General features: G+C 61.8%; 44 protein-coding genes (1 of these 44 cut by a window edge). 24 read left to right on the top strand and 20 right to left on the bottom strand.

All coding sequences use genetic code 11. The features are described 5' to 3' along the window. Window positions 1–134 carry the 5' portion of a bifunctional DNA-binding transcriptional regulator/O6-methylguanine-DNA methyltransferase Ada gene (gene ada / locus WBK23_RS08855; RefSeq protein ID WP_424483652.1) on the bottom strand. It extends 907 nt beyond the left edge of the window, so only the first 134 of its 1041 coding nucleotides appear in the window; it begins with the start codon at window positions 132–134; its stop codon lies beyond the left edge, outside the window. Window positions 135–255: 121 nt separating this feature from the next. Between ada and WBK23_RS08860 the strand changes: the two genes are divergently transcribed. Both WBK23_RS08860 and WBK23_RS08865 read left to right on the top strand, forming a co-directional pair. Beyond that, window positions 256–3759, top strand: a complete 3504-nt coding sequence (locus tag WBK23_RS08860) for a response regulator (RefSeq protein ID WP_424483603.1) — start codon at window positions 256–258, stop codon at window positions 3757–3759. Window positions 3760–3793: 34 nt separating this feature from the next. Then, entirely contained in the window at window positions 3794–4978 is a 1185-nt protein-coding gene (locus tag WBK23_RS08865; protein WP_424483604.1) for a response regulator, read from the top strand. A 1-nt stretch (window position 4979) separates the two neighbouring features. Here WBK23_RS08865 and WBK23_RS08870 read toward each other — a convergent pair whose 3' ends face one another. The 3 genes from WBK23_RS08870 to WBK23_RS08880 form a co-directional block, all read right to left on the bottom strand. After that, window positions 4980–7634, bottom strand: a complete 2655-nt coding sequence (locus WBK23_RS08870) for an EAL domain-containing protein (protein ID WP_424483605.1) — start codon at window positions 7632–7634, stop codon at window positions 4980–4982. An 80-nt stretch (window positions 7635–7714) separates the two neighbouring features. Continuing rightward, window positions 7715–7996, bottom strand: coding sequence for a DUF2218 domain-containing protein (locus WBK23_RS08875; protein WP_424483606.1), 282 nt, complete (start codon window positions 7994–7996; stop codon window positions 7715–7717). 25 nt (window positions 7997–8021) lie between these two features. Beyond that, window positions 8022–8663: an NAD(P)-dependent oxidoreductase gene (locus WBK23_RS08880; protein WP_424483607.1), complete on the bottom strand. Its 642-nt coding sequence runs from the start codon at window positions 8661–8663 to the stop codon at window positions 8022–8024. 101 nt (window positions 8664–8764) lie between these two features. Here WBK23_RS08880 and WBK23_RS08885 point away from each other — a divergent pair, with 101 nt between their 5' ends. Continuing rightward, entirely contained in the window at window positions 8765–9655 is an 891-nt protein-coding gene (locus WBK23_RS08885; protein ID WP_424483608.1) for a LysR family transcriptional regulator, read from the top strand. Between the two features lie 99 nt (window positions 9656–9754). Further along, the gene (locus tag WBK23_RS08890) at window positions 9755–10642 is read left to right on the top strand and encodes a PA4780 family RIO1-like protein kinase (protein WP_424483609.1); all 888 of its coding nucleotides are present in this window, start codon (window positions 9755–9757) and stop codon (window positions 10640–10642) included. A 134-nt stretch (window positions 10643–10776) separates the two neighbouring features. Here the strand turns inward: WBK23_RS08890 and ypfJ are convergent, their stop codons facing one another. Together ypfJ and WBK23_RS08900 are read right to left on the bottom strand one after the other, a co-directional pair. Continuing rightward, window positions 10777–11655 carry a KPN_02809 family neutral zinc metallopeptidase gene (ypfJ, locus tag WBK23_RS08895; protein ID WP_424483610.1) on the bottom strand — a complete coding sequence of 293 codons (879 nt, stop codon included), beginning with the start codon at window positions 11653–11655 and terminating at the stop codon, window positions 10777–10779. A 78-nt stretch (window positions 11656–11733) separates the two neighbouring features. Continuing rightward, a complete protein-coding gene (locus WBK23_RS08900; protein WP_424483611.1) occupies window positions 11734–12168 on the bottom strand; it encodes a DUF411 domain-containing protein in 435 nt (144 codons plus the stop codon). Between the two features lie 131 nt (window positions 12169–12299). Between WBK23_RS08900 and WBK23_RS08905 the strand changes: the two genes are divergently transcribed. Further along, window positions 12300–12686 carry a DUF4345 domain-containing protein gene (locus WBK23_RS08905; protein WP_424483612.1) on the top strand — a complete coding sequence of 129 codons (387 nt, stop codon included), beginning with the start codon at window positions 12300–12302 and terminating at the stop codon, window positions 12684–12686. A 1-nt stretch (window position 12687) separates the two neighbouring features. Here the strand turns inward: WBK23_RS08905 and WBK23_RS08910 are convergent, their stop codons facing one another. The 3 genes from WBK23_RS08910 to WBK23_RS08920 form a co-directional block, all read right to left on the bottom strand. Continuing rightward, entirely contained in the window at window positions 12688–13182 is a 495-nt protein-coding gene (locus tag WBK23_RS08910) for a DUF4136 domain-containing protein (RefSeq protein ID WP_424483613.1), read from the bottom strand. 132 nt (window positions 13183–13314) lie between these two features. Then, on the bottom strand, window positions 13315–14403 hold the full coding sequence (gene trmA / locus WBK23_RS08915) for a tRNA (uridine(54)-C5)-methyltransferase TrmA (RefSeq protein WP_424483614.1): 1089 nt from the start codon (window positions 14401–14403) through the stop codon (window positions 13315–13317). Window positions 14404–14608: 205 nt separating this feature from the next. Continuing rightward, window positions 14609–15901: an NCS2 family permease gene (locus tag WBK23_RS08920; protein WP_424483615.1), complete on the bottom strand. Its 1293-nt coding sequence runs from the start codon at window positions 15899–15901 to the stop codon at window positions 14609–14611. Window positions 15902–16086: 185 nt separating this feature from the next. On the opposite strand from WBK23_RS08920, the gene WBK23_RS08925 reads away from it, so the two are divergent. The 9 genes from WBK23_RS08925 (at window position 16087) to WBK23_RS08965 (ending at window position 25924) form a co-directional block, all read left to right on the top strand. After that, window positions 16087–16641 carry a DJ-1 family glyoxalase III gene (locus tag WBK23_RS08925; RefSeq protein WP_424483616.1) on the top strand — a complete coding sequence of 185 codons (555 nt, stop codon included), beginning with the start codon at window positions 16087–16089 and terminating at the stop codon, window positions 16639–16641. Between the two features lie 299 nt (window positions 16642–16940). Next, complete coding sequence (locus tag WBK23_RS08930) at window positions 16941–19769, top strand: xanthine dehydrogenase family protein molybdopterin-binding subunit (protein WP_424483617.1); 2829 nt, start codon at window positions 16941–16943, stop codon at window positions 19767–19769. Continuing rightward, window positions 19762–20301 carry a (2Fe-2S)-binding protein gene (locus WBK23_RS08935; protein ID WP_424483618.1) on the top strand — a complete coding sequence of 180 codons (540 nt, stop codon included), beginning with the start codon at window positions 19762–19764 and terminating at the stop codon, window positions 20299–20301. The genes WBK23_RS08930 and WBK23_RS08935 overlap by 8 nt, the downstream gene beginning before the upstream one ends. 2 nt (window positions 20302–20303) lie before the next feature. Then, on the top strand, window positions 20304–21512 hold the full coding sequence (locus WBK23_RS08940; RefSeq protein ID WP_424483619.1) for a cytochrome c: 1209 nt from the start codon (window positions 20304–20306) through the stop codon (window positions 21510–21512). Window positions 21513–21528: 16 nt separating this feature from the next. Beyond that, window positions 21529–22500, top strand: coding sequence for an XdhC family protein (locus WBK23_RS08945; RefSeq protein ID WP_424483620.1), 972 nt, complete (start codon window positions 21529–21531; stop codon window positions 22498–22500). A 1-nt stretch (window position 22501) separates the two neighbouring features. Continuing rightward, a complete protein-coding gene (locus WBK23_RS08950; RefSeq protein ID WP_424483621.1) occupies window positions 22502–23074 on the top strand; it encodes a nucleotidyltransferase family protein in 573 nt (190 codons plus the stop codon). Between the two features lie 234 nt (window positions 23075–23308). Then, window positions 23309–24760, top strand: a complete 1452-nt coding sequence (locus tag WBK23_RS08955) for a cytochrome ubiquinol oxidase subunit I (protein WP_424483622.1) — start codon at window positions 23309–23311, stop codon at window positions 24758–24760. Between the two features lie 2 nt (window positions 24761–24762). Further along, a complete protein-coding gene (cydB, locus tag WBK23_RS08960) occupies window positions 24763–25770 on the top strand; it encodes a cytochrome d ubiquinol oxidase subunit II (protein WP_424483623.1) in 1008 nt (335 codons plus the stop codon). A 10-nt stretch (window positions 25771–25780) separates the two neighbouring features. Next, window positions 25781–25924 carry a DUF2474 domain-containing protein gene (locus WBK23_RS08965; RefSeq protein WP_339730371.1) on the top strand — a complete coding sequence of 48 codons (144 nt, stop codon included), beginning with the start codon at window positions 25781–25783 and terminating at the stop codon, window positions 25922–25924. Between the two features lie 22 nt (window positions 25925–25946). On the opposite strand, the gene WBK23_RS08970 is transcribed toward WBK23_RS08965, so the two are convergent. Continuing rightward, window positions 25947–27071, bottom strand: a complete 1125-nt coding sequence (locus WBK23_RS08970; RefSeq protein WP_424483624.1) for a methyltransferase — start codon at window positions 27069–27071, stop codon at window positions 25947–25949. A 378-nt stretch (window positions 27072–27449) separates the two neighbouring features. On the opposite strand from WBK23_RS08970, the gene WBK23_RS08975 reads away from it, so the two are divergent. Further along, window positions 27450–28442 carry a DctP family TRAP transporter solute-binding subunit gene (locus WBK23_RS08975; RefSeq protein ID WP_424483625.1) on the top strand — a complete coding sequence of 331 codons (993 nt, stop codon included), beginning with the start codon at window positions 27450–27452 and terminating at the stop codon, window positions 28440–28442. Between the two features lie 322 nt (window positions 28443–28764). Next, window positions 28765–29538 (top strand): ferredoxin--NADP reductase, encoded by a 774-nt coding sequence (locus WBK23_RS08980; RefSeq protein ID WP_424483626.1) that lies wholly within the window; start codon window positions 28765–28767, stop codon window positions 29536–29538. An 86-nt stretch (window positions 29539–29624) separates the two neighbouring features. Here the strand turns inward: WBK23_RS08980 and mscL are convergent, their stop codons facing one another. Beyond that, complete coding sequence (mscL, locus tag WBK23_RS08985; protein WP_424483627.1) at window positions 29625–30038, bottom strand: large-conductance mechanosensitive channel protein MscL; 414 nt, start codon at window positions 30036–30038, stop codon at window positions 29625–29627. A 139-nt stretch (window positions 30039–30177) separates the two neighbouring features. On the opposite strand from mscL, the gene WBK23_RS08990 reads away from it, so the two are divergent. The 3 genes from WBK23_RS08990 (at window position 30178) to radA (ending at window position 32216) form a co-directional block, all read left to right on the top strand. After that, complete coding sequence (locus tag WBK23_RS08990; protein ID WP_424483628.1) at window positions 30178–30420, top strand: YdcH family protein; 243 nt, start codon at window positions 30178–30180, stop codon at window positions 30418–30420. Window positions 30421–30504: 84 nt separating this feature from the next. Beyond that, the gene (locus WBK23_RS08995) at window positions 30505–30783 is read left to right on the top strand and encodes a YdcH family protein (protein WP_424483629.1); all 279 of its coding nucleotides are present in this window, start codon (window positions 30505–30507) and stop codon (window positions 30781–30783) included. A gap of 68 nt (window positions 30784–30851) precedes the next feature. Next, a complete protein-coding gene (gene radA, locus WBK23_RS09000) occupies window positions 30852–32216 on the top strand; it encodes a DNA repair protein RadA (protein ID WP_424483630.1) in 1365 nt (454 codons plus the stop codon). A 45-nt stretch (window positions 32217–32261) separates the two neighbouring features. On the opposite strand, the gene WBK23_RS09005 is transcribed toward radA, so the two are convergent. Further along, window positions 32262–32636, bottom strand: a complete 375-nt coding sequence (locus WBK23_RS09005; RefSeq protein ID WP_424483631.1) for a PilZ domain-containing protein — start codon at window positions 32634–32636, stop codon at window positions 32262–32264. Between the two features lie 262 nt (window positions 32637–32898). Here WBK23_RS09005 and WBK23_RS09010 point away from each other — a divergent pair, with 262 nt between their 5' ends. The 3 genes from WBK23_RS09010 (at window position 32899) to yjiA (ending at window position 36299) form a co-directional block, all read left to right on the top strand. Further along, window positions 32899–34965, top strand: a complete 2067-nt coding sequence (locus tag WBK23_RS09010) for a carbon starvation CstA family protein (protein WP_424483632.1) — start codon at window positions 32899–32901, stop codon at window positions 34963–34965. 50 nt (window positions 34966–35015) lie between these two features. Continuing rightward, the gene (locus WBK23_RS09015) at window positions 35016–35219 is read left to right on the top strand and encodes a YbdD/YjiX family protein (protein WP_424483633.1); all 204 of its coding nucleotides are present in this window, start codon (window positions 35016–35018) and stop codon (window positions 35217–35219) included. Window positions 35220–35327: 108 nt separating this feature from the next. Next, window positions 35328–36299 carry a GTPase gene (gene yjiA, locus WBK23_RS09020; protein ID WP_424483634.1) on the top strand — a complete coding sequence of 324 codons (972 nt, stop codon included), beginning with the start codon at window positions 35328–35330 and terminating at the stop codon, window positions 36297–36299. A gap of 69 nt (window positions 36300–36368) precedes the next feature. Here yjiA and glyA read toward each other — a convergent pair whose 3' ends face one another. From glyA to WBK23_RS09060, 8 genes are all read right to left on the bottom strand, one after another. Continuing rightward, a complete protein-coding gene (gene glyA / locus WBK23_RS09025) occupies window positions 36369–37622 on the bottom strand; it encodes a serine hydroxymethyltransferase (protein WP_424483635.1) in 1254 nt (417 codons plus the stop codon). Window positions 37623–37777: 155 nt separating this feature from the next. Further along, window positions 37778–41989, bottom strand: a complete 4212-nt coding sequence (locus tag WBK23_RS09030) for a sensor domain-containing protein (RefSeq protein ID WP_424483653.1) — start codon at window positions 41987–41989, stop codon at window positions 37778–37780. 718 nt (window positions 41990–42707) lie between these two features. Continuing rightward, window positions 42708–43523 carry a hypothetical protein gene (locus WBK23_RS09035; protein WP_424483636.1) on the bottom strand — a complete coding sequence of 272 codons (816 nt, stop codon included), beginning with the start codon at window positions 43521–43523 and terminating at the stop codon, window positions 42708–42710. A gap of 216 nt (window positions 43524–43739) precedes the next feature. Beyond that, on the bottom strand, window positions 43740–44789 hold the full coding sequence (locus tag WBK23_RS09040) for a ComEC/Rec2 family competence protein (RefSeq protein WP_424483637.1): 1050 nt from the start codon (window positions 44787–44789) through the stop codon (window positions 43740–43742). Beyond that, window positions 44789–46081: a hypothetical protein gene (locus tag WBK23_RS09045; RefSeq protein ID WP_424483638.1), complete on the bottom strand. Its 1293-nt coding sequence runs from the start codon at window positions 46079–46081 to the stop codon at window positions 44789–44791. The genes WBK23_RS09040 and WBK23_RS09045 overlap by 1 nt, the downstream gene beginning before the upstream one ends. Next, window positions 46078–47160, bottom strand: coding sequence for a caspase family protein (locus WBK23_RS09050; RefSeq protein WP_424483639.1), 1083 nt, complete (start codon window positions 47158–47160; stop codon window positions 46078–46080). Before WBK23_RS09050 ends, WBK23_RS09045 begins: the two co-directional genes overlap by 4 nt. A 41-nt stretch (window positions 47161–47201) precedes the next feature. Continuing rightward, window positions 47202–49616 carry a S8 family peptidase gene (locus tag WBK23_RS09055; protein WP_424483640.1) on the bottom strand — a complete coding sequence of 805 codons (2415 nt, stop codon included), beginning with the start codon at window positions 49614–49616 and terminating at the stop codon, window positions 47202–47204. A gap of 17 nt (window positions 49617–49633) precedes the next feature. Further along, window positions 49634–50824 (bottom strand): AAA family ATPase, encoded by a 1191-nt coding sequence (locus WBK23_RS09060; protein WP_424483641.1) that lies wholly within the window; start codon window positions 50822–50824, stop codon window positions 49634–49636. 233 nt (window positions 50825–51057) lie between these two features. Here WBK23_RS09060 and WBK23_RS09065 point away from each other — a divergent pair, with 233 nt between their 5' ends. Both WBK23_RS09065 and WBK23_RS09070 read left to right on the top strand, forming a co-directional pair. After that, window positions 51058–51765, top strand: a complete 708-nt coding sequence (locus WBK23_RS09065) for a hypothetical protein (protein ID WP_424483642.1) — start codon at window positions 51058–51060, stop codon at window positions 51763–51765. Between the two features lie 69 nt (window positions 51766–51834). After that, window positions 51835–52191: a hypothetical protein gene (locus WBK23_RS09070; protein ID WP_424483643.1), complete on the top strand. Its 357-nt coding sequence runs from the start codon at window positions 51835–51837 to the stop codon at window positions 52189–52191. Window positions 52192–52390: the final 199 nt, after the last annotated feature.

The raw sequence follows: 52390 nt of genomic DNA on the forward strand, positions 1-52390 counted from the left end.
TCGCGCCGCGGTCGCCGCGCCGGGCAACTGGGTCGGCAATAGATGCCGGTGCTGCGCACGGCGAAGACGAATTGGCCGTCCTGCATGGCATCGCGGGCGCAGACGGCTTGCCAGCAGCGGTCGGCATCGAGCATGGCGCGATCCTCAATAGACATGGGCTGATTGTCGGCTGCGCACGCGCGCCTGCCAATGCGCATCTGACTTTCAAAGCAGCGGCTACGCTGAAGGCGATCCGTACCCCGTAGGATGTTGCCGATGCCGCGCCTCTGTTGCCTGCTGTTGTTGTGTTTGCTGCCCGTGCTCGCCGTGGCGGCGCTGTCGCTGAACCCGCAGGAGCGCGCCTGGGTCGCCGAACATGGGGTGATTCGGGTGGGCGTCGAGCGCAGCGGCTGGGCACCGTTCGATGTGCTGGACAAGGACGGCCGGCACCGTGGCCTCAGTGGCGATTACCTGGAACTGCTTGGCCAGCGCCTTGGCCTGCGCTTTGAACTGGTGCTGGTGGACGACTGGAATGCGGCGATCAAGGCCCTGCGCAGCGGCCAGGTCGACCTGCTGCCCTCGGTGGCCAAGACCGCCGAGCGCGAGGCCTTTATGGGCTTCAGCAAGCCCTATATTACCAGCAGCAGCCTGATCTTTACCCGCAGCGAACTGGCGGTGCAGCGCATCGGCGACCTGGCGGGCAAACGGGTGGCCATCGAACGCGGCTATGCGCTGCAGCAGGCCTTGCTCGACAAGGTCGAAGGCGTGCAACTGCTGGAGGTGATCGACACCTCGGCCGCGCTGCGGGCGGTGTCGTCTGGGCGCGCCGATGCCTATGTCGGTGACATGATCGTGGCCAGCTACCTGATTCGTGAGCTGAACCTGACCAACCTGGAGCTGCGCGGCGAAACCGGCCTGTCCAGCAGCGAGTTCCGTTTTGCCGTGCGTCCCGACTGGCCGCAGTTGATCGGCCTGCTGGACCAGGCGCTGGACAGCGTCAGCATGGAGGAGCAGGAGGCGATCAAGGAGCGCTGGCTGCCACCGCTGACCGCGTTTAACTGGCGGCGTCTGCTGGCCGTGGGCTGGCCCTACCTGCTCGGCCTGCTGGGGTTGGTAGTTTTCGTGCTGGTGTGGAACCGCCGCCTGGCCGTGCAGATTGCCGAACGTCAGCGCGCCGAGGCCGAGGCCAGCCGCCAGCGCAGCACCTTGCTGGCGCTGATCAACGCGATTCCCGACCCGATCTGGTTCAAGGATGCCGAGGGCCGCTACCTGGGTATCAACCAGGCCTGCGCCGAGCTGTTCGGCTGCAGCAGCGAGGCGGTCAAGGGTCAGCGCGACGAGCAGTTGCTCCCGCCGGAATGGGCGGCGGCGCGCGCCGAGCATGACCGCATTGCCAGGAGCCTGGCGCGGCCGTTCGAGAGTGAGGGTTATTCGATTTATCCGGATGGTCGGCGGGTGATCTTCGACACCTTGCGCAGCACCTTCTATGACGAGCAGGGCCAGTTGCTCGGCCTGGTCGGGGTCAGCCGCGACATCACCGTGCGCAAGCAGGCCGAGGCCGAACTGGCCAAGGCCAAGGACCTGGCCGAGGAGGCGGCGCGGCTGAAGTCGGACTTCCTGGCCAATATGAGCCATGAGATCCGCACGCCGATGAACGCCATCATCGGCATGTCGCACCTGGCCCTGAAGACCGAGCTGAATCCGCGCCAGCGCGATTACCTGGGCAAGATCCAGCAGTCCGGCCAGCACCTGCTGGGGATCATCAACGACATCCTCGACTTCTCCAAGATCGAGGCCGGCAAGCTGACCATCGAGCGCATCGACTTCGACCTGCAGCAGGTGCTGGAAAACCTCGCCAACCTGATCGGCGACAAGGTCGCGGCCAAGGGCCTGGAGCTGGTGTTCAACCTCGACCCGCAGCTGCCGCAGCAACTGGTCGGCGACCCGCTGCGGCTGGGGCAGATCCTGATCAACTTCGCCAACAACGCGGTGAAGTTCACCGAACAGGGCGAGGTCGAGGTGGTCCTGCGGGTCGAGCAGCGTGAAGCGGCCCAGGTGCTGGTCTACCTTGGCGTGCGCGACACCGGTATCGGTCTGACCACGGAGCAGATGGGTCGGCTGTTCGAATCCTTCCAGCAGGCCGACACCTCGACCACCCGCAAGTACGGCGGCACCGGCCTGGGCCTGGCCATCTGCAAGAGCCTGGCCGAAGCCATGGGCGGCAGCGTCGGGGTCGACAGCGAGCCGGGGCTCGGCAGCCTGTTCTGGTGTCGGCTGCCACTGGGCATCGCCCAACAACAGGGCCAGCGCCTGCTGCCACAGGCGGACCTGCGCGGGCGCAAGGTGCTGGTAGTGGACGACAACGACAGCGCGCGCCAGGTGCTGCATGACATGCTCGACAGCATGAGTTTTCGCGCGGTGGCGGTGGACTCGGGCGTGGCGGCGGTGCAGCAGGTGCAGCAGGCCAGTGCGCAGGGCCAGCCCTTCGAGTTGCTGCTGATCGACTGGCAGATGCCGGGCATGGACGGCATCGAGACCGCCCGGCGGATACGCGAACTGCACCTGCAACCGCCCCCGCGCGTGCTGATGGTCACCGCCCATGGCCGCGAGGAAGTGCTGCTCGGTGCGCAGAAGGTCGGCATCGATGACGTGCTGCTCAAACCGCTGAATCCCTCGTTATTGTTCGATGCGGTGATCCGCAGCCTGGGTGGCGAAGGGCCGCTGGAGGGCTTCGGCCGTCTGCCGATCGGCGAGCAGGTGCCCAATTTCAGCCAGCTGCGCGTGCTGCTGGTGGAAGACAATGAACTGAACCGCGAAGTGGCCTGCGGCCTGCTGCAGGAAAGTGGCTTGCAGATCGACCAGGCCGAGCATGGCGGCATCGCCCTCGACCTGTTGCGCGCCAGCGTCGCCGGGCATTACGCCCTGGTGCTGATGGACATGCAGATGCCGGTGCTGGACGGTATCGCCACCACCGAGGCGATCCGCCGCGAGCCGCGCTTTGCCGAGCTGCCGATCGTTGCCATGACCGCCAATGCCATGCCCATCGACCGTGAACGCTGCCTGGCGGCGGGGATGAACGATCACCTGGGCAAGCCCATCGACCCCAATCAGCTGTGGCGCACCCTTGAGCGCTGGCTGCCGGCACAGGCCGAGCCACTGCCGGCAACGCGCAGCGAGGATGCGCTGCCGGACTGGTCACTGCCCGGCGTGGATTTCGCCAATGGCCTGCGCCGGGTGCTGGGCAAGCGCGAGCTGTACCAGCGCCTGTTGGGCAAGTTTGCCGCCAGCCAGGGCGACTTTCCCGCGCAGTTGCGCGCCGCGCTGGCCAGCGATCAGACGGAAAGCGCCGAGCGCCTGGCCCACAGCTTCAAAGGCCTGGCCGGCAACCTCGGGGCGATGGATCTGGCCGCCCAGGCGGCAACGTTGGAAAGCGCGATCAAGGATGCCCGTCACGATGAGCTGGATGGTTTGCTGGTGGAGCTGGAGCAGAGCCTGGCTGCCCTGGTAACGGCGATCAGCACGCAGTTTCCTGCGCAACCGCTGGGTGCCGCGCGGGTGGTGGATGCCGAGCAACTGCAGCAGCTGTGTCGACAACTGCAACGGTTGTTCGCCGATGATGACCCGCGCGCGGGAAAACTCTTCGATGAGCAGGCCGAACTGCTGCGCAGCGCCTTTAATAGTGACTATGCGGCGCTGGCTGCCGCGGTGCGGGGTTTCGACTTCGAACAGGCGTTGGCGCTGCTGCATGTGGCGGCTGACCAGCGCCAACTGATGCTTTGATGGGTTAACCGACGTTTTGATTGGGGAGCTGCAAATGGACGAAATGCTCGATCGGCCGGATCAGCCGCTGGTGCTGGTGGTGGACGACACACCGGAAAACCTCGAGCTGATGAGCGAACTGCTGCTCGGCAGCTACCGGGTCAAGGTGGCCAGCAGTGGCGTCAAGGCGCTGCGCATCGCCGCCGGCAGCCAGCAGCCGGACCTGATTCTGCTCGACATCATGATGCCGGAGATGGATGGCTATGAGGTCTGTCGCCTGCTCAAGCTCAACCCGGCGACCGCAGCGATTCCGGTGGTGTTTCTCACTGCCAAGAACGAAGTGGCCGACGAGCAGCAGGGTTTCGACCTGGGGGCGGTGGACTACATCACCAAGCCGATCAGCCCGCCGCTGGTGCTCGCCCGCGTGCACGCGCACTTGCAGCTCAAGGCAGGGGCGGATTTTCTGCGTGACAAGAGCGAATACCTGGAGCTGGAGGTGCGCCGACGTACCCGCGACATGCAGCGCCTGCAGGAAGTGACCATCGAGGCCATGGCCAACCTGGCGGCCATGCGTGACAACCCTTGCGGCAAACACCTGTCGCGGGTCGAACCCTATATGACCACCCTGGCCACGGCGTTGTGGCATCAGCAGCCGGCCCTGGCCGAGGAGTTGAATAAGGAGCGCGTGGTGCAGCTGGGCAAGTCGGCGTTGCTGCATGGCATCGGCAAGCTGGTGCTACCGGATCGCATCCTGCTCAATCCGATGCCGCTGCAGGGCGATGACCTCAAGCTGCTGCACGGCCACGCCGTGGCTGGGCGCGATGCGCTGCTGGCCGCCGAGGCCAAGCTTGGCAACAGCACCGATTTTCTTCGTACGGCGCGCGATATCGTCTACTGCCAGCATGAGTACTGGGACGGCAGCGGCTATCCGCAGGGCTTGCTGGGTGAGCAGATTCCCCTGGCGGCGCGCTTGATGGCGCTGGTTGGCTGTTATGAGGAGTTGACCAGCCATCACCTCTATCGGCCCTCGGTGGGCCATGCCGAGGCGCTTCAGCAGATCAGCGCGGCCAGCGGCACGCGCTTCGATCCCTCGGTGGTGCTGGCCTTTATCGAGGCCGCCGATCAGTTCGCTGAAATCGCCCAGCGCCTGGCCGACGATGCCGCGTCGATCCATTGCGAGCTGCAGCGCCTGGACGACTCGCTAGGGGAAAGCATCGAGCTGACCTTGCCTGCGGGTTGAGTCAGGCTGTGGGCACACTCACATGAGTGGCGCGCCAGCGCTCCACCTCGGCGGCTGGCATCGGCCGGCCGAAGTGGTAGCCCTGGGCGATATCGCAGCCGAGGCGGGTGAGTGCGGCGGCTGTTGCCTCATCCTCGACGCCCTCGGCCACCACCTGCATGGCGAAGTTGTGCGCCAACGCCAGGGTCGATTGCACGATCATCGCGTCGGAGGCGTTATGGGTCATCGCCGAGATAAAGGTGCGGTCGATTTTCAGCAGCTGGGTCGGCAGACGCTTGAGGTAGGCCAGTGACGAGTAACCGGTGCCGAAGTCGTCGATCGACAGCGTGACGCCCAGTTCGCGGATGGCCAGCAGGCTGCGCAGGGCGCGTTCCGGGTCGGCCATCAGCGCGCCTTCGGTGACTTCCAGTTCGAGCCATTCAGCGGCAACCTGATGACTGTCGAGCAGCGTGCGCAGCTCTTCGGCAAAGCCCGGGTTGAGCAGGTTGTGCGGGCTGATATTGACCGCCAGGCAGGTGCCCAGGCCCTGCTCCTGCCAGCGGCGCAGCTGGCTGAGGGCTTCGTTGAGGACCCAGTGGGTGAGCGGGTGAATCAGCTCGGTGCCTTCGGCCAGGGGAATAAAATCACCTGGCGGAATCATGCCTTTTTCCGCGTGCGGCCAACGCAGCAGCGCCTCGAACCCGACTACCTGGCGGTCGATCAGGCGGATTTTCGGCTGGTAGTGCAAGGTCAGGCCGTTTTCGCGAATCGCCCGGCTGAGCTGGGTGTGCAGGGCCAGGCGTTCGGGGGTGTGGTTGTCGCTGTCGCTGTTATAAATGACGAACTCGCAGCGCTCACGCTTGGCCTGATACATGGCGATGTCGGCGCAACGCAGCAGGCCGTGGCTGCTGTCTGCATGTTCGGGGAACAGCGCCACGCCGATGCTGGCGCTCAATTCCAGGTGGATGCCGTCCACTTCCAGGGGCCGCGCGATGGTCCGGCCAATGCCGCTGCACAGGCTGGTCAGGGCCACCTGGTCGGCCAGGTGGTCGGAAACCACGGCCATCTCGTCGCCACCCAGGCGGGCGATCACGGCGTTGTGCTCACGCAGCCAGTCTTGCAGACGCTGGCCAAGCTCGGTCAGTACCTGGTCGCCGTGCTGATGGCCGAGAGTGTCGTTGACCTCCTTGAAGCGGTTCATGTCCAGCAACAGCACGGCAAAAGACGGTGTGTCGGGGGCGCTCAGACGCTGTTCGATGTGGCGGTTGAGCCAGTAGCGATTGGGCAGGCGGGTGAGGCTGTCGTGGCTGGCGAGAAACTCCTGGGTGGCCAGGTAGCGCTTGTGTTCGGTGATGTCGTGCAGCACCCCAAGCAGCAGGTCACGGTCGCGCCAGCGAAACAGCGAGATATGCACCTCGCAGTCGAATGGCTCGCGGTTGTCCAGGCGCTGGAATTGCCACTCCAGGTGCTGCTCCTGGCCTGCCAATACCTTGCTGAGTGTCAGGCCGGCGCTCGAGGTAGACGGCCGGCCGTCGGGTTGCCACTCGGGTGACAGTTCCGATGGTCGTAGTCCGAGCAGGGCTTCAACCTGGGTGAGGCCGAATAGCCGTGCGGCGACTGGATTGGCGGTGAGGATGCGGCCGTCGCGCTCGATCAGCAGCAGGCCGTCGGTCACGTCGGTGAACAGGCGGCGGTAGAACTCCTCGTCCTGGCTGAGCTGACGGATCAGCCGGCGTAGCTGGAATGCCGCGAGGCCGAGCAGCAGCAGGCTGGCGGCGAGCAAGATCAGGGTCAGGGCGCTGCGGCGGTGCCAGGGGCCGTAGAAGCTCTCCCGGGTTTCGCCGATGACCGCGGACAGGGGAAAGCGCGGTGACGGGGTGACCGCGTAGATCGAGGGGACCCCGGCCAGGCTGGTAGCTTCGACGAAGCTGGGTGTCTGGCGCTGGCTGAGGTTGAGCAGTTGCGAGTCTGCGGGTAGTGAGCGGCCGATGTACAGCTCAGGGTTTGGCGTTCGGTACAGCACCACGCCCTGATCGGACAGCAGCCCACCGTTCATTTCCTGCTCAAGGCCGAGGCGTTCGAGCAGGCGGCCGAATTTCTCCGTGGGCACCAGCGCGCCCAGTTGCAATGGCCCTTCCACGGCATGCGGCATCTCGATCACCAACGGCAAAAGGAAACCGGTATAGCCCGGCAGGCGCAGCGGGCTGTAGAGGGGCGCGCGATAGGGTTTGTCATGCAGCTGTTGCAGTGTGGCGAGCTGCGTCAGGTTGGTCACTGCCTGGCCGTTGCTGTCGACGACGAACAGTTCGCCACCCACGCGGGCGAACAGATGACTGGAAACCGGGTCGTAGCGCATGGCGTCGCCCAGCACGGCGTAGATGCGTGCCCGCTCGGCACGCTGTACCGGCGGATAGCTCAGTTCATTGGCGCTGACACGCACGCTCTCATAGCTCTGCTGCAGCAGCGCGCTGGTGTAGCCCTCCAGCGCCATCGACAGCGCCCTCATGCTGCGGCGGTGCTGCTCCGTGCTGGTCTGGTAGTCGCGCAGGATGCTCCAGCCACCGAAGCCTATGGTCAGCAGCAAGGCCAGGCCGATGCTGACAAAGAAGCTGCGACCGATATGGTGCTGCTGCAGGTCGTGCTGGCGGCGGATGAGTCTGTTTAGCGCAGTGGCCATGGGGCACTCGTGGCGGGGCCGAGAGCTCACAGCTTAGGCGATGGCAGATTGCTACCGCCAGTTTTCGCCCCGTACGTCCCTTAGCGCCAGTCGAGTTGCAGCGTCTCCTGCCAGGCGAAGCGCTCGAAGTGGCTGGCCATCACGTTCTGCAACTTTTCCAGGTCCTCCTGGCTGTTGCTTTCGACTCGCAGGGTCAGGCCGGCGTCTTCGGCGCGCAGCAGGCCGAGGCCGGAGGTGAACTCGATACGGCCCTGCTGTTCATCGAAGCTGACCGGGACCTTATGGGCGAAGTGTTTGCACAGCCGGCTGATATAGCGGGCAGGTGTCTCGGTAGCGACATGGGCGCTGCTGTTCAGTTGCATGGGGTTCTCCAGATTGAGAGGCGGCTTAGTAGCCGACGGTAAAGCGCTGGCGCAGGTGCTGCGGGCGCTCCAGTTCATCGATGATCGCCACGGCCAGGTCGGCCACTGTGATGCTTGCCGGCGCGTCACCGTTCATCAACAGCTGGTCGCCGCCAAGGCGGAACTGGCCGCTGCGCGCGCCGGGCTGCAACAGCGCGGGTGGCGAGATAAAACTCCAGTCCAGTGCGGTTTCCGTCTGCAGCAGGTTGAGGGTCTGCCGTGCGCCTTCGGCCCCTTCCTTGTACTCGGCAGGAAAGTCCGGGGTGTCGATCAACTGCAGGTTTGGGGCGACATACAGGCTGCCTGCGCCGCCGACCACCAGCAGGCGCTGCACGTTGGCTTGTTTGCTGGCGGCGATGATCGCCTGGCTGCCTTGGATAAAGTGTGCGCGAATATCCGCCGTGCCCCAGCCCGGGTTGAAGGCGTGGATCACCGCGTCATGGCCCTTGAGCTGTGCGGCCAGTGCGTCGGCGTTGTAGGCGTCGCCGGCCAGCGCGGTCAGCGCCGGGTGCTGCGGCAGGTGTTGCGGGTGACGGACGATGCCGCTGACCCGATGGCCACGGTTCAGGGCTTCTTGCAGAACAGCTGCGCCAACAAAGCCGCTGGCACCGATCAGAGCGAGTTTCATAAGTATCTCCAGGTGGGTTCTCGTTGAGAGAGATAATCGCAGCTGGATAAAGCTCAGAAAAATAGGCTAAAAAGGCTTTAACTATTAAGCAGGGCTTATGAATGGAGCAGCTAAAGCGTATGGCGGTGTTCGCCACCGTGGTCGATTGCGGCTCCATGGTGGCGGCGGCCGAGGTGCTGGGCATGACTGCATCGGCAGTCAGTCAGCAGATTCGCAAGCTCGAAGAAAGCACCCAGGTCAGCCTGCTGCATCGCACCACGCGCAAGCTGACCCTGACCGAGGCGGGGGCGACCTTCTATCAGAGCTGCGCCCAGGTCGTGGCCCTGGCTCGGCAGGCCGAACAGCGTCTGGCCGAGTTGCGTGATGCGCCGGTCGGTGAGCTGCGTATCGCCGCGCCGGTGGGATTCTCCGGGCGGCCGATCAGCGCGGCGCTGGCTCCGCTGTTGCAGGCGCACAGCGGCCTGAGCCTCAAGCTGTTCTTTCATGATGAGCAGATCGATCTGATCGAGCAGCGCATCGACCTGGCCATCCGCGTCGGCAATCTGGAGGACTCCAGTCTGGTGGCGCGGCATATCGGCGACTCGCGCATGCTGCTGTGCGCCGCGCCGGCCTATCTATTGCGCAAGCCGCCGGTCAATCGCCCCGAGGACCTGCTGGGGCTGGACTGGCTGGCCTTGAACAGCGATACCGCGCACAACCCGTTGAGCCTGAGCGGGCCGGCTGGTGAGGTGCAGAAAGTGCGCATGGAGAGCCGCGTGAGCTGCAATAACATCCTCGCGGTGCGGCATTTCACCCTGGCCGGCATGGGCGTTTCGTTGCAGCCGGAACAGGAGGTGCATGAGGAGTTGGCCACTGGCAGCCTGCGTGAACTGCTGCCCGAATGGCGCTTGCAGCCGTTCGGTATCTACCTGGTGACGCCGCGCCGTGATGCGCAGCCGGCTAAAGTGCGTTATGCGATTGAGGCGCTGCGTCAGCACCTGCTGGCGTTCTGACGACCAGGTGCTGCTCGCGAGGGTGGGCGCTGCGCAAAGATTGCCGTATAACGGGCGGCAGAGTCGAATTGGGCAACACAGGACCCCTGATTAAAGCTGATGAAGACACCAAAACGTATTGAGCCCCTGGTCGAGGATGGTCTGGTCGACGAGGTGATACGCCCGCTGATGAGTGGTAAAGAAGCCGCCGTCTATGTGGTGCGCTGCGGCACCGAGTTGCGTTGCGCCAAGGTCTACAAGGAAGCCAACAAGCGTGGCTTCCGTCAGGCCGCCGAGTATCAGGAAGGTCGCAAGGTTCGTAACACTCGCGATGCCCGGGCCATGGCCAAGGGCTCCAAGTACGGCCGCAAAGGCCAGGAAGATGCCTGGCAGAATGCCGAGGTGGCGGCGCTGTTCCGTCTGGCCAGTGCCGGGGTGCGGGTGCCCAAACCCTATGACTTCCTCGAAGGCGTGCTGTTAATGGAGCTGGTCACCGATGGCGAGGGCGATGTCGCGCCGCGCCTGAATGATGTCGACCTGCACCCGGATGACGCCCGCGAATTTCATGCCTTTATGATTGCGGAAATCGTCAAGATGCTCTGCGCCGGCTTGGTGCATGGCGACCTGTCGGAATTCAACGTGCTGCTCGGCCCCGATGGTCCGGTGATCATCGACCTGCCGCAGGCGGTGGATGCAGCCGGCAACAACCATGCGTTCAAGATGCTTGAGCGTGATGTCGGCAATATGTCTGCCTACTTCGGTCAGTTCGCCCCCGAGTTGAAGTTCACCAAGTACGCCAAGGAGATGTGGGCGCTGTTCGAGGCCGGCAAGCTGACCCCGGATAGCCCGCTGACCGGCGAGTTCGACGACCCGGAAGAGGCCGCTGATATCGACGCGGTGATGCGCGAGATCAAGGCCGCCCTGGCCGACGAAGCGCGCCGCCAGGCGCTGCTGAATGCCGAAGACGAACCCAGGGGCGAAGAACCGCCGCCGCCCTGGGCGCAGTGAAGTGAAATGGGCGGGCCTGCGCCGGCCCGCCCGTATCAGTCAGTCTGTAGGGTGGATGACGCTTTTTTCATCCACCATCTGGATGCAGGGTGGTGGATGGGTGGAGCGACATCCACCCTACGGGAGCCGTAAGACTACAGTCGCGTGGCCTTGAAAGTGTCACAGCTGCCCACATTGCCTTGCGCAAACCCCTGCTTGAACCAACGCACGCGCTGCTCCGAACTGCCGTGGGTAAAGGAGTCCGGCACCACCTGACCGCGGGCCTGTTTCTGCAGGCGGTCATCGCCGATAGCATTGGCGGCGTTCAGCGCCTCTTCGATATCCCCTGGCTCCAGCCAGTCGTGCCGCTGTTGGCCGTGGTAGGCCCAGACGCCCGCCAGGCAATCGGCCTGCAACTCCTGACGCACCAATAGCCCCGTGGCACCTTCTACCCGCTCGCCGCGTTGACGGGCAGCGTTGACCTTCGCCGAGACGCCGAGCAGGGTCTGCACATGGTGGCCGACCTCGTGGGCAATCACATAGGCCTGGGCAAAGTCGCCGGCTGCGCCGAAGCGTTGTTCCAGCTCGCGGAAGAACGCCAGGTCGATATACACCCGCTGATCACCCGGGCAGTAGAACGGCCCGACCGCCGAGTTGGCAAAGCCGCAGGCGGAATTCACTCCGCCGCGAAACAGCACCAGGGTCGGGTCGCGGTACTGCTGTTTGGCATTTTGGAAGAGCTCGCGCCAGGTGTCTTCGGTGTCGCCGAGGACGGCGCGGACAAACTCCGACTGCTCATCGTTGGCCGGTGGTGCCGAGCTTTTCTGCTGGACCGGCGCGCCGCCTTGCATGGCTTGCCCGGCCAGTTGCCCGAGGATCTGCATGGGGTCTTGCCCACTCAGCAGGCCGATGATCACCACCACCGCGACGCCACCGAGGGTCAGGCCCTTGCCGCCGCCCATGCGCATGCCGCCACTACCGGCGCTGCGTGCATCCACTACGTTGTCGCTGCGTCTTGCCCGATTCCAGCGCATCTGCTGCATTCCTTTGTGGGTTTAGCGCCCTTGAGTGTTGCCGGGTGGCGGCGCTTGTCCAGCCCGGTCGTCAGCTGTTCAGTTGCTGGGGTAGTCGCTGATCACGCGTTCCTTACCCTGTTTATCCAGGTCGATGACCTGGTAGGCATCGCGAATATCGCCACGCTCCATACCCGGTGAGCCGGTGGGCATGCCCGGTACTGCGGCACCCAGCAGGTCGGGCTGCTGGCGCAGTTTGAGAATGTCGGCCGCCGGCACATGACCCTCGACGAACTGGCCGTCGATCACCCCGGTATGGCACGAGGCCAAGCGCGGCGGTACGCCGAGGCGCTGTTTGAGCGCGCTCATGTTGTCTTCGACGTGGTCGTTGACCTTGAAGCCGTTGTCTTGCAGGTGGCTGATCCAGGCTTTGCAGCAGCCGCAATGCGGGTCGCGGTGTACATCGATGGTCAGTGCTTCGCTGGCATTGGCCAGGCTGCTAAACAGCCCGGCGAGCAGAATAAGGTGGCGCATGGGGCAGGCTCTCGAGGGGGAATAGGGCGAGCATAGCGCTGTGTGCGGGCGAGCCCAAGTGATGGCGGTTTTGCGGATCGTGCGAGGCGGCTTATGCTGCGCGCACAACTCTCGGGGTAAGGACGCTTTGCATGCTGGTTGCACGGGTAATTCTGCTGATTCAACTGCTGGCGCTGGCCGGTCTGGGCCTGGCCTATTTTGTTCGCCCGCATGAAATGGCCAACCTCAGCGGCATGCTGCTGATGGCCCCGGCGGCGGCCACCGATGTCCGGGCATTTTACGGCGGCTTGCAGATCGGCCTGGCGGCGTTTATCGGCCTGGCCTTGACTCGCCTGGACCTGACCCGCGCGGCGCTGACCCTGCTGGTGCTGCTCTACAGCTCGCTGGCCCTGGCGCGCATAGGCGGGTTGTGGCTGGACGGTGGCGCGCAGCAGACCTTCAACCTCTACGCGCTGCTGCTGGAAGTGGTCTCGGCGGGGCTGTGCTTCTGGGCGCTGCGGGGTTTGCAGCGCGGCTGAGTCAACGCGCGGCGGGGAAGCCGTCGAGTATCTCGGCCACTCCGCGGTCGAAGTTTTCCTGGCTCATGTCCGGGTTGTGCAGCTGCCGGTTGATCTGCGCCTGAAACAGCACCGCCTGGGTCTTGCTGTCGAGAATGCGTAGGGCCAGGCGCGCGCGTTCATCGTCGGTGGCCCGGGTCTGGGTGTAGACCTTGCCACCTACCGCCACCGGGGCCAGTTCAATCCCTTGTTCCTGCTCCAGGCCCAGGGCGTAGATAACCTGCATATCGGGCTGCGTTTCAGTGAAGCGGTAGCCCTTGGCGCTGAGCGCATTCTGCACGGCCTGGTTGAAGCGCAGCTCCAGATCCGCACGGTGACCGCTGGCGCGGATCGCGCGAACGTTGAAGGTCTGGTATTGGCGTTCTTGAGCGGCGGGTAGCACCTGCACCGTGGAGGCGGGCGTGCTGGTGCAGGCGCTCAGCAGTGGCAACAGCAGGGCTAGCAGATAACGACGCATCAATGACTCCTTGGCAGGTGGGTGTCCATGCACCCGGGCCACCGCAGTCTAGGCCGGGTGCCGAGACCTTGCGCCAATCCGCCGATGGGTCTGTTGCCAGTCCCGAGCGAAGCGCTGGGTGGCGTGGTAACGCTAGCGGCGTTCCAGCAGCACACCCGACTCCATATGGTGGGTGTAGGGGAACTGGTCGAACAGCGCGCAGCGGGTGATTTTGTGCGTGTCGTGGAGCTGGGCGATGTTGGCGGCCAGGGTCTCCGGGTTGCAGGAGATATACAGGATGCGCTCGAAACGCCGGGTCAGCTCGCAGGTGTCCGGGTCCATGCCGGCGCGCGGCGGGTCGACAAATACGCTGCCGAAGTCGTAGCTCTTCAGGTCGATGCCAGCCAGGCGGCGGAACGGCCGCACCTCATTGAGCGCCTCGGTCAGCTCCTCGGCGGACAGGCGCACCAACGTCACGTTATCCACGCCGTTGTCGGCCAGATTGGCCAGCGCGGCGTTGACCGAGGATTTGCTGATCTCGGTGGCCAGCACCTTGCGCACGCGGGTGGCCAGCGGCAGGGTGAAGTTGCCGTTGCCGCAATACAGCTCCAGCAGGTCATCCCCACGCTCGCCCAGCACGTCATAGGCCCAGCCGAGCATCTTCTGGTTCACCTCGCCGTTGGGCTGGGTGAACGCACCTTCGGGTTGGCGGTAGCTGAATTGGCGACCGGCGACCTGCAGTTGTTCCTCGACATAGTCCCGGCCTATCACACTGCGTTTGCCCTTGGAGCGGCCGATGATGCTGACCTGCAGCTCGGCTGCGAGCTTTTCGGCTTCGGCCTGCCAGGCCGCATCCAGCGGGCGGTGGTAGCACAGGGTGATCAGCCCGTCGCCGGCCAGGGTGGTGAGAAACTCGACCTGGAACAGCTTGAAGGAAAGAGCAGAACTCATCTGCCATGCGCTTTTCAGGCGCGGCATCAGCGCATTGATCTGCGCGCTGGCGATCGGGAAGTCTTCGAAGAAGATCGGATTGAGGTTGTCGCCGGCTTCGAACATCGCGTAGTGGCGATCCTCGCCTTCACGCCACAGGCGGAACTCGGCGCGTAGGCGGTAATGCTCGCGCGGCGACTCGAACACCTCGGGGGCGGGCGCGTCGAACGGGGCCAGCAACTCGCTCAGGCGCTGCTGCTTGTCAGCCAGCTGGGCGACATAGGTGGCGGGATCGAACGAAGAACGGCTCATGGACTACTCGGCAATCTAGGGGTTACTGCAGCTGCGGGCAGCGCCCGCAGCATTGAGGCTCAGCACTTAAAACCTGTTTCGGATCTCGCGAGCTAGAGCGAGACAAGGCAAAAATGGCCGAGGAAGCGGAGTTTACGAGTTGTAAATGAGCATTCCGAGGCCATTTTTAACGCAGTATCGCCGACGCGCAGCAGATCCGGGATTCTTAGGAGAACAGGCCGAGCTTGATCACACATAGCACGGCGAGGATCACCAGCATGGCATTCAGCTCGCGCCAGCGCCCGGCTAGAGTCTTGGCCGCGACCCAGGCGATAAAGCCGAAGGCGATGCCGGAGGCAATCGAGAAGGTCAGCGGCATGGCCAGGGCGGTGATCAGCACCGGCGCGGCGACGGTGATATCGCTCCAGTCGATCTCGGCCAGACCGGCAGCCATCAACACCGCGACGAACATCAACGCCGGTGCGGTGGCGAAGGCCGGCACGCTACCGGCCAGCGGGGCAAAGAACAGCGCCAGGAGGAACAGCACGGCGACCACGCAGGCGGTCAGGCCGGTGCGTCCGCCTTCGGCAACGCCGGCTGCCGACTCGATATAACTGGTGGTGGTCGAGGTGCCCAGCAGCGAGCCGGTCATCGCCGCGGTACTGTCGGCGATCAGGGCGCGGCCCATCTTCGGCATATAGCCGTCCTTGCGCATCAGGCCGGCCTTCTTGGCCACGGCGATAAGGGTGCCGGAGTTGTCGAACAGATCGACGAAGAGAAAGGCGAAGATCACGCTGATCAGGCCGATATCCAGCGCGCCCATGATGTCTAGTTGCAAGAAGGTCGGGGCCAGCGACGGCGGCATCGACACCACGCCGCCGAACTTGGAGATGCCCAGGGCGATGCTCAGTACGGTGATAAGCAGAATGCTGATCAGTACTGCGCCAGTGACCTTGCGTGCCTCCAGGCCGACGATCAGGAAGAAGCCGAGGATCGCCAGCAGCGCTGGTGGCTTGCTGAGGTCGCCCATGCCCACCAGAGTGGCCGGGTTATCCACCACGATGCCCGCGCTTTGCAGGGCGATCAGCGCGAGGAACAGGCCGATACCGGCGGCAATCGCCGAGCGCAGCTCCAGCGGGATGCTGTTGATGATCCATTCGCGAATTTTGAAGATCGACAGCAGAAAGAACAGGCACGCTGAGAGGAACACCGCACCCAGCGCCACCTGCCAGGTGTGGCCCATGCCGAGCACCACGGTATAGGTGAAGAAGGCATTGAGGCCCATGCCGGGGGCCAGGGCGATCGGGTAGTTGGCGATCAGGCCCATGACTGCCGAACCGATGGCCGCCGCCAGGCAGGTGGCGACGAAGATCGCGCCTTTATCCATGCCGGTTTCGCCGAGGATGCTCGGGTTGACGAAGAGGATGTACGCCATGGTCAGGAAGGTGGTGAGGCCAGCGAGGAACTCGGTGCGCACCGTGGTGTTATGTGCCTTGAGTTGGAACAGTCTTTCCAGCATGCGGAACTCCCAATAACGGCTATCGCGCCGTGGTTATGCCAACCGAAAGCAAAGCACATCCATGCACGGGTGCATGATTTTGCTGGCGATCTGAAAAAAGTCGCGCATCATATCAGCTCGTCCGGAGTGGGTGAATTTATGACCACTCGGACAGTTTCAGAACCCGTATTGCAAGGAGAAAGCAGATGACCGCACGGGCCCTTATCAGCGTTGCCGATGGCGTCGAAGACCTCGAGTGCGTGACCCTGATCGATGTGCTGCGCCGCGCCGAAATCGAGGTGGTGGTGGCCAGCATCGAAAGCCGCCGGATGATCACCTGCGCCCGTGGTACGCGCCTGACCGCCGACGCCATGCTGGTCGACGTGCTGGCCCAGGCGTTTGACCTGATTGTGCTGCCGGGTGGCATGCCGGGCGCGCAGCACCTGGCTGAGCATGAGCCGCTGGCCGAGCGGGTGCGCGAGCAGGCCAAGGCCGGCAAACTGTTCGCCGCCATCTGCGCCGCCCCAGCTGTGGCCCTGCAGCAGTATGGGGTGCTCAAGCAGCGGCGGATGACCTGCTACCCGGCCTTCAGTGATCGCCTGAGTGGCTGCAGCTTTGTCGACCAGGCCGTGGTGGTCGATGGCAACTGCATCACCAGTCAGGGCCCGGGTACTGCACTGGAATTTGCCCTGTGCCTGGTCGAGCAGCTATGCGGCAAGGCCGTGCGCAAGCAGGTCGCCGAGGCCATGCTGGTCGGTTAAGCCGCGCGCCCGGCAAAAAACGCCGCCCATTCGACCAGCCCCGGGTCGAGCGCGGCCGTTGCTTCATCTATCTATCTGCCTGCGGCTGTCTGGCCCGAAACAAGTGTCCGTGCGGAATAAATACTGACCTCAAGGACAGTTTTTCTTCTTATGCGGCAATGACTTGGTTAGAATCTGACTTTTGGGTCAAGTTAATTCGTCGTCTACGCTTATCTCGTCCCTCCCGGTACGCGAGGAGACGACGGTTTATTTCCTGTTCAAATAAACGGCCAGCCTGTTTCTGGCCCTGAGGATCGGACATGTCCACTCCTGAGTTGTCCCGTCGCGCCTTCCTGCAAGGCAGCGTCATCGCCGGTATCGGCATCAGTTTCGCCCCGCTGGGCAGCAAGGCCTTTGCCGCCCTGTTCGAGGCGCAGGTAACCGCCATGCCGCAGCCCTGGTACACCGCCAGTGGCAAGGCCGTGGCGCGTATCGATGGGGTTTCCAAGGCCGTGGGCGGCAAGGTGTTCGCCCGCGATATCCGCGCCAAGGACATGCCCGGCTGGCCGCAGCAGCAAGGCCATGCGCTGTTGCTCAAGGCTACGCGCACCGAGCAGCTGTATCAGGGCTTCGACCTCTCGGTGCTGCCGGCCGAGCTGCAGCCGCAGCGGGTGGTCACCGCCAGCGATCTGGTCAAAGACGGCATCACCTTTCCCTATGGCCACAACCTCGACCCGCTGCTGCCCGAGGGCCAGGTGCCGATGTTTATCGGCCATCCGGTGGCGCTGCTGATCTGGAAGGATTTCGAACACTATCGCCAGGCCAAGAACATCCTCAAGTTCAACGACAAGGTGATTCGCTACGGCGAAAAAGCCGCGGCGTTCCAGAGCGACCCTTACGGCAGCTTCCGCTTTGTGCGCGTCGGCGGCAGCACGCCGTTTGAGCCGGACACCTTCTCCAGCCTCAAGGACAGCATGCTGTTTCCGCTGATCCACAACCGCAAGCCGGCCTGGGGCGAAGGCAAGGTCAGCGGCGACCTGACCCAGCAGGGCCTGTACCACGCCGAGCAGATGCTCAATCAGCTGCAGACGCCGCCGGACGACTGGCTGGTGTTCGACGAGCGCTTCAAGACCCAATCCATCGAGCCGGCCGCGCTGGAAGCCGACAACGGCAATGGCTGGTATGACGCCGCCACCGGCACCCTGCATTTCGTAGTCGCTACCCAGTGCCCGTTCGAAGTGGCCGAGCAGTGCGCGCATATGCTCGCGCCCTCCAAGTTCGGGGTGAAGAAGCTCAGCATGCACCCCGGCTACACCGTCGGTTACGGCTCCAAGGACAACAATATCCACGTCTTCTACGCCGCCCTCGCGGCTATGTACGGCGACGGGGTGCCGGTGCGTCTGGCCAATGACCGCTACGAGCAGTTCCAGAGCGGGATCAAGCGTCATCCCTTCGACATGCACTACCAGTTGGCGGTGAACAAGGCCGACCACAGCTTCCAGATCTTCCGTGCACATATGGATGTCGATGGCGGCGGTCGTGTCAACTACAGCTCCTCGGTGGCGGCGGTGGGTGCCACGGCTGCGCAGTCGATCTACTACCTGCCGCGTAGCGACCTGGCGGCCACCGCCTACTATTCGCGCGGCGTGGAAGCCGGTTCGATGCGCGGTTACGGCACCCTGCAGACCATGGCCGCCACCGAAATGATGGTGGACGAAGTGGCCGGGCGGCTGAATATCGATGCCATCGAACTGCGCAAGAAGAACGTGTTCCAGTCCGGCATGAAGAACACCCAGGGCGCGATCCCGGCCGGTGCCCTGCGCCTCGACGAAATCCTCGACAAGGCTGCGCAGCACGAGATATGGAAGGATCGCGTCGAGCGTAAAAAACGCTTCGATGCCGAAGATCCGGACAACCTCTACGGCGTCGGCTTCGCCATCTGCCAGAAGGACTTCGGCACCGGCTCCGAAGCACCGATGGCCAGCCTGGAGTTCAGCGCCGACGGCCGCGTCAGCCTGCGCCAGATCGCCATCGACATGGGCACCGGCATGGCCACCGCGCAGGCCTTGCTGGTCGCCGATTACCTCGGCCAACCCGCCGATGAAATCAAGACCGGCGAAACCGAGTGGAGCGAGCTGGCCCTGACCACCAGCAGCAACCCCTACATCATCAGCCAGGCCGAGCAGGACGCCGCGCTGCGCAACCCGCGCTGGGTCGGCAAGCTGGCCTCGCCGTCGTCGGCGACCAACTCCTCCTACTACACCGGCCACTCCACCCGTGAGGCGGCGCGCCTGCTGTTTATCCACGGTCTGTGGCCGGCGGCCATGGCCATTTGGGGCCGAGGCGAGCATGGCGGTTTGGCCAACCCTTACGTGGTGCGTCGTGAGAATGCGCACTGGATCGAGGGCAAGCTGACCGCCGACGGCATGCCGCCGATTCCTTTCAAGTTGCTGGCGCACAAGGCCCACGAGCTGGGCCTGGTCACCGGCATCAGCGTGCACGGTTTCAACCGCTGGAGCTGGGCCGAGGGCGAGTTTGAGATCAACGGCCAGCGCGAGCGCGTGCCGCTGGACGCCCTGGCGGTGAAATACGGTGACGGTGCCACTGCGGCGCAGAAGGCGCAGATGAGCCGTAACGGCTTCCACTTGCTCGACCGCGTCAGCATCGACTACCCGGTGACCCAGCTGAACAACGCCATGGTCACCTACTACAGCCCGGTGGCCACTTTGGTCGAGGTCAAGGTCAACAAGGGCAGCGGTGAGGCGCGGGTGATCAACCATCACTCCTGGCTCGAATGCGGCCGGGTGATTGTCGAGGAACTGGTGCTCGGCCAACTCGAAGGCGGTATCGCTATGGGCATCGGCCATGCGCTGCTGGAAGAAATGCCGCTGTACGAGGGCGGCCCCGGCGACGGCACCTGGAACTTCAACCGTTACCAGCTGCCGCGTGCCAAGGACTGCGCCGTGTGGACGCAAACCGCGGAGATTCTGCCGCCCCTATCACCCAGCGACCCGGCCAAGGGTATCGCCGAGGTCGTCATGATTCCGGTGGTCGGTGCCATCGTCAACGCCGTGGCGCATGCCACCGGCAAGCGCTTGCGCGAACTCCCCCTGACCCCGGCCCGCATCAAGGAGGCCCTCCATGGCTAAGCGCGTTTTGAGCATGATCATCAACAGCCAGGCTGTCGGCCCAATGGAAGTGGCGGACGACCTGATGATGATCGACTTTCTGCATGAACACCTGAACCTCACCGGTTCGCGCCTGGGCTGCGGCCAGGGCGTGTGCCACGCCTGTGTGGCGATCCTCGACAAGCCTGACGGCACCAGCGAGGAGATCCGCACCTGCATCACCGGCGCGCATTTCTTCGACGGCAAGCGCGTGCGCACCATCGAAGGCCACGCCAAGCGTGACGCCCAGGGCGAGGTCAGCGAACTCAACCCGATCCAGCAGAAGTTCGTCGACAAGTTTGCCTTCCAGTGCAGCTACTGCACCCCCGGCTACGTCAACGCCGCCACCGTGCTGGTGGAAAAACTGCAACGCCAGCCGGTCAAACGCAGCGAGCTGGAGGGCGAGATCGAAGACGCCCTGGGCAAGCACATCTGCCGCTGCACCGGCTATGTGCGCTACTACAGCGCCGCCCGCGATGTGGTGGAGTCACTCGGCCTGGTCAAGGAGGGTTAAGCATGAAGAGTTTTCTGATCGCTGCCGCCCTGTTACTGCCCGTGGCTGCCCAGGCGGTCGATAAGCAACTGATCGAGCGCGGCAAATACCTGGCGCGCGCCGCCGACTGCGTGGCCTGCCACAGCATCGAGGGCGGTGCCGAATACGCTGGCGGCCTGCCGCTGGAGTCGCCGTTCGGCACCATCTACGGCACCAATATCACCCCGGACAAGCAGCATGGTATCGGTGAGTACACGGCCGATGACTTCTATCGTGCGGTGACCGAGGGCGAGAAACCGGACGGCACCCAGCTCTATCCGGCCATGCCCTATACCTCTTATCGCCTGCTCAAGCGCGAAGATTCCGACGCCATCTACGCCTACCTGATGAGCCTGGAACCGATCGCCAAGCCCAGCCCGCAGACCGACCTGGCCTTCCCGTTCAATCTGCGTTTCGGCATGAGCTTCTGGAACCTGCTGTACAAGGACAGCGTGGAGTTGCAGCCGAGCGAAGGCAAGGGTGAGCCCTGGCAGCGCGGCCAGTATCTGGTCGAGGTGCTGGGTCACTGCGGCGAATGCCACACCCCGCGCAATGCCCTCGGTGCCTTGCAGCAGGATCAGCGCATGCAGGGCGGCGTGCTGCTCGGTTACGAAGCACCGAGCCTGCTGGCCGAGGATCTGGCCGCGCGCGGCTGGAGCACCGATGACCTGGCGACCTTCCTCAAGCACGGCATCAGCGCCCAGGGTTCGATGTTCAATGAGATGTACCCGGTGCTGCACCACAGCACCCAGTACCTGCCGCTAGACGACCACAAGGCCATGGCCACCTACCTGCTCGGCGACCAGCCGCCTGAGCCGCGCAAGGTCGCCAGCGTCGGCGTGGACAAACTCGACGAGAGCGCTCAGCAGGGCCGTCAGCACTACCTCAATGTCTGCGCCGGTTGCCACGGTGCAGCGGGAGAGGGCATTCCGCACGTGGCCGTGGCCATGGACGGCAACACCACCCTGCGCCTGAGCGATTCGCGCAACCTGTTGCGGGTGATCGACGACGGCATCAAGGAGCAGCAGTTCACCGGCTTCGAGCGCATGCAGCCGATGCCAGGCTTTAGCGACACCCTGGATGACACGCAGATGCGTGACCTGCTGCACTACCTGCGGCAGACCTGGGGCGGCCTGGACGCTCAGCTGAGCCCGCAGCAGGTCAGCCAGTTGCGCAGCGAGAAGGGCCATTGATGCTGAGTAGACGCTGATGCAGCACCTCGATCTGCTGGTGCTGCGCAAGGCCTTGCAGTGGTCGGCGGCAGGGCAGCGCGTGTGGTTGTGCACGGTACTGGCCACTTACGGCTCGGCCCCGCGTGCGCCGGGCTCGCTGTTGGCCGCCACGGCCCAGGGCGAGTGGATCGGCTCGTTGTCCGGTGGTTGCGTCGAGGATGAATTTCTCGAGCGCCTGGCCGCTGGGGCCTTCCCCGAGCCGATTCATCTGCTGCGTTACGGCGATGGCAGCGACCCACACTCGCAGATCAGCCTGCCCTGTGGCGGCGTGCTGGAAGTGCTGGTGGAAAACCTGGCGGCCGACTGCGAGGTACAGGCGCACCTGCGTGAGCTGGAGAGCGCACTGGCCGGCCAGCGCCGGCTGATTCGCGAAGTGGCGCTGCCAACCGGTGAGCGTCGCCTGTTGGCGGACGCTGTGCAGGGGCCGCGGGTGGAGCGTCAGGCGAACCTGCTACGCCTGCGCATGGGGGCGGCCCAGCGCCTGTTGATCGCGGGGTACTCCTCGGTGTCCCAGGTGTGTGCCGAGTTCGCCCAGAGCCTGGGCTTTGAGGTGGTGCTCTGCGACCCGCGCGAGGAAGTGCTGCAAGGCGTCGAATTGCCGGGGGTGGAGATCCGCCGCGAGCTGCCGTCCGAGGTGATCCGCCTGGGCGGCTGTCATGCCGACACCGCGGTGGTGGCGCTGACCCATGACCCGCGCATCGACGACCTGGCGATGATCGAGGCGGTACGCACCGAGGCGTTCTATATCGGCGTGATGGGCTCCATGGTCACCAGCCGCAAACGCTTCGAGCGCCTGCGCCGGGTTGGCGGCCTGGATGATGCTGCGCTGGCGCGGATCATCGCGCCGATCGGCCTGAACCTGGGCAGCAAGACCCCGGCGGAAATCGCCCTGGCGGTACTCGCCGATATCCTGCGGGTGCGTAACGGCCTGGCGCGAGACGCGCTCTAGCATGGCCCAGGTGCTCGCCCTGATGCTCGCGGCCGGTCGTGGCACACGCTTTGGCAGTGACAAGCGCCTGGCGCTTTTGCCGGATGGGCGCAGCTTGCTGGCCGCCAGTGTCGAGCGGGCGCAGCAGGTGTTCGGTGAGGTGCATGTGCTGCTGCGCAACGAGGACGATGCGCTGGCGCTCGGGCTGTCAGCTGCGTGCCGGATTATCCGTTGCCATGATGCCGACCAGGGCATGGGCCATAGCCTGGCCGCCGGGATGCGCGCCCTGGCCGGGTCGGACGCCGACGCCATCGCCGTGCTGCTCGGCGATATGCCCTGGGTCAGCGCGGACAGCCTGCGCCAGCTCGCCACTCAGGCGGCTGCCGAACGGATTGTCTACCCGCTGCACGATGGCCAGCGCGGCCATCCGGTGCTGTTCGGCCGCGCTTTCTGGGCGCACCTGCAGAACCTGACAGGCGATGAAGGCGCGCGCGCGCTGCTGCAGGCGAATGCGTCGGCGTGCCACGGCGTTGTGCTGCAGGACCCTGGCGTGCTGCGCGATGTCGACCGCCCCGAGGCGCTGTTGCAATCGTGAGGTGCGCAGCCCTTGTGGCAGCTCGTCGCGCGACAATCAACCACAGCAGAATTTAGCCAGCGAGGCGCTACTCTTTAGGTCATGCCTTGATCTGCGTCAACGCCTTTGGCGCGCGGTTGTGAGGGCTTTTTGCCCTGCTCGAAGGCCACAGAATAATAACGTCCCCTGACTGCTTGCTCGTGACTGGCTTGCGCCCGTGCGCCATGCCCCGTACCACCTGACTGAGGAAACGCCATGTTTGGATTGGAGGCTCTCGATCTCGCCCGAATCCAGTTCGCATTCACCATCTCGTTCCACATCATCTTCCCGGCCATCACCATTGGCCTGGCCAGTTACCTGGCGGTGTTGGAGGGTTTGTGGCTGAAAACGGGCGAGGAGGTGTACCGCGACCTGTACCACTTCTGGTCGAAGATTTTCGCCGTCAACTTCGGCATGGGTGTGGTCTCCGGTCTGGTCATGGCCTACCAGTTCGGCACCAACTGGAGCGCATTTTCAGACTTTGCCGGGGCGGTCACCGGGCCGCTGCTGACCTATGAGGTGCTCACCGCGTTCTTCCTCGAGGCGGGCTTCCTCGGCGTCATGCTGTTCGGCTGGAACCGCGTCGGCCCAGGCCTGCACTTCTTCTCCACGGTGATGGTGGCGGTCGGTACGCTGATCTCGACCTTCTGGATTCTCGCCTCCAACAGCTGGATGCACACCCCGCAGGGCTTCGAGATCATCGACGGCCGGGTGATCCCGGTGGACTGGTTCGCCGTGGTGTTTAACCCCTCGTTCCCTTATCGCCTGCTGCACATGGCCACTGCGGCGTTCCTCGCCACCGCCTTCTTCGTTGGTGCGTCGGCGGCCTGGCACCTGCTGCGCGGCCGCGATAACCCCGCGATCCGCAAGATGCTGTCGATGGCCATGTGGATGGCGCTGCTCGTAGCGCCGATCCAGGCGGTAATCGGCGACTTTCACGGCCTGAATACCCTCAAGTACCAGCCGGCGAAGATCGCTGCGATCGAAGGCCATTGGGAGAACAAACCGGGCGAGCCGACCCCGCTGATCCTGTTCGGCTGGCCGGATATGCAGCGCGAGGAGACTCGCTTCAAGATCGAGATTCCCGTGCTCGGTAGCCTGATCCTGACCCACAGTCTGGACAAGCAGGTGCCGGCGCTGAAGGAGTTCGCCAAGGAAGATCGGCCCAATTCAACCATCGTGTTCTGGACTTTCAGGGTGATGGTCGGCATCGGCATGCTGATGATCCTCACCGGTCTCTGGGGGCTGTGGTCGCGCATGCGCGGCACGCTGTTCCAGTCCCGTCCTCTGCTGCATCTGGCGGTGTGGATGGGGCCGTCGGGGATCATCGCCCTCCTTGCCGGTTGGTACACCACAGAGGTCGGCCGCCAGCCTTGGATTATCCATGGGCTGATGCGCACGGCTGATGCCTCCTCCGGGCACAGTTTTGCGCAGATGAGCCTGACCCTGGTGCTGTTTGTGGTGGTGTATTTCGCCCTGTTCGGTGCCGGTATCGGCTACATGATGCGCCTGGTGCGCAAAGGCCCGATCACCGACGAAGGCAAGGAAACCGCCGAGGGCGGGCCTGGCCAGAAACGCACGCCGTCGCGTCCGCTGTCCGCGCCCGCCGAGGGCTTGGAAGACGGGCCGGATGAAGAACGTGGCGACTCACTGGCTGAGAGGAATTGAATATGGGCGTTGATCTTTCGCTGATCTGGGCCGTGATCATTGCCTTCGGGGTGATGATGTACGTGGTCATGGACGGCTTCGACCTGGGCATCGGCATCCTCTTCCCCTTCGTCAAAAGCGCAGGCGAACGCGATGTGATGATGAACACCGTAGCGCCGGTCTGGGACGGTAACGAAACCTGGCTGGTGCTCGGCGGCGCGGCGCTGTTCGGTGCGTTTCCGCTGGCCTACGCGGTGGTGCTCAGCGCGCTGTACCTGCCGCTGATCTTTATGCTGCTGGGGCTGATCTTTCGCGGCGTGGCCTTCGAGTTTCGCTTCAAGGCCAAGGCCGCCAGGCGGCATATCTGGGACAAGGCGTTTATCGGCGGCTCGCTGACTGCGACCTTCTTCCAGGGCGTGGCGCTGGGGGCCTATATCGACGGTTTCAAGGTGGTCGATCGAGTCTATGTCGGCGGCGCGCTGGACTGGCTGACGCCGTTCTCGCTGTTCTGCGGCCTGGCGCTGATTGCCGCCTACGCCTTGCTCGGCTGCACCTGGCTGATCATGAAGACCGAAGGTCGCCTGCAGCAGCAGATGCACGATATGGCGCGGCCGCTGGTATTCGTGCTGCTCGGCGTTACCGGCATCGTCAGCCTGTGGACGCCGCTGGCGCACGCCGATATCGCGCAGCGCTGGTTCAGCCTGCCGAATATCTTCTGGTTTATGCCGGTGCCGCTGCTGGTAATGCTGTGCACCTGGGCGCTGCTGCGCGCGGTGGCGCGCAACGCCAACTACTCGCCGTTCCTGCTGACCCTGACGCTGATCTTTCTCGGCTACAGCGGCCTGGGCATCAGCCTGTGGCCAAATATCATCCCGCCATCGATTAGCATCTGGGAGGCCGCCGCACCGCCACAGAGCCAGGGTTTTATCCTGGTTGGGGCGCTGTTTATCATCCCGTTTATCCTGATGTACACCGCCTGGAGCTATTACGTGTTCCGCGGCAAGGTTACCGAAGAAGATGGCTATCACTAAGGTGCGAGTGATGAACGATGTAGAAGAGAAAAAGCCGCTGTGGCAGCGGCTTGGTTGGCTGGTGCTGATCTGGGCCGGCAGTGTGCTGGCCCTGGGTGCGGTGTCCTATCTGCTGCGGCTGTTTATGCAGGCTGCGGGGATGGGGACACCGTAAAGGCATGCCGCAGTGGTGGTGTTTATTTGATCGCTTTAAGCACCACAAACTTTGGCGTCGCCGCCACCTGCTCAACACCACGGAACAAACGGCCCAGCTTGGCGTGGTAGCCCAGATGGCGGTTGCCGACTATCCACAGCTCGCCGCCTTTGACCAAGGCTGCGCGGGCCTGCTGGAACATGCGCCAGGCGAGGAAGTCGCCGACCACCTGCTGCTGGTGGAACGGCGGGTTGCACAGCACCAGATCCAGCGAATCCTCCGCCTGCTCGGCCAGGCCATCGCCGGCGCGGATCTCTGCCGGGCGTTCACCCAGCGCCGTGCGCCAGTTCTCTTGCGCCGATTGCACCGCCATATAGGACTCATCCACCAGGGTCAGCTCGGCCTGCGGGCTGCCCAGCGCATAGGCGATACCCAGTACGCCGTTGCCGCAACCGAGGTCGGCCACCCGAATGCGCCCCAGGTGTTTCGGCAGGTGCGGCAGCAGGGCGCGGGTGCCGATGTCGAGGTCTTCGCGGCAGAACACATTGGCGTGGTTGAGCAGCTCGATGGCCGGTTTTTCCAGGCGGTAGCGCGTGGGGTAGGGCGATACCGGGGCCGGCTTGGCTTCAGGTGTGGCGAGCAGCAGGCGGGCTTTTTTCACCGCCAGCGAGGCCTGCAATGGGCCGATATATTTTTCCAGCAGCTCGCCGGCCGCACGTGGCAGATGCTTGACCATCGCCGCGGCAATTACCTGTGCGCCGGGAGCCAGCTGGCCGTGCAGGCGAATCAGCTGCTCTTCCAGCAGCGCCAGGGTCTTGGGTACGCGAATCAGTACGAAATCGAAGGGGCCTTGGGCTGCGGCGCTGGCGGGCACAAAGCGCACGGCCTCGCTTGGCAGCTGGTTGCGCCGCAGGTTGATCTGCAACCCCAGCTGGGCCAAATGCGAGTCGCCGCTGCTGGTCACCTGCGCCTGCCCGGCCAGGTTGGCGGCCAGCGCGCCGAAGCTGTCATTCAGCACCAATACCCGCGCGCTGCTCGCCAGCCCTTGTTCATGCAGATGGTTGAGCAGGTATTCGTCCGCAGCATCGAACGCCTGCAGCGGCTCGTTCGGCTGGTCGGGTTGGCGAATCAGGTCGAGTTGGGCAAACGGGGTGCTGAACACAGGCATGGGAAACTCGGGCGGCGGGCCGCTAAGGCGATGAAGAGGGCATTGGGCCGCTATTGTCGATGCATGCGGCAGAAAAGTCTCGAAACTGAGAGCTGGTTGGGCAAATTCAGGGTTGTGCCGCCGCCGGCTTTACCGAAAAATGCCGCCCCCTTGCTGATCTGCCAAGTCGTGTCGAAGACCGGCAAGTCATCACGATCAGCTCTCCGAATAATAACCAGACCCTGGCCCCGCGCCGGTCGCGATCTGGTAGCGCCTGATGATCAGCCACGTGCCGCCGCTGCGCGCATGCGCTGAGCCATTGCTAGCCAACACCCTCTCTCATGAGGCCTGCCGATGCAGGCTTCACGGCGTTCTATTTGCAACAGAAAAGGTATGTGCATGTTCAAGTCTCTGCTGTGTTTCACCCTTGCCGCGCTGCTGCCGTGCGGCGCGGTCCTGGCCGCTGCCAAGGCTCCCATCGTGATCAAGTTCTCCCATGTGGTGGCCGAAGACACGCCTAAGGGCAAGGGTGCGCTGCTGTTCAAGAAACTGGTGGAAGAGCGCCTGGCCGGTGTGGTGGCGGTCGAGGTCTATCCGAGCTCGATGCTGTTCGGCGATGGCGACGAGATCAATGCACTGCGTGCTGGCAAGGTGCAGATGCTCGCGCCGTCGCTGTCTAAGTTCGAGGCCTACACCAAGCAGCTGCAGGTGTTCGACCTGCCGTTCCTGTTCGACGACCTGGAGGCGGTCAAACGCTTCCAGAAGCGTGACAAGAGTCGCGAGCTGCTGCATTCCATGTCCAGCCAGGGTATCTACGGCCTGGCCTACTGGAATAACGGCATGAAGCAGCTGACCGCCAACCGCGAGCTGCGTAAGCCCGAGGATGCCAAGGGCCTGGCCTTCCGTATCCAGCCCTCGTCGGTGCTGGAAGCGCAGTTCCGCCAGCTGGGTGCCACAACCGTGAAGATGCCCTTCGCCGAGGCGTTCAAGGCGCTGCAGGCCGGCACCATCCAGGGCACCGAAGGCCCCTGGTCGAACATCGCCAGCCAGAAGGTCGATACGGTGCAGCCGTTTATCAGCGAGCTCAACCACGGTTCGCTGAGCTACATGCTGATCAGCAGCAAGGAGTTCTGGGCCAGCATCCCCTACCAGACCCGCACCGAGCTGGAAGCGATCATCGAAGAGGTCAGCTACTCGGTGAACCAGGACGCCGAGACGCTGAACAATAATGATCGCGAACGCATCATCGCCGCCGGCAAGGCCAAGGTGATCACCCTTACAGCGCAAGAACGTGCCGTCTGGCGCACTGCGCTGAGCCCGATCTGGAAGACCTACGAAGCGGAAATCGGTGCCGACGTGCTACGTGCCGCGCAGGCGGTCAACCGCCGCTAGAACCTGTCCACGATCTGCTGCGCGTCGGCCCTACTGCGTTAAAAACAGGCTCGGAAGCCGCTTGCGGCTAACGCGCTTTAGCGCGACCCGAAGGGCGAGTGAAACGAGTAATACTCATTTACAGCCAGTAAACTCCGCTTCCTCGCCTGCTTGACCAGCCGGAGGCTGTTACTAACGTAGCGCCTTGTATGGCTCTAGCTCGCGAGATCGTGAACAGGTTCTGAACGTTACAGGCTGAGAGCCCCCAGGGTTTGCCGGTGTTTGTCGGGCGGGCTTTGCGCGACACTGGGTGCGTGCAACCCCGCACGCGTTTGGTGTAACCATGGCCGCAGACGACAAATTCACCCGGCAAACCCTGACCGATATCCAGGTCTGGTCACCGAGCCTGTTCAGCCTGCGGTGTTCGCGCGATCCGGGCTTTCGCTTTCGCGCCGGGCAGTTCGCCCGCCTCGGTGTGGAGAAGGCTGATGGCTCGGTGGTCTGGCGCGCCTATTCGATGGTCTCGGCCCCCCATGATGAGTTTCTCGAGTTCTTCTCCATCGTCGTGCCGGACGGTGAATTCACCTCCGAGCTGAGCCGTCTCAAGGTGGGTGACAGCCTGCTGGTGGAAAAGCAGGCTCTGGGCTTTCTTACCCTCGATCGTTTCGTCGACGGCAGCGACCTCTGGCTGCTGGCCAGCGGCACCGGGCTGGCACCGTTTTTGTCGATCCTGCAGGGGCTGGAGGTGTGGCAACGCTTCCAGCGTGTGGTGCTGGTGTACAGCGCGCGCACGACCAGCGAGCTGGCCTATCAGCCGCTGATTCAGGGGCTGATGCAGCAGGAGCATCTGCAGGAGTACGCCGAGCGGTTTGTCTACCTGCCCCTGGTCACCCGTGAGCAGGCGGCGGGCTGCCTGCATGGGCGCATCACCACCTTGCTCAGCAATGGCGAGCTCGAACGCGCGGCCGGCCTGAGCCTGGAGCCGGCCCGCTCGCGGCTGATGATTTGCGGTAACCCGCAGATGATCGACGACACCCGCAGCCTGCTCAAGCAGCGTGACCTGCAACTCAGCCTGACCCGCCGGCCCGGGCAGGTGGCGGTGGAGAATTACTGGTAGCGGGCTGCTCGAGCCCCTGGCCATCTACAGCGACGACCATCCACAAAAAAGGCACCCGAGGGGTGCCTTTTTCATTTGCCGAGGAGTTAGTCCTTGGTCTGTTGCGCCTTGAGCAGGTCGCGGATTTCGCTGAGCAGTTCCTGCTCCACGGTCGGAGCCGGCGGCGCTTCCGGTGCGGCGGCTTCTTCACGCTTGAGGCGGTTGATCGCCTTGACGCCCATAAAGATGGCAAAGGCGACGATGATGAAGTCGAGGATGGTCTGGATAAACTTGCCATAGCTCATTACCACAGCTGGCAGGTCACCTTCGGCGGCCTTGAGGGTGATGGCCAGATCGGTAAAGTCGACCCCGCCAATCAGCAGGCCAATCGGCGGCATGATCACGTCGCCGACGAACGACGAGACGATCTTGCCGAAGGCCGCGCCGATGATGATACCGACGGCCATGTCGACCACATTGCCCTTGACCGCGAAGGCCTTGAATTCGTTGAGAATGCCCATGCTTCTTTCCCTGAGAGGTGAGGTTGCAGAGAGTGTAATGCGCCATTCGCCTGGCATCCAAGCCCGTTCTGCCTGCGTCCCGGCAGAGCACGCTGCACTGGGCTAGGCTTAAAGGCATGTCTGCCATGAGGATGCTGCTATGCCATTGGAACATCATCCGCTGCACCGCGAGTTTCCCGAGTTCAAGGCGCAGTTGCAGGCCCTGCTGTCTGCGGACGGGCACTTCGGTCGCCTGGCAGAGGAATACGAAGAACTCGACAAACGCATCTATGAGGCGGAAAGCGGGCGGGTGGCCATGGATGAGATGCTCCTGCTTGGCCTGAAGATGCAGCGCGTCAGTCTCAAGGACGAACTGGCCACCTTGCTGCGCGGCACGCCATAGCGGCATTGGCTTGATCCGGGTCAAGTACTGGCTGCGCAGCAAGGGATAGTCTGCGGGCAGTGACTATCCCAGAGGAATGCCCGCATGCACGTCGAACACCATCCCCTAATCAAGGATTTCCCCGAACTGCGCGGCGCGCTGCATGAGCTGCGCAGCAGTGACGCCGACTTTGCTCGCCTGGCCGACAGCTACGAAACCCTGGACAAGCGCATCTGCCGCATCGAGGCGGGTCGTGACGTGCTGGCTGAAGCGACCCTGGCGTCACTCAAGCAGGAGCGCGTCGGCCTCAAGGATGACCTCGCACGCCGCCTCAAACGTGCCGCCGGGCAGTGCTGCGGTTGTGGCAACGGTTGCAAGGGATAGCGGTGTAAGACTGTAAATATATCCAGCTATTTCGTATCATCCGGGCTCAGCTTTCTAAGGAGTTCGGCATGGCCAAGGCCAAACGCATGTATGGCTGCACCGAGTGCGGCGCGACCTTTCCCAAATGGGCCGGCCAGTGCGGCGAGTGCGGGGCCTGGAACACCCTGGTGGAAACCCTGATCGAGGCCAATGCGCTAACGCCCAGCGGGCGTGCCGGCTGGGCCGGCGAGCAGGCGCAGATCAAGACCCTGGCCGAGGTCAGCGTCGAGGAGGTGCCACGCTTCTCCACCGCCTCCGGCGAGCTGGACCGCGTGCTCGGCGGCGGCCTGGTGGACGGCTCGGTGGTTCTGATCGGTGGCGACCCTGGCATCGGCAAGTCGACCATCCTGCTGCAGACCCTGTGCAATATCGCCACGCGCCTGCCAGCGCTGTACGTCACCGGCGAGGAATCCCAGCAGCAGGTGGCCATGCGCGCGCGCCGCCTAGGCTTGCCGGAAGACAAGCTCAAGGTGATGACCGAAACCAATATCGAGCTGATTATCGCCACCGCGCGCCTGGAAAAACCCAAGGTGATGGTGATCGACTCGATCCAGACCATCTTCACCGAGCAGTTGCAATCGGCCCCCGGCGGCGTCGCCCAGGTGCGTGAGAGTGCGGCGCTGCTGGTGCGTTATGCCAAGCAGAGCGGCACGGCGATCTTCCTGGTCGGCCACGTCACCAAGGAAGGCGCTTTGGCCGGGCCACGGGTGCTTGAACATATGGTCGACACCGTGCTGTATTTCGAGGGTGAGTCCGACGGCCGCCTGCGTTTGCTACGCGCGGTGAAGAACCGCTTCGGCGCGATCAACGAACTGGGCGTGTTCGGCATGACCGACAAGGGCCTGAAAGAGGTCACCAACCCCTCGGCGATCTTCCTCACCCGCGCCCAGGAGGAAGTGCCGGGCAGCGTGGTGATGGCTACCTGGGAAGGTACCCGGCCGATGCTGGTGGAAGTGCAGGCGCTGGTCGATACCAGCCACATGGCCAACCCGCGTCGCGTGACCCTGGGCCTGGATCAGAATCGCCTGGCCATGCTGCTGGCTGTGCTGCATCGGCATGGCGGTATTCCGACCCACGACCAGGACGTGTTCCTCAACGTGGTCGGTGGGGTCAAGGTGCTGGAAACCGCCTCCGACCTGGCGCTGATGGCGGCGGTGATCTCCAGCCTGCGCAACAAGCCGCTGCCGCATGACCTGCTGGTGTTCGGCGAGGTTGGCCTGTCCGGTGAGATCCGCCCGGTGCCGAGCGGTCAGGAGCGTCTGAAAGAGGCGGCCAAGCACGGCTTCAAGCGCGCCATCGTGCCCAAGGGCAATGCGCCGAAAGATCCGCCGGCGGGTTTGCAGGTGATTGCGGTAACGCGCCTGGAGCAGGCGCTGGATGCGCTGTTCGAGTAGCTGAGCAGCGAGGCATTAAAAAGGAGGCCTAGGCCTCCTTTTTGTTTACTCGTCTTCTTCGCCGAGGGCGGCGAGTTCGCGCTCGAGCAGGCTGTCATCGCCCAGATTGAGCTCCACCAGGCGACGCAGGTGGCTGATCGAGTCGAGGTCGATATGCCGGCAGACAAAGCCGAGCAGGTCGTCCTGGGTGCGGGTCAGCACCACTTCCATCAGTACGCGGGTATCGTCGGCCAGCTGAATATTGGCGTCGAAGGGTTGGTTGGGGTCGCCATTCCAGCCGCTCGGGCGCTTGATCAGCAGGCCTTTCAGTGACACGTCATGCAGTTCGACCGTCCAGCGCCGCTCACCTTGGATGACTTCGGTGGGGGCGTCGAAAGCGATGCGGTGAAAGCGTCGACGCTCATTGGCTGTTGCGCTCATGCAAAGAAACTCCTGCGAGGTTTTATCCACTATAGCCAAGCCTGCGCGCCGGCGCCGCCACTAGATGCGACTGCCCGGTTATTGCGCCCAGTTGCCCGCGCTTAGCAGCTGTTTATTGGTGCTAGATCGGTTTGGCTGCACTCGACAACGTGATGAGTGGGCGAGCGGTGGCGTCTGCCTCTAGACCAAGGTCGCATGGAGCTTTGCCGAGGGCGGCCTAAGCTTGTGCGGCAGCTTGTCTGTCCATGAATTGGGAGTGCCTATGAACCATAACAATAGTCTGCTGCGCCACCTGCCTTGGGCAGTGCTGGCCGTGGTGGGTGCCTGCGCCTTGGGGGTCGTGGCCTTGCGTCGCGGCGAGGCCATCAACGCCTTGTGGATAGTGGTGGCCGCGGTGGCCCTCTATCTGGTCGCTTATCGCTACTACAGCCTGTTTATCGCCACCAAGGTGATGCAGCTCGATCCGCGTCGGGCCACGCCGGCGGTGCTCAACAACGACGGTCTGGACTTCGTGCCGACCAACAAACATGTGCTGTTCGGTCACCACTTCGCCGCCATCGCCGGTGCCGGCCCGTTGGTCGGGCCGGTGCTCGCCGCACAGATGGGCTACTTGCCCGGCACGCTGTGGCTGATTGCCGGGGTGGTGCTGGCCGGTGCCGTGCAGGACTTTATGGTCCTGTTCATCTCCACCCGCCGTAACGCCCGTTCGCTCGGCGACATGGTGCGTGAGGAGATGGGCCGCATCCCGGGCACCATTGCCCTGTTCGGCTGCTTCCTGATCATGATCATCATCCTCGCGGTGCTCTCGCTGATCGTGGTCAAGGCCCTGGCGCACAGCCCGTGGGGCATGTTCACGGTGATGGCGACCATCCCGATTGCCATGTTTATGGGCGTTTATATGCGCTACCTGCGCCCCGGCCGGATTGGCGAAATCTCGCTGATTGGCGTGGTGCTGCTACTGGCGTCGATCTGGCTGGGCGGGGTGATTTCCCTCGATCCGTACTGGTCGGTGGTGTTCACCTTCACCGGCGAGCAGATCACCTGGATGCTGGTCGGCTATGGCTTCGTCGCCGCCGTGCTGCCGGTCTGGCTGATCCTCGCGCCGCGCGATTACCTGTCGACCTTCCTCAAGATCGGCACCATCGTCGCCCTGGCCATCGGCATTCTGATTCTCGCCCCCGAGCTGAAAATGCCGGCGCTGACCCAGTTCACCGACGGCACTGGCCCGGTGTGGAAAGGCGCGCTGTTCCCCTTCCTGTTTATCACCATCGCCTGTGGTGCGGTGTCCGGCTTCCATGCGCTGATCAGCTCAGGCACCACACCCAAGCTGCTGGCTAACGAGTCCCACGCGCGCTACATCGGTTACGGCGGCATGCTGATGGAGTCGATGGTGGCAATTATGGCCATGGTCGCGGCATCGGTAATCGAGCCGGGCGTGTACTTCGCCATGAACAGCCCGCCCGCGGTGGTCGGCACCGATGTCGTCAGCGTGGCCGCAGCGGTCAGCAGCTGGGGCTTTGCCATCACCCCGGATGCGCTGGAGGCCGTCGCCCGCGATATCGGCGAAAGTTCGATCCTCAACCGTGCCGGTGGTGCGCCGACGCTGGCCGTGGGTATCGCGCAGATCCTCCATCAGGTGCTGCCTGGGCAGAACACCATGGCCTTCTGGTACCACTTCGCGATTCTGTTCGAGGCGCTGTTTATCCTCACTGCCGTGGATGCGGGCACCCGTGCCGGGCGCTTTATGCTGCAGGACCTGCTCGGCACCTTCGTGCCGTCGCTCAAGCGCACCGAGTCCTGGACGGCCAACGTGCTGGCCACCGCCGGCTGCGTGGCGCTGTGGGGCTACCTGCTGTACCAGGGCGTGATCGATCCGTTGGGCGGCATCAACACCCTGTGGCCGCTGTTCGGCATCTCCAACCAGATGCTCGCCGGTATCGCCCTGATGCTGTGCAGCGTGGTGCTGATCAAGATGAAGCGTCAGCAGTACGTCTGGGTCACCTTGTTGCCGGCGGTGTGGTTGCTGATCTGCACCACCACGGCGAGCCTGATCAAGCTGTTCGACGCCAACCCGGCCGTTGGCTTCCTCGCCCTGGCGAAGAAGTACGAAACCGCCCTGGATGCGGGCCAGATCCTCGCACCTGCCAAGGACCTGGGGCAGATGCAGAACGTGATCATGAACGCCTATACCAACGCCACGCTCAGCGTGCTGTTCCTGGTGGTGGTGTTCAGCATCCTGTTCTACGCGATCAAGGTCGGTCGCGCGGCCTGGGTGCGCAGCGAGCGGACGGACAAGGAAACCGCGTTCCAGGCCATGCCTGACGCTTGAGTGCCCGCCGGGTCCGCGCGCGGGCCCGGCTTCGTCATAAGGAGAACCGCGTGTTCAATGATCTCAGCCGTATGGGCAAGTACCTCGGGCAGGCCGCACGTATGCTGGTCGGCATGCCCGACTACGACACCTATGTCGAACACATGGGTAACAAGCACCCGGACCAGCCGGTGATGAGCTACGAGGCGTTCTTCCGTGAACGCCAGGAAGCCCGTTATGGTGGTGGCAAGGGGCGTCCCGTTCGTTGCTGTTGATACCCCTCGCTTGCAATACCTGCACGCCACGCTAGCCGTGGCGTGTTCTTTTCTAGGGTGGATGACGCTTTGTTCATCCACCGTTAACCCGCACGGTGGATGATCCGCATGTCGCATACCCCTATTCCCGTCACCGTGCTGAGCGGCTTTCTCGGTGCCGGCAAGACCACCCTGCTCAAGCATATGTTGCAGGCCGAGCACGGCCTGAAACTGGCGGTGATCGAGAACGAATTGAGCGATACGCCGATCGACGGCCAGTTGTTGGGTAGCGCGCCGGTCGAGGTGATGACCCTGGCCAATGGCTGCGTCTGCTGCTCGATTCATGTCGAGTTGGAAAAAGCCCTGTACCTGCTGCTGGACAAGCTGGATGCCGGTGAGCTGGCCTTCGACCGCCTGGTGATCGAGTGCACCGGTCTGGCCGACCCGGCACCGGTGGCGCAGACCTTCTTCGCCGGTGACGAGCTGTGCGAGCGCTATGTGCTGGACGGCATCATCACCCTGGTGGATGCGGCGAATGCCGAGCGCCACCTGCAGGAAACCATTGCCCAGGCTCAGGTCGGTTTCGCCGACCGTATCCTGTTGAGCAAGACCGACCTGGTCGATGCCGCGCACGTCGAGGCGCTGACCCAGCGTTTGCAGCGGATCAATCGCCGCGCGCCGCTGCGGGTGGTCGAGCACGGCCGCATCGAGCTGGCCGAGCTGCTGGATATCCGTGGTTTCAATCTGAATGCCGATATTGCCCCGGCGTTGCGCATGACCCCGCTGTCCGCCGTCAATTCGCTCGACCGCATTACCACCCTGGTGCTGAAAGCCGATAAGCCGCTGGATCTCGACAGGCTCAGCGTCTTTATGGAGAACCTGCTGGAGCAGCATGGCAATTCGTTGCTGCGCTACAAGGGCGTGCTCAGCGTGGCCGGTGAGGATCGGCGCATGGTGTTTCAGGGCGTGCTACGGCTGTACGGCTTCGATTACGACAGCGCGTGGGGCGCAGACGAGGCGCGCGACAGCGTGCTGGTGTTGATCGGCGACAACCTGCCGGAGGCGGCGATTCGCCAGGGCTTTGCCGAGGTCACGGGGTAGGGCGGTTTCGGCAGAAATAAAAAAGCCCGGCATCAGCCGGGCTTTTTTATCTAGCGAGAACGCTGACGCTTAGTTGCCATAAACCGGCAGCTTGGCGCAGACGGCCTTGACCTTCTCACGCACAGCGTCGACTACCGACTCGTCGCCCATGTTCTGCAGGATGTCGCAGATCCAGCCGGCCAGCTCGCGGCACTCGGTTTCCTTGAAGCCACGGGTGGTGACGGCTGGGGTGCCGATGCGCAGGCCGGAGGTGACGAACGGCGAACGTGGGTCGTTCGGCACGCTGTTCTTGTTCACGGTGATAAAGGCGCGACCCAGGGCGGCGTCGGCGTCTTTACCGGTGATGTCCTGCTTGATCAGGGACAGCAGGAACAGGTGGTTCTGCGTGCCGCCGGAGACCACGTCGAAGCCGCGCTCGATAAACACGCTGGCCATGGCCTGGGCGTTCTTCACCACTTGCTGCTGGTAAGCCTTGAACTCAGGCTGCAGGGCTTCCTTGAAGCACACCGCCTTGGCCGCGATCACGTGCTCCAGCGGGCCGCCTTGGGCACCCGGGAATACCGCAGAGTTGAGCTTCTTCTCGATCGCTTCGTTGGCCTTGGCCAGGATCAGGCCGCCACGCGGGCCGCGCAGGGTCTTGTGGGTGGTGGTGGTAACGACGTCGGCGAACGGCACCGGGTTCGGGTACACGCCAGCGGCAACCAGACCGGCCACGTGGGCCATGTCAACGAACAGGTAGGCACCGACCTTGTCAGCGATGGCGCGGAAGCGCGGGAAATCCAGCACCTGGGAGTAGGCGCTGAAGCCGGCCACGATCATCTTCGGCTTGTGCTCGACGGCCAGGCGCTCGACTTCGTCGTAGTCGATCAGACCGGCATCGGTGATGCCGTACTGCACGGCGTTGTACAGCTTGCCGGAGGAGGAAACGCTGGCACCGTGGGTCAGGTGGCCGCCGTGGGCCAGGCTCATGCCCAGGATGGTGTCGCCGGCCGACAGCAGGGCCAGGTACACGGCGCTGTTGGCTTGGCTGCCGGCGTGCGGCTGGACGTTGGCGTAATCAGCACCGAACAGCTCCTTGGCGCGGTCGATGGCCAGCTGCTCGACGATGTCGACGTATTCGCAACCGCCGTAGTAACGCTTGCCCGGATAGCCTTCGGCGTACTTGTTGGTCAGTACCGAGCCTTGGGCTTCCATCACCGCTGGGCTGGTGTAGTTCTCCGAGGCGATCAGCTCGATGTGATGTTCCTGGCGCTGGGCTTCTTGCTCCATCGCGGCAAACAATTCGGCGTCATAACGGGCGATAGTCAAATCACGGCTGAACATAGCATTCCCCTGAGAAAATCAGCTGGGCGGTAGAAAGAGGGGGCGAATTCTACCCCATCCGTAATAAACAGGCATATGAAGCGTGGTCATCTGGCAGACAAGCGGGGCTCATGCGTGAGCGTTAGGCGGGGGATTGTTGTTGGCCAGGCGGCCGGCTAGCCAAGCATAAACAGCGCGGTGCCGGTAAACAGTGAGGTGAACTGCTGCGGCGGCATCGGCCGGCCGAGGAGGAAGCCCTGCACTTCGTCACAATCATGGCCGCGCAGGAAGTCCAGCTGGGCCAGGGTTTCCACGCCCTCGGCAATTACCGTCAGGTTCAGGCTGTGGGCCATGGCGATGATCGCCCGGGCGATCTGCCCGTCCTGCTCGCCGTGGGGCAGGCCGTCGACGAAGCTGCGGTCGATCTTCAGTACGTCGATGGGGAACTGCTTGAGGTAGTTCAGCGAGCTGTAGCCGGTGCCGAAGTCGTCGATGGCGATGCACACACCCAGCTGCTTGAGGCTGGTGAGGGTGTGCATGGCGTTGGTCACGTCTTCCATCAGGATGCTTTCGGTCAGTTCCAGCTCCAGGCAGGCCGCTGCAATGCCGCTCTGCTCGATGATCTGGGCGATACGCTGGTCGAGGTCGCCTTCGGCAAACTGGCGGGCCGAGAGGTTGACCGAAATCTTCGGCACGCGGATCTTCGCTTTGTGCCATTCGGCCAGCTGGCGGCAGGACTCGCGCAGCACCCAGTCACCGACCTGCACCACCAGGCCCAGCTCTTCGAGTACCGGAATAAAGTCGTTTGGCGGTACCAGGCCGCGTTGCGGGTGCTGCCAGCGCAGCAGCGCCTCGGCCCCGGTCAGGCGCTTGCCGTCGCCGGAGAACTGCGGTTGGTAATACAGGCGGAACTCGCCTTGTTCGAGGGCGTGGCGCAGGTCACTTTCCAGCTCCAGGCGCTGCAGGGCGCTGGCGTTCATGTCGGCCTGGTAGAACTGGAAGTTGTTCTTGCCGCGCTCCTTGGCGTGGTACATGGCGGTGTCGGCGTTTTTCATCAGCTGACTCAGCTCGTCACCGTCTTGCGGGGACAGAGCGATGCCAATACTGGCGGTGACGAAGAACTCGCGGCCTTCGAGGATAAACGGCTGTTCCAGGCTGGCGAGAATCTGCTCGCCGACATGGATGGCGCGTTTCAGCGCGCCTTCGCGGTCGCCCTGGGATTGCAGCAGCAGGGTGAATTCGTCGCCGCCCATGCGCGCCACCGTATCGTCGCCGTTCACGCAGGCGGCCAGGCGCACGGCCACCTCCTTGAGCATGCGGTCGCCAGCGGCGTGGCCGAGCGAGTCGTTGATCGGCTTGAAGCGGTCGAGGTCGAGGAACATCAGCGCCACCCACTCCTGGTGCCGCGCGCCGTGCTGCAGGGCGCTGTGCAGGCGATCCTGGAACAGGGTGCGGTTGGGCAACTGGGTCAGGGCGTCGTAGTAGGCCAGGCGGTGAATGCGCTGCTCGCTGGCCTTGCGCTCACTGATGTCGCTGAAGAAGCACACATAGCTGACCAGGTCGCCTTCGTCGTCGCGCACCGCGGTGATGCCGACCCAGGCCGGGAAGGTCTCGCCGTTGCGACGCTTCAACCACACCTCGCCTTCCCAGCTGCCGTGCTGGTTGAGCTGCTTGAGCACGTAGGTCAGGTGGCTGGCCTGCTGGGTGTCGGCGGTGAGCATGCCCGGCAACTGGTCGAGAATCTGCTGCGAGCTGTAGCCACTGACGCGGCTGAAGGCATTGTTGACCTGGACGATATAGCCGGCCGGGTCGGTGACCAGGATCGCCGCGGTGGAGTGCTCGAATACCGTGGCGGCCATGCGCAGGTCTTTCTCGGCGCGGCGTTGCAGGCTGATGTCGCGGCCAACCCCGAGCAGCCCTTCGAAGCGCCCGCTGTCGTCCCACATCGGCACCAGGCGCAGTTCCACCGGAATCTTCTGGCCATCGGCGCGCAGCGCGTCAAAGACGAACAGTTGCGGCAGAAACTGCGCACGCAGTTCGGCCAGGCGCTGCGGGTCGCCGAGGGCGTTGCGCACCCGCTCGAGCAGTTCGTAGAAACCGGTCAGTTGGCGCGGGTTGGTCGCCAGGCTCTGGAAACCATTGGCCAGCGCCCACTCGCTGTCATAGCCGAGCACCGGCATCACCGAGGGGCTGACGTAGTTGAGTTGCAGGCCGGCATCGGTGGAGAAGATCACGTCGCTGATGCTTTCGGCCAGCAGGCGGTAGCGCTGTTCGCTGGTGCGCAGCGATTCGCTGTGGGTGATCTGCTCGGTGATGTCCTTGGCCACACCGATCAGGCGGCTGACCCGGCCTCTGGCATCGCGTGCCAGGGCCTGCTCGCGGATATCGAACCAGTGCCAGCTGCCATCGCGGTGCCGCCAGCGCAGTTCGAACTGCATCAGCAGGCCGTTGCCCAGCACCTGCTGGATATTGCGCATGCGCTGGTACAGCTCGACATCGTCGGGATGCAGGATCTTTTCCCACAGACGCTCGCCCAGCTCGTGCATCTCCGCCTTGCTGTAGCCCAGGCGCGGGCCGAGGTGGTTGTTGCTGTACATCACCCGCTTGCCGATGATGTCGTGCACGTAAATGGTGTCGGGCACGGCGCTGACCACATCGGACCAGAAGCGCTCACGCTCGATCAACGAGGTTTCAATGCGCTTGCGGTTGGTGATGTCGCTGATGCTGAGGGTGACGGCCTGCAGGTCGTCGATGCTTTCCGGCAGGCGCAGCAGCAGCCACAGGTGGCGCTCGTGGCCTTGCGGGGTGGTGATGCGTCGCTCCATTTCTAGCAGGCCGCCGCCGTTGAACATGGCGTTGACCAATTGCAGGCGGAAGCCTTCGAGGTGCAGTGGACCGCTGTTGAACAGGTGTTGCCAGGCTTGCTGGTTGGAGTCGACGCCGAGCAGTTGCAGGGCCACCTGATTGGTTTCGGTCAGGCGCATGCGCCGGCAGATTTCGCCATGGTGCTGCGGGTCGGCGTCCAGCCAGCGCTGCAGGCTGGCCAGGTCGTGCAGCTGCTGCTGGTGCAGGTAGCGTTGCAGCTCGGCGAGGTCGAGCACGCAGAGTGCGGTGCCGGTGCCTTCGAAGATGTCCTGGTAGCGCCGGCGGGTCTCCTGCAACACGTGCGAGGCGCGCTGCTCCTCGGTGACATCGCGCAGCACCCAGACAAAGCCGGCGCGCTTGTTGTCTTCACTGAGATCGCTGCGGCTGATGTCGTACAGCCGGGTGGTACCGTTCTGCTGGATTTCCACCAGGTCCGGGCCGAGGTCGTTGTGCAGTGCGGTGTCATGCAGCAGCAGCGGGTCGAGACGCGGCAGCAGCTTGAGCAGGTGCCAGTCGCGCGCCTCGTCATTGCTCAGGCCGAACATCGTCTCGGCCTGCGGGTTGAGGTACTGCAACTGGCCCAGGCTGTCGGTGACCAGCACGCGCTCCTCGATCGCCCCGAGCACGCTGGCCGCCTGTTGCAGGTAGCGCCGTGAGGCGGTGTTGGCGGCGTGCAGGCTGCGCTGCTCGTGCAGCAGGCGATACAGCGCCAACAGGGTCAGCGCGGCGCAGAGGACAAACAGCAGCAGCTTGCTGGCCTGTTGCGGCAGTTGCTCGGCGCGCACCTTGCGTTCGTTGAACAGTGCGCGCAATTGCCAGTCGCTGCCCTTGAGCGGGGTGACCAGGGTGCTCTGCGCCAGGTTTTCCGCCGTCACTGGCGGGGCGATCGGGCTGTTGAGCGCCGGCTGGTTATGGCTGACGATCACCCGTTGCACGTTGCGGTCTTCCAGCAGCCATTGGTGCGGGCTCTTGTGGTGTTCGTTGAGCCAGCTGCTGAGGGCCTGGTTGGTCAGGCGCAGCACCCAGAAGCCGCTGGCCGGGCTGTCGCTGTTATGACGCAACAACAGATAGATACGACCGCGCTCGTGGGCGCTGAAAGAATAGAAAAACACCTCGTCGCGGGCGCGGGCGAGCAATTCGCGGAGAAATGGCGCATCGCTGCTGCTGCTGCTGCTGCTGCTGCTGCTGCTGCTGCCGTCGCTGTCGGCCACCGGCCTGCCCTGGGCATTCAGCCAGGCCACGCTGCGCAGCGTCGGGAACACCCCGCGCAGGGTGTGCAGCAGCTCGTCGCGGAGTTCGGGGTTTATCGGCGGCAGCACATGTTGCTGCAACAGGGCCTGGCCGGCGCTGGCCTTGAGCTCCATGTTCAGGCCGATGTGGTTGGCCAGCTGGGTGCTGTAGGCGAGGCTGAGCTGGCGCTGGTTGTCGAGCAGCTGCTGCGACTCCTGACGCAGTTGCCAGAGCAGCAGTATCAGCATGCTCAGGACCAGTACCACCAGTGCGCCACGGGTCGGCCCACGCATCGCCACATTCAGCGGTGCGCTGGGCGTGTGCGGTGCGGGTGAGGGCGTGACTGTCGGCAATTGCGCGGTCCTGGACGTGGAGTGGCATGCAAAGGGCGGCTAGGATGCCATAACTGTGGCGAAGTGCCAGCGTCACCGACGAGCGTCGTTTGCCCTGCACGGCGCATTCCGGTAGCTTTGCCGCACGCGCGCGCGACTGTGCAAAGCCCGAGGCTTTAACGCCGGCGTTGGCATTGTCTGGCGGCTCCGCCCCCGCCGTGTAGCCACCGGTTACACGCATCAGTTGGCGGCTTCTCTTTCGTTTCCTGTCTAGAACCAAGGTTATCCATGGCTCAATCATCTGATCTACCCCATTAATTTTTAGTCACGTTTTACGATCTGCAGTCGAGCCCCCATAGCCAGTGCTTTCCCAGCCTCTTCAGCATCTCTTTCCTATCAATCCTGTGTCAGGGCAGAGCTTTTAGTTAGCTTTTGCTGATTTGGGGTCAAAATTAGGCTCCAAAACTTAACGTTTTGTAAGTGCTCCTGTGATCGCTTCGGGGATAAGCTCTAGCCGGCTATCGTCCAAGCTCAGCCCCTTTCAGCAGTATTCGGAGAAAAACCACAGGATGATCTTTGAACGTCAGCCGACCACCGCCATTCGCCAACTTTCACTTTAGATCAACAAAATAACTCTCTGTGGCAAGAGGGGGTAGCTACAAGCTACCCCCTCTTCAGATCAATCAAGATTACTGTCGATTTGGTCGAAGAAGTTGATGCCGAGCTGAATCTGGAGCGAACCGAACCTGTTCCGCAGCTTGCGCTTAAGTGTTTCCGATGCGACAGGCTCGACGTCAATCCAGTATCCGTAAGGATGTCCATCCTCGGACTCGTTAGAGGTAATCTCGGCGTCGACGAGTTGCTCTGCTTCATCAATGCCAATCTCAAACTCGTCCGCCAATGCCTCAGCCAAAGATATCAGTGGTCGATTCGCGAGCTCCCGCTGACGTTCCGACTCCAGGTAATCAAACTCTGCTTCCCGATCACGATCAGGCTCGCCATGGTTGATCAGCAGCCCATCGTCTTCGGCGAGCTTCCAGATGCCATCCCGACGCAGAAGATAGGCCGTACAGTCCAAGTAGAACGCTGACCCGAAGTAGACTCGATCTTGGTGCTGCTTACCCCGGTAGGAAAGAGACACTCCAAGAGTTAGCATTCCCCGCGCGTCGTCATACTCAGCGGCGTTAGCCACAAGATCATAGACGCTGAACTCCGAGGCGTTAGTTTCGGCAACTGCACCTGCGAGCAGGTCTTCCAGCTCCATCGGAACCTCGTCCTCATGGATTGCCTCACGCAGGTCTGCCACCCCTAATGCTGCGGACATCAGGCGTGCCTCCATCGGGGCGGTTTTCGCTACTTTTGACAGCTCGTGGAAACTCGAAAATTTGGCCGAAGCCGCCACCATCTCCAATGCATCGGCGAGTTTGATATCACGCTCGCGAGACAGAGTTTTAGCTTGAGATTTCAGAATGTTGTAGCAAGAAAAAGCAGACATAAGACGGACTCCAAACCGTGGACGCTTGGTAACCGGTTACCTGCTCACCGGGCAGCGTCATGGATTGGCGTGCCGATTTGAAGAGGGTGCATCTGATGGGCTATTGCTTCGCGTAGCAGGCGCCAGGCGACCATCACCGCCTTCGCCAGATACTAAATCGGAGACAGACGCTACGCAACCACCGTATTCGCAGGTTGGCCGCGCGCCTAAGAGCCTTCAAATATCGACTGAAGCGCCATCTTCATCACCATAGACGGTCGTGTACTTGTAGAGAGATTTCAAAGCCGCGTTATCCCAAATCTCGGAAAAACTAGTTCGATAATTGAATATCAACTCAGGCTCTTTTCCATAGTGGACTACACGGGCCACTGCTGGCTGAGAGGGATGTTTAAAATACGCGCCATTGGAGCTGAATAAATATCGCTCACAGTCGATCGCCTCTACAAACTCTTTGGACAAATTGCTTTCGCTACCGTGATGTGGAACCTTGACCAGATCAAATCGATATGGCGGATCCCCCCATACCTGTGACAGTGATTTTGTAAGGCGAGAAGGATAGGCATCAGCACCAAGTAGTAACCTTCGCCCATCGTACTCGACGATAAATGCAATGCTACTCCCATTGGCTTCAGCGTAATCTTCTTCGAACTTCTGAGCGGCCAACGTAGGTACATCTAAGGCGCCAGCTGCACCAAAAGCATCCATACCCTCCATACCAAAATACTCAGTTACAGCCGCAACATCTGCGTACAGGTCAGCTTCGCCGCATACCTTGATCCAGCTGGTCTTCAAACGTTCAAGTTGCGGTCTATCCGGCGAGAGTAAAGTGATTTTCGCGCCGCCTGGAAGAACAAAGGTCGGGCAGGTCTCGGGAGTAACCAACAGTCCTGCATTCTCCACTACCGCATTCCATGCAACGCCTTTGGTAAGCAGCAGCGCTGTCAAACGCTCTCCTTGCTTCTCCCCAAATGCTTCGAGCTCTGAGAGGTGCCGAAATCCATTGAACCAGAAGTCACGCACTTTCACGCCATAGAAATCTTTTTCTAAAAGCGTAAGCATGCCGCCGATATGGTCCTTATCAACGTGAGTAACAACAACCAGCTCTAGGTGGCCTCCGCGAGAAGCCAGAGCTTTCAATTTAGCGATAAGCGCCTTAGGCAAAGATGGCCCTGCATCTACGAGGATCACATTAGGATGATCCCCATCTCCATACTCAATCCACAAACAGTCGCCAAAGCTGGCAGGCAGTGCGCTCAATCTGAACATCAGCTGATCCTCGGCAGGCTGACGTATCTGGATATCTCCAGCGTGGTAAATGGCTCCGTCCTAACGCAAGCTACGTCTGCTGCCTTCGCCGCAGACAACATACTTCGAACCGCCTGATCCGACGGGTCAACCCGATACAGCAAGGTGAGACCGTCTATGAGGACATGGAGTCCAACAGTGTAGTAGGGCAAGCCGCGAGACCAAGCCTGGGAAAACCACGATTTTGCTTCGGTGTACGCCATACCATCAGGGGTTTCTTTGTTAAGGCTTATCCAACCCAAGGCAATTGCCCCATCCGGCATCCACATATATTTGAAGCATAAGTTCTCCACCCACGCGTAGTGTTTTTGATCCATCACTCCCGATAAGGCAAGCAAGTAAGCTGCAGCAGCAGCCGAAAAAGGGTTTTGTTTTTTTCTATATAACGCTGTTGCCGCCTTTCCACGGTCACTCTCAGAAATTGAAAGTGTAGAACTTATATCTCGGCGTGTTAAATACTCGACCAAAGAACCATAAACAGGATCCATAAGCTTTAGCGACGCGGACCACTTAAATCTCTGTTTTCCCCCATTGCTTTTACGCTCCATGATGAGTTTGAAAGGATCGCTATCCTCACAAGCCCAACCATCAGGGTATGCAATCAGAGTTTGAGCTTTTCCTTTACCACTAACGATTAACCATCGCCGCGCAGTGCTGCGCTCTACTTCGACGCCACTATTGCCAAGAGTAATCTCGTGCCTTAATTCATTAGTGATGGCGCGCGTAAAAATACTTTCGCTTTGAGCGGCAGGATGTTTGATATTGCTAGCAAACTCATAAAGCCCTGTAAGAGTTAACTCATCCTGCTGGGTATACGCGCTAACTTCAATATCTTGTTTCCGGACAGAGACACGTCTTGCTCCAGCGGCAAGCACCCGAGGAACCCAGCCGAAACTGCTCTCACCGTCAGATCTACGTGCTCTCAGCGTCGAGATATCAGTAATTGGCACACGTTTTAGGCCGCTCACTAGCAGCCGGTAACGCTGATTTTCATCGACAGTGATGGTCGTGCGAAGTGAATGGCCATTTGGATAACCGACGTCCACTAAATACGACCCCGGCTCTGGCAACGCTAACGTCGAGTTTTCTCTGCCACTCAGCGAAACCCCGACTTGGACCATATGATCCGAGAATATTGGTGTACCAATGGCCACCTCATCCCCATCTTGAGAGAGGGGCCAAACCGAGCAGAGCACCTCTCGCGCCGGCTCGTTCAGCTCATCAGTTGACTCAAGAATGATGACCGGATTCATAGCACCTCCAGTGTGATGTTCTGGAATGGCGGGAAAATATGCACATGAACAGGCGCGACAGTGTAAGGAGCTGCTGCACCAAAAGTGGCTTCGACGGAGCATGGACCATGGGGGACAAATGTTCTCCATGGGTGAGCCAAATCTGGCCGCACTATCCGATTACTCGGAGTCGTGCAGCTAAGCTGCGCTGAATCGTTTGCCGCGTTATTGGTGAGGCTTACATGCACGATTACTTCCGGAGCCTGAGTTAGAACATGCAGTTGGAAACCTATTCCAGAGATGCCGTCGGCCGGACAATGGGACGCCCCACTAAAATCGTCTATCAAAGCCGCAATTGCTCTCTGAAGCTGCTGGGGCGATACGGCCCAGTGCCGTCCATTTGGCTGGTACACCCCCGAACGGTTCAAGCCATGCAGCAATGCTTGAGTGAAGACACTTACCTGTCCTGGAGCCCCAAATGCCTGCTCACCAACCTGGGCGGCGAAAAGCACAGGGCTTTCCCCTTTAAAGGGCTTCAGAAGGTTGATATTTGGCAGTCCCGATAGCCCAATCTGGGACGGATCCAGCACTGTAGCCAGATCCACGGTACGACAGGCATCAACGAGATAAATCTGCTTTAGAGCTGCGCAGCCCCGCATCGCCAGCCGCAAATCCCCTATGCGCAGAGCATGCCGAAGTAACTGTGCAGATCGCCCCGCGTCCTCCATCAAGAGATGAGTGTTAACTCCATCCCCTAAGCCGTGGCCGCAGAAATAAAAAATCGCTACGTTTTCCGGGTGTGAGTTGGCCCGTTGATGCCATACCGCTACAGCATCCTCGTAGTTATCCCACGTAGGTCGGTCAATCTGACTATGAAGCCCATTTGTGTCGGTGTATTCAGCCTGGCCGACCTGTGAAATCAGCACCTCAATGGACCTCAGAGGCGCGTCAGGGTTATTGAGCGTGGTATCAACCCACTTCAGCAATTCCAAAGCGGATACGGGGGGGGACGTAATTTGCCCCATACCCCGGTGGTCGGCTGCGGCCACCTTGGAACCGTCTTTGAGATGCGGATAATCCCCTACCCCAATGATGAACACATGGGTTCCAGGCCCTGCCGCATCGTTTAGCCTGAACGTAGTCATCGCGCTCTTGCTCTCGCCTGCGTTCTGACATCTCGCAACCTTACGCCCTGGTTGACCAACCCTCTCCGAGCACTGGCGAAAACACCTGCTTTCTTATCTGGGTCAGATATCGTGAGAATGACGGCGAAGGACACTCCCGAGGCGGGGTATTCCGCACCTGCCCTAGTGAGGGAGTCCACAACCAACCGCCAGTTACTTGTCCCTTCCAGGCGAGTAAATTCGCGGCTGTATCGCTTAACTGGCCACCATTTCGCGCCATGTGCGATTAGATTTTTTTCCAAAATCCCACCGTGATCTGGCTTGAGTCGTCCAGTGAAGGAGAACTCCTGCTTTTTCTTGTTGAAAGTCTCTTGGCGCAGGTAAGCGTCGAGGTTTACCCGCGTAAATTCAGCCTGGTGCCGGCGATCAAACGGGGGCGAGTAAACGATGGTCAGATCGACCACCCCACGCGTAATGCCATTTTCGACCAAAACATCAGGCCACTCGAAATCAAACGAGAGCTCTTTTCTATTTGGAAGAACATCCTGGAACACGAGGGTAATCGATGTGTCATCAGTGGCGAGCATGTCATCCACCGCCCCTGGAATGCCAAACCCAGCAAAGTCTTTGCTCACATCGTTTAACAGCTTGTCGTTCAACAGCGCAGGCATCTTGGCGAAGTGATACATCAGCGCTAGAAGCACATCTCGTGACGGCCGCCCCTCAATCCGGTGATCAAGGATGGCAAGCGTCTTGGCCACCAGTGGAGCCGCAAAGCTCGTTCCCTCTTCTGGAACAAGGCTCCCAGAATGATCTACCGAGTGGAGTGGATTGTTGGTAGCCAAACAGCCGCCGACATGAGCAAAGTCAGGCTTTATGCCTGCCGACGTTGCTGGGCCTCGCCTTGAGTAGCGAGCCGGTCGGGTTAAGCCCGAGCTGTCGATGGGTTCCAGTGCACCCACAGTAATATTTCTGGCCGTTTCGCCAGGGACGTATATTCGGTCAGCCCCCAGCTGCCGGTATGTCGCAAGCTGTTGCAACGCTGGCGTTGCACCGTCTGGCCAGCGGTTACGAGCCTGAGCACTCTCCAAGTTTCCCGCAGAAATCACGAAAATCACGTCATGCTTATCGGCGATTTCGTCAAGAATGGCCGCATAGGGGCTGTAACCATTCTGATCAGTCATGTCCTCCGGGTTGAGACTTAAGTTGATAACCCTCATGCCCTCGGGCTTAGCGTCGGTCAGTTCCTGATCCAGCTGACGCATCATGTCGAGGAAGCCTTGCTCGAAGTTATCCTCAAACTTCTCTTCATCTTCCGTGAAGAGGTCGTAATCGAAAAACTTACAAGGGTCAGGCTCAATGCGCTGGTTGGGGTTGAAGGCGGCGCCATTAACCAACAAGCCCGCAATGAAGGTTCCGTGATCCCGATCGGAGTCGGGCTCCCTCATGAACCCTACAGCTCCCGCTGACCACGCAGAAATAGACCGGTGTTGACTGATGCCGGCGTCAACGACTCCCACCACAGGGTAATCGACCCCTGGTTGCGGCTCAGGCAGGGCGGCGCGCGACAGGGGAGCTGGCGGAGTGGGCACGCGGGCAGATTGCTGACCCCTTACCACCACTGCGCCCAGCGCGTAACGACGAACTAGTGGTGAGTGATCCAGAAACTCGACAAGGAGCCCAAGCGTTTCGCCGAAGCGATCACTCTTCACAAATGACGCAGGCACCTGAACGGTGGTGATGTGCAAGTCGCGCCATTCGCTTCCCGAAGACCAAATCTTCAAGTGTTCGGATAGGTTTCCGAGATCGCGGCGAAACAACGTCAACTCCGAAAGAGCTGCCGCTCTTCCGTCGCCTGCGCGCAAAGAGGCCTCGTCGACGAATAGCTCTACAGTGAAGTAACGGGCGCCCGGCCATTTCTTGAAGTGCTCAACAGCACTTTCAAGGCTAAAACCTCGCTTGTCTTTTACAGAAGGAAGCGTGATCTCTTCGATTGCGCCCGTCTCAGATCGCGCAGAACTCGCCTTCAGCTTGTTCTTGTTATCCCGTTTGGTAACCGTTTCCTCGGCGTCGCTTATCGCTTCAGCAACGGCTCCTAAGGTATCCGGGGTTACTTCAAAATAAAGCTCTCCTAGCGCACCGGAGCCGACCAGGGGAAGGCTCTTCGACTTGAAGAGCGCATCGACTGGGCGATGGCTTTTGGCAAGCGCATTGGATTGTAGTCTGACTTTGACATAGCCCACGCGCCGAGAGCCCGATCGCGACAGAACCGTACGAATGGATTCGACCTGCTTTAAGAGTTGCTGCTTGTGGCGCTTGAACTCGTCATCGCGGTCTTCGTAGAAATCCTTTGTTCCGCCGCCACCGCCACCCTCAGGCAGCTTCATGTATTGGTCAGTTTGAAGAACAACCTGAACGGGATTATTCGCCATAACTACATCCTTGTTAGCTAGGCTCGCTCGGCAGTCTTAAGAAGCCGGCTTACCTTCGATTGTGTCGACTGAATCGCCTCGGCGATATCTGCCTGAACGATCTTCATATCTTTATAAGCCAGCACCTGATGCATCCAGGAGCTATCCCCTCGCGAAATCGCTTCTCGTGCCTGGGAAAAGTCGTTGGTTGCCGACAAATCCAGGAAGAGCTGAACCGAATCTATCACTGATGGCTTATGGCCTGCACGCAGTGTTATATCCCTTTTGAGGAAGTCGCACATCGTCTCGATATCTGAGCCGCTGTATCCCTCGGCCAGCCACGTTAGAACTTTGACGGCGCCAGGCTTAACAGCAAAGCCCTCGGTATAACGCTCGATGATCTTCGATCGAGTGATTGCGTCTGGTAGGCCTATCTCGATACGCGCGTCGAAACGCCGCCATACAGCAGGATCAAGCAGCGACTCATGGTTCGTAATTGCAATCGTCAATCCAAGCGGGGCACGAGCGTCAATAGCTTGCAGCACCGCATTGACTACTCGCTTCACCTCCCCGAGCTCTTGCGGATCGTCGCGAAGCTTCGCGATGCCATCAAACTCGTCTAGCAGTAGCAGGCACTGGTAGCGATTAGCAAAGTCGAAAAGCGCTCGTATGTTCCGGGCTGTAGTTCCCAGGTAAGAGCTTGTTAGGCCGTCCAGGCGTGCAAGAACAACAGGCAAGCCCAACTTTGAGGCAGCCCACATAGCCAACCGAGTTTTCCCCGTACCAGGCGCCCCGAAGAACAAAGCAGTGCGCGGAATTTTGATACCAGCCGCTTGCAACTCCGCTGCGCCAAGCCACTGCTCCTGCAAGTGTCCAATCGCGCGCTCTAGGCGCTCGTTAAGAATTGGTGGGGCTAGCTCCTCTAGCTGATTAGGGAAAAATATTTCCGCGAGCGGGGCACTGGTTTCCTTGTCCACTGGAGGAGATGTATTCGGCGTCATCATCTCCCCAGCAGACACAAACCGAGACCTCACAACGCGAGACGGCACTAGCTTTCCAGCTCCTGGCTTCTGCGAGCTATCCAGTACTTCGGTAATCGCCTGAGCCTCGTCAGAGGCTCCGGCTTTCTGTAACGCCTCTCGTAGACGCTCAGCGTGCTGCACCACCGCACCGGTCTTATCTCGAACCGATGCGCGCAGCAACGCTAGAACAATAGGAAAGTTCTCCATTTATAGAATCTCGACTTTGTATGCTCAACTGAGCCTATTGTATACGTACGGCACGGTATAATATGCTAGTTTTAGGAAATGAATCCATTTTTCAAGATAATTTATGCGTTTTTTTCGTCGAAAAATGCAAGGTTAGCCGTGCCGAATGCAGCGCCGCTGCTTCATCGGCTATAAAGCGACGGCGCTGCGGTAAGCACGCGCGCGCCACCATCAACAGCTGCTACGAGGGATCCATGCCTTTCAGACTCGTTCGAATCGACTTTTCAGACGAACCTAAGTGCCGCTTCTGCCCCAACAAGCTCACCTCAGGAAAAGTGCGAATCCTTCGTGACGATCAAGGCGACGAGGTTCAGGCCGGACCAACGTGTGCGCAAAAGTACGCGATTAACCATCGAGAGAAGGTTCCCGACCTGACTAAAGCGGCAATCGACCCCGAGGAGGAAAAGGGTGCCAATGGTCGAGGAGGCTCAGGAACTGGCGGTGAAAGATCTGCTGACGAACAGGCCGAGCAGCAACGCAGAGAAAAAGCAGAGGTCTACTTACTGCTTCGTGCCGAAAAACTTAAGACTCTGCGCGGGATGTTTCTCAAGCCGATGGAGGAGATAAGTCATCGCTATGCCGAAGGGAATATGAAGCCCAATGACTACCTGCACATATCCAACTTGATGGCCAAGGCAGACCGAGATATGCCGAATCTCTCCCTCCAAAACTTGCAAGCAGTATATGCCGCACGATTTTGGATGCAGCACCTGCTCCGGTTAACCCCAAGCGAGGCTAGAAGTACGTTTCTGAAAAGCATTCTGGAGCGCCTGGAGGCGAACCTAAGTCTGTCGTCCGCTCAAGTTGCACGCCTCAACGAATGCCTGAGTGAAAGCGCTGGGCGGGTTCGCATAGACCCTACAGCGTTCGTAGCGCTATCCAATAGAAAACGGCCCGAATAAGCGCAGCATGCAGATGCGCGCAGATTTAGTAGGATAAGAATCTCCAAGAACAGAGGACGTCAGTACGAAATGGACATTAACGCCACGACAATAGAACGGAATTTCAGGCTCTACACTTTGCCAGGACTGCTTGCTCTTTTGGGGGGCGGTGTACTGCTGCTGATTGATTCCTCCGCCGAATCAACGGGGCTGTTTGATCAAATGATTGCGCCCCTAAAGCGAGGGATTTTCTGGATGGCGGCCGGACTTACCCTAGTCGGGCTAGCGTGGGCGCTCTACCGCGCTTGGCTAGAGTTTCGTTGGATGCAGGGGCAGCTATTGGGTGGCTGCGCCAATTGTGGTGGCCCCGTACGCCATTTGGATGGCCGTTACGGCCCGTACAGCAAATGCTTAATGTGCGGCGGAAAGCGCAACGGCTGGCATTAAAACGAAAGCCCAGTACCACACCAACCCGCCTGAAGGGCTGGTGGCGGCACACGCCAGCCAAAGACGCCCGCTATCGGCCCAGGCTGTGTAAAAACGCAGGCTCCGTGTTGAAGTCTGCGTGGCTACTTGAAATCTGCAGCAGCTTGGTCAATCTGCAGACCTGAAATTTGCGTAGGAACGCGATTTCTGTTCCGACTCA

Origin of the sequence: Pseudomonas sp. (assembly GCF_049653025.1) — a bacterium.
In the GTDB taxonomy this organism is placed as follows: Bacteria; Pseudomonadota; Gammaproteobacteria; order Pseudomonadales; family Pseudomonadaceae; genus Aquipseudomonas.

Excerpts from the sequence above, each read along its gene's own strand:
- WBK23_RS08860 (WP_424483603.1), top strand. The coding sequence starts at position 256 with ATGCCGCGCCTCTGTTGCCTGCTGTTGTTGTGTTTGCTGCCCGTGCTC.
- WBK23_RS08865 (WP_424483604.1), top strand. The coding sequence starts at position 3,794 with ATGGACGAAATGCTCGATCGGCCGGATCAGCCGCTGGTGCTGGTGGTG.
- WBK23_RS08870 (WP_424483605.1), bottom strand. The coding sequence starts at position 7,634 with ATGGCCACTGCGCTAAACAGACTCATCCGCCGCCAGCACGACCTGCAG.
- WBK23_RS08875 (WP_424483606.1), bottom strand. The coding sequence starts at position 7,996 with ATGCAACTGAACAGCAGCGCCCATGTCGCTACCGAGACACCTGCCCGC.
- WBK23_RS08880 (WP_424483607.1), bottom strand. The coding sequence starts at position 8,663 with ATGAAACTCGCTCTGATCGGTGCCAGCGGCTTTGTTGGCGCAGCTGTT.
- WBK23_RS08885 (WP_424483608.1), top strand. The coding sequence starts at position 8,765 with ATGGAGCAGCTAAAGCGTATGGCGGTGTTCGCCACCGTGGTCGATTGC.
- WBK23_RS08890 (WP_424483609.1), top strand. The coding sequence starts at position 9,755 with ATGAAGACACCAAAACGTATTGAGCCCCTGGTCGAGGATGGTCTGGTC.
- ypfJ (WP_424483610.1), bottom strand. The coding sequence starts at position 11,655 with ATGCGCTGGAATCGGGCAAGACGCAGCGACAACGTAGTGGATGCACGC.
- WBK23_RS08900 (WP_424483611.1), bottom strand. The coding sequence starts at position 12,168 with ATGCGCCACCTTATTCTGCTCGCCGGGCTGTTTAGCAGCCTGGCCAAT.
- WBK23_RS08905 (WP_424483612.1), top strand. The coding sequence starts at position 12,300 with ATGCTGGTTGCACGGGTAATTCTGCTGATTCAACTGCTGGCGCTGGCC.
- WBK23_RS08910 (WP_424483613.1), bottom strand. The coding sequence starts at position 13,182 with ATGCGTCGTTATCTGCTAGCCCTGCTGTTGCCACTGCTGAGCGCCTGC.
- trmA (WP_424483614.1), bottom strand. The coding sequence starts at position 14,403 with ATGAGCCGTTCTTCGTTCGATCCCGCCACCTATGTCGCCCAGCTGGCT.
- WBK23_RS08920 (WP_424483615.1), bottom strand. The coding sequence starts at position 15,901 with ATGCTGGAAAGACTGTTCCAACTCAAGGCACATAACACCACGGTGCGC.
- WBK23_RS08925 (WP_424483616.1), top strand. The coding sequence starts at position 16,087 with ATGACCGCACGGGCCCTTATCAGCGTTGCCGATGGCGTCGAAGACCTC.
- WBK23_RS08930 (WP_424483617.1), top strand. The coding sequence starts at position 16,941 with ATGTCCACTCCTGAGTTGTCCCGTCGCGCCTTCCTGCAAGGCAGCGTC.
- WBK23_RS08935 (WP_424483618.1), top strand. The coding sequence starts at position 19,762 with ATGGCTAAGCGCGTTTTGAGCATGATCATCAACAGCCAGGCTGTCGGC.
- WBK23_RS08940 (WP_424483619.1), top strand. The coding sequence starts at position 20,304 with ATGAAGAGTTTTCTGATCGCTGCCGCCCTGTTACTGCCCGTGGCTGCC.
- WBK23_RS08945 (WP_424483620.1), top strand. The coding sequence starts at position 21,529 with ATGCAGCACCTCGATCTGCTGGTGCTGCGCAAGGCCTTGCAGTGGTCG.
- WBK23_RS08950 (WP_424483621.1), top strand. The coding sequence starts at position 22,502 with ATGGCCCAGGTGCTCGCCCTGATGCTCGCGGCCGGTCGTGGCACACGC.
- WBK23_RS08955 (WP_424483622.1), top strand. The coding sequence starts at position 23,309 with ATGTTTGGATTGGAGGCTCTCGATCTCGCCCGAATCCAGTTCGCATTC.
- cydB (WP_424483623.1), top strand. The coding sequence starts at position 24,763 with ATGGGCGTTGATCTTTCGCTGATCTGGGCCGTGATCATTGCCTTCGGG.
- WBK23_RS08965 (WP_339730371.1), top strand. The coding sequence starts at position 25,781 with ATGAACGATGTAGAAGAGAAAAAGCCGCTGTGGCAGCGGCTTGGTTGG.
- WBK23_RS08970 (WP_424483624.1), bottom strand. The coding sequence starts at position 27,071 with ATGCCTGTGTTCAGCACCCCGTTTGCCCAACTCGACCTGATTCGCCAA.
- WBK23_RS08975 (WP_424483625.1), top strand. The coding sequence starts at position 27,450 with ATGTTCAAGTCTCTGCTGTGTTTCACCCTTGCCGCGCTGCTGCCGTGC.
- WBK23_RS08980 (WP_424483626.1), top strand. The coding sequence starts at position 28,765 with ATGGCCGCAGACGACAAATTCACCCGGCAAACCCTGACCGATATCCAG.
- mscL (WP_424483627.1), bottom strand. The coding sequence starts at position 30,038 with ATGGGCATTCTCAACGAATTCAAGGCCTTCGCGGTCAAGGGCAATGTG.
- WBK23_RS08990 (WP_424483628.1), top strand. The coding sequence starts at position 30,178 with ATGCCATTGGAACATCATCCGCTGCACCGCGAGTTTCCCGAGTTCAAG.
- WBK23_RS08995 (WP_424483629.1), top strand. The coding sequence starts at position 30,505 with ATGCACGTCGAACACCATCCCCTAATCAAGGATTTCCCCGAACTGCGC.
- radA (WP_424483630.1), top strand. The coding sequence starts at position 30,852 with ATGGCCAAGGCCAAACGCATGTATGGCTGCACCGAGTGCGGCGCGACC.
- WBK23_RS09005 (WP_424483631.1), bottom strand. The coding sequence starts at position 32,636 with ATGAGCGCAACAGCCAATGAGCGTCGACGCTTTCACCGCATCGCTTTC.
- WBK23_RS09010 (WP_424483632.1), top strand. The coding sequence starts at position 32,899 with ATGAACCATAACAATAGTCTGCTGCGCCACCTGCCTTGGGCAGTGCTG.
- yjiA (WP_424483634.1), top strand. The coding sequence starts at position 35,328 with ATGTCGCATACCCCTATTCCCGTCACCGTGCTGAGCGGCTTTCTCGGT.
- glyA (WP_424483635.1), bottom strand. The coding sequence starts at position 37,622 with ATGTTCAGCCGTGATTTGACTATCGCCCGTTATGACGCCGAATTGTTT.
- WBK23_RS09030 (WP_424483653.1), bottom strand. The coding sequence starts at position 41,989 with ATGCGTGGGCCGACCCGTGGCGCACTGGTGGTACTGGTCCTGAGCATG.
- WBK23_RS09035 (WP_424483636.1), bottom strand. The coding sequence starts at position 43,523 with ATGTCTGCTTTTTCTTGCTACAACATTCTGAAATCTCAAGCTAAAACT.
- WBK23_RS09040 (WP_424483637.1), bottom strand. The coding sequence starts at position 44,789 with ATGTTCAGATTGAGCGCACTGCCTGCCAGCTTTGGCGACTGTTTGTGG.
- WBK23_RS09045 (WP_424483638.1), bottom strand. The coding sequence starts at position 46,081 with ATGAATCCGGTCATCATTCTTGAGTCAACTGATGAGCTGAACGAGCCG.
- WBK23_RS09055 (WP_424483640.1), bottom strand. The coding sequence starts at position 49,616 with ATGGCGAATAATCCCGTTCAGGTTGTTCTTCAAACTGACCAATACATG.
- WBK23_RS09060 (WP_424483641.1), bottom strand. The coding sequence starts at position 50,824 with ATGGAGAACTTTCCTATTGTTCTAGCGTTGCTGCGCGCATCGGTTCGA.
- WBK23_RS09065 (WP_424483642.1), top strand. The coding sequence starts at position 51,058 with ATGCCTTTCAGACTCGTTCGAATCGACTTTTCAGACGAACCTAAGTGC.
- WBK23_RS09070 (WP_424483643.1), top strand. The coding sequence starts at position 51,835 with ATGGACATTAACGCCACGACAATAGAACGGAATTTCAGGCTCTACACT.